45 protein-coding genes and 10 pseudogenes are annotated in these 57,671 nt (G+C 70.1%); 28 read left to right on the forward strand and 27 right to left on the reverse strand.

Translation table 11 applies throughout. From position 1 onward, the window contains the following. Nucleotides 1-3,888 (reverse strand): type I polyketide synthase (locus ABTZ58_RS32775; protein WP_351364748.1); only part of this gene is annotated, 3,888 nt, incomplete at its 3' end. Between the two features lie 444 nt (nucleotides 3,889-4,332). Here ABTZ58_RS32775 and ABTZ58_RS32780 point away from each other — a divergent pair. The 4 genes from ABTZ58_RS32780 to ABTZ58_RS32795 all read left to right on the forward strand — a co-directional run bounded on the left by ABTZ58_RS32780 (nucleotide 4,333) and on the right by ABTZ58_RS32795 (nucleotide 8,247). Beyond that, nucleotides 4,333-5,703 carry an NDP-hexose 2,3-dehydratase family protein gene (locus tag ABTZ58_RS32780; protein ID WP_351364751.1) on the forward strand — a complete coding sequence of 457 codons (1,371 nt, stop codon included), beginning with the start codon at nucleotides 4,333-4,335 and terminating at the stop codon, nucleotides 5,701-5,703. After that, nucleotides 5,700-6,704, forward strand: a complete 1,005-nt coding sequence (locus ABTZ58_RS32785; RefSeq protein ID WP_351364754.1) for a Gfo/Idh/MocA family protein — start codon at nucleotides 5,700-5,702, stop codon at nucleotides 6,702-6,704. The genes ABTZ58_RS32780 and ABTZ58_RS32785 overlap by 4 nt, the downstream gene beginning before the upstream one ends. A gap of 67 nt (nucleotides 6,705-6,771) precedes the next feature. Further along, entirely contained in the window at nucleotides 6,772-7,392 is a 621-nt protein-coding gene (locus ABTZ58_RS32790; RefSeq protein ID WP_351364757.1) for a TetR/AcrR family transcriptional regulator, read from the forward strand. A 60-nt stretch (nucleotides 7,393-7,452) separates the two neighbouring features. Next, nucleotides 7,453-8,247 (forward strand): VC0807 family protein, encoded by a 795-nt coding sequence (locus tag ABTZ58_RS32795; protein ID WP_351364760.1) that lies wholly within the window; start codon nucleotides 7,453-7,455, stop codon nucleotides 8,245-8,247. 51 nt (nucleotides 8,248-8,298) lie between these two features. Here the strand turns inward: ABTZ58_RS32795 and ABTZ58_RS32800 are convergent. Continuing rightward, nucleotides 8,299-9,007: pseudogene (locus tag ABTZ58_RS32800) on the reverse strand (multicopper oxidase domain-containing protein); the annotation flags it as partial. Between the two features lie 215 nt (nucleotides 9,008-9,222). On the opposite strand from ABTZ58_RS32800, the gene ABTZ58_RS32805 reads away from it, so the two are divergent. The 4 genes and pseudogenes from ABTZ58_RS32805 (at nucleotide 9,223) to ABTZ58_RS32820 (ending at nucleotide 11,309) form a co-directional block, all read left to right on the forward strand. Beyond that, a complete protein-coding gene (locus ABTZ58_RS32805; protein WP_351364763.1) occupies nucleotides 9,223-9,435 on the forward strand; it encodes a hypothetical protein in 213 nt (70 codons plus the stop codon). A gap of 99 nt (nucleotides 9,436-9,534) precedes the next feature. Further along, nucleotides 9,535-9,814: pseudogene (locus ABTZ58_RS32810) on the forward strand (ATP-binding protein); the annotation flags it as partial. Between the two features lie 197 nt (nucleotides 9,815-10,011). After that, nucleotides 10,012-10,680, forward strand: coding sequence for a DUF4142 domain-containing protein (locus ABTZ58_RS32815; protein WP_351364766.1), 669 nt, complete (start codon nucleotides 10,012-10,014; stop codon nucleotides 10,678-10,680). Between the two features lie 44 nt (nucleotides 10,681-10,724). Continuing rightward, a complete protein-coding gene (locus ABTZ58_RS32820) occupies nucleotides 10,725-11,309 on the forward strand; it encodes a class F sortase (RefSeq protein WP_351364769.1) in 585 nt (194 codons plus the stop codon). Nucleotides 11,310-11,380: 71 nt separating this feature from the next. On the opposite strand, the pseudogene ABTZ58_RS32825 reads toward ABTZ58_RS32820, so the two are convergent. The 7 genes and pseudogenes from ABTZ58_RS32825 to ABTZ58_RS32855 all read right to left on the reverse strand — a co-directional run. Beyond that, nucleotides 11,381-11,982, reverse strand: a pseudogene (locus tag ABTZ58_RS32825) (CoA-transferase); the annotation flags it as partial. Between the two features lie 14 nt (nucleotides 11,983-11,996). Further along, a pseudogene (locus ABTZ58_RS32830) lies at nucleotides 11,997-12,347 on the reverse strand (3-oxoacid CoA-transferase subunit A); the annotation flags it as partial. 80 nt (nucleotides 12,348-12,427) lie between these two features. Next, nucleotides 12,428-12,805: a fic family toxin-antitoxin system, toxin component gene (locus ABTZ58_RS32835; protein ID WP_351364772.1), complete on the reverse strand. Its 378-nt coding sequence runs from the start codon at nucleotides 12,803-12,805 to the stop codon at nucleotides 12,428-12,430. Continuing rightward, nucleotides 12,805-13,044: a hypothetical protein gene (locus ABTZ58_RS32840; protein ID WP_351364775.1), complete on the reverse strand. Its 240-nt coding sequence runs from the start codon at nucleotides 13,042-13,044 to the stop codon at nucleotides 12,805-12,807. The genes ABTZ58_RS32835 and ABTZ58_RS32840 overlap by 1 nt, the downstream gene beginning before the upstream one ends. A 19-nt stretch (nucleotides 13,045-13,063) precedes the next feature. Further along, entirely contained in the window at nucleotides 13,064-13,333 is a 270-nt protein-coding gene (locus ABTZ58_RS32845) for a hypothetical protein (RefSeq protein WP_351364778.1), read from the reverse strand. A 33-nt stretch (nucleotides 13,334-13,366) separates the two neighbouring features. Beyond that, a pseudogene (locus tag ABTZ58_RS32850) lies at nucleotides 13,367-13,922 on the reverse strand (transposase); the annotation flags it as partial. A gap of 3 nt (nucleotides 13,923-13,925) precedes the next feature. Further along, nucleotides 13,926-14,180, reverse strand: a pseudogene (locus tag ABTZ58_RS32855) (Na+/H+ antiporter NhaA); the annotation flags it as partial. 245 nt (nucleotides 14,181-14,425) lie between these two features. On the opposite strand from ABTZ58_RS32855, the gene ABTZ58_RS32860 reads away from it, so the two are divergent. Next, nucleotides 14,426-15,694: a cation:proton antiporter gene (locus ABTZ58_RS32860; RefSeq protein ID WP_351364781.1), complete on the forward strand. Its 1,269-nt coding sequence runs from the start codon at nucleotides 14,426-14,428 to the stop codon at nucleotides 15,692-15,694. A 106-nt stretch (nucleotides 15,695-15,800) separates the two neighbouring features. Here the strand turns inward: ABTZ58_RS32860 and ABTZ58_RS32865 are convergent. After that, nucleotides 15,801-16,323 (reverse strand): annotated as a pseudogene (locus tag ABTZ58_RS32865) (alanine:cation symporter family protein); the annotation flags it as partial. On the opposite strand from ABTZ58_RS32865, the pseudogene ABTZ58_RS32870 reads away from it, so the two are divergent. Further along, nucleotides 16,318-16,764, forward strand: a pseudogene (locus ABTZ58_RS32870) (ATP-binding protein); the annotation flags it as partial. The pseudogenes ABTZ58_RS32865 and ABTZ58_RS32870 sit on opposite strands and share 6 nt — an antisense overlap. 50 nt (nucleotides 16,765-16,814) lie before the next feature. Here the strand turns inward: ABTZ58_RS32870 and ABTZ58_RS32875 are convergent. Next, on the reverse strand, nucleotides 16,815-17,363 hold the full coding sequence (locus ABTZ58_RS32875) for a GNAT family N-acetyltransferase (protein WP_351364784.1): 549 nt from the start codon (nucleotides 17,361-17,363) through the stop codon (nucleotides 16,815-16,817). 491 nt (nucleotides 17,364-17,854) lie between these two features. On the opposite strand from ABTZ58_RS32875, the gene ABTZ58_RS32880 reads away from it, so the two are divergent. The 5 genes and pseudogenes from ABTZ58_RS32880 to ABTZ58_RS32900 all read left to right on the forward strand — a co-directional run bounded on the left by ABTZ58_RS32880 (nucleotide 17,855) and on the right by ABTZ58_RS32900 (nucleotide 24,178). After that, nucleotides 17,855-18,247, forward strand: a complete 393-nt coding sequence (locus tag ABTZ58_RS32880; protein WP_351364787.1) for an effector-associated constant component EACC1 — start codon at nucleotides 17,855-17,857, stop codon at nucleotides 18,245-18,247. Next, entirely contained in the window at nucleotides 18,244-19,665 is a 1,422-nt protein-coding gene (locus tag ABTZ58_RS32885) for a caspase, EACC1-associated type (RefSeq protein WP_351364790.1), read from the forward strand. The genes ABTZ58_RS32880 and ABTZ58_RS32885 overlap by 4 nt, the downstream gene beginning before the upstream one ends. 654 nt (nucleotides 19,666-20,319) lie before the next feature. After that, nucleotides 20,320-20,656, forward strand: a pseudogene (locus tag ABTZ58_RS32890) (transposase); the annotation flags it as partial. Between the two features lie 331 nt (nucleotides 20,657-20,987). Next, nucleotides 20,988-22,928, forward strand: a complete 1,941-nt coding sequence (locus ABTZ58_RS32895; protein WP_351364793.1) for a S8 family peptidase — start codon at nucleotides 20,988-20,990, stop codon at nucleotides 22,926-22,928. Next, nucleotides 22,844-24,178 carry a hypothetical protein gene (locus tag ABTZ58_RS32900; RefSeq protein ID WP_351364796.1) on the forward strand — a complete coding sequence of 445 codons (1,335 nt, stop codon included), beginning with the start codon at nucleotides 22,844-22,846 and terminating at the stop codon, nucleotides 24,176-24,178. The genes ABTZ58_RS32895 and ABTZ58_RS32900 overlap by 85 nt, the downstream gene beginning before the upstream one ends. A 932-nt stretch (nucleotides 24,179-25,110) precedes the next feature. Here the strand turns inward: ABTZ58_RS32900 and ABTZ58_RS32905 are convergent. From ABTZ58_RS32905 to ABTZ58_RS32920, 4 genes are all read right to left on the reverse strand, one after another. Further along, nucleotides 25,111-26,208, reverse strand: a complete 1,098-nt coding sequence (locus ABTZ58_RS32905) for a CU044_5270 family protein (RefSeq protein ID WP_351364799.1) — start codon at nucleotides 26,206-26,208, stop codon at nucleotides 25,111-25,113. Further along, nucleotides 26,205-26,903, reverse strand: coding sequence for an RNA polymerase sigma factor (locus ABTZ58_RS32910; RefSeq protein ID WP_351364802.1), 699 nt, complete (start codon nucleotides 26,901-26,903; stop codon nucleotides 26,205-26,207). The genes ABTZ58_RS32905 and ABTZ58_RS32910 overlap by 4 nt, the downstream gene beginning before the upstream one ends. 513 nt (nucleotides 26,904-27,416) lie before the next feature. After that, complete coding sequence (locus ABTZ58_RS32915) at nucleotides 27,417-29,207, reverse strand: sensor histidine kinase (protein ID WP_351364888.1); 1,791 nt, start codon at nucleotides 29,205-29,207, stop codon at nucleotides 27,417-27,419. A gap of 11 nt (nucleotides 29,208-29,218) precedes the next feature. Next, a complete protein-coding gene (locus tag ABTZ58_RS32920; protein ID WP_351364805.1) occupies nucleotides 29,219-29,932 on the reverse strand; it encodes a response regulator transcription factor in 714 nt (237 codons plus the stop codon). 91 nt (nucleotides 29,933-30,023) lie between these two features. Between ABTZ58_RS32920 and ABTZ58_RS32925 the strand changes: the two genes are divergently transcribed. The 4 genes from ABTZ58_RS32925 to ABTZ58_RS32940 all read left to right on the forward strand — a co-directional run bounded on the left by ABTZ58_RS32925 (nucleotide 30,024) and on the right by ABTZ58_RS32940 (nucleotide 33,943). After that, a complete protein-coding gene (locus ABTZ58_RS32925; protein ID WP_351364808.1) occupies nucleotides 30,024-30,644 on the forward strand; it encodes a hypothetical protein in 621 nt (206 codons plus the stop codon). Next, a complete protein-coding gene (locus tag ABTZ58_RS32930; protein ID WP_351364811.1) occupies nucleotides 30,641-31,969 on the forward strand; it encodes a hypothetical protein in 1,329 nt (442 codons plus the stop codon). The genes ABTZ58_RS32925 and ABTZ58_RS32930 overlap by 4 nt, the downstream gene beginning before the upstream one ends. A gap of 32 nt (nucleotides 31,970-32,001) precedes the next feature. After that, on the forward strand, nucleotides 32,002-32,655 hold the full coding sequence (locus ABTZ58_RS32935; RefSeq protein WP_351364891.1) for an ABC transporter ATP-binding protein: 654 nt from the start codon (nucleotides 32,002-32,004) through the stop codon (nucleotides 32,653-32,655). A 130-nt stretch (nucleotides 32,656-32,785) separates the two neighbouring features. Further along, nucleotides 32,786-33,943 carry an ABC transporter permease gene (locus ABTZ58_RS32940; protein WP_351364814.1) on the forward strand — a complete coding sequence of 386 codons (1,158 nt, stop codon included), beginning with the start codon at nucleotides 32,786-32,788 and terminating at the stop codon, nucleotides 33,941-33,943. Here ABTZ58_RS32940 and ABTZ58_RS40295 read toward each other — a convergent pair. Together ABTZ58_RS40295 and ABTZ58_RS32950 are read right to left on the reverse strand one after the other, a co-directional pair. Next, nucleotides 33,897-34,466, reverse strand: coding sequence for a relaxase domain-containing protein (locus tag ABTZ58_RS40295; protein ID WP_502996167.1), 570 nt, complete (start codon nucleotides 34,464-34,466; stop codon nucleotides 33,897-33,899). The two genes, ABTZ58_RS32940 and ABTZ58_RS40295, sit on opposite strands and share 47 nt — an antisense overlap. Before the next feature lie 35 nt (nucleotides 34,467-34,501). After that, nucleotides 34,502-35,371, reverse strand: a complete 870-nt coding sequence (locus tag ABTZ58_RS32950; protein ID WP_351364817.1) for a serine hydrolase — start codon at nucleotides 35,369-35,371, stop codon at nucleotides 34,502-34,504. 490 nt (nucleotides 35,372-35,861) lie between these two features. Between ABTZ58_RS32950 and ABTZ58_RS32955 the strand changes: the two are divergent. The 5 genes and pseudogenes from ABTZ58_RS32955 to ABTZ58_RS32980 all read left to right on the forward strand — a co-directional run. Further along, a pseudogene (locus tag ABTZ58_RS32955) lies at nucleotides 35,862-36,251 on the forward strand (transposase); the annotation flags it as partial. Nucleotides 36,252-36,903: 652 nt separating this feature from the next. Further along, complete coding sequence (locus ABTZ58_RS32965; protein ID WP_351364820.1) at nucleotides 36,904-38,469, forward strand: DUF4012 domain-containing protein; 1,566 nt, start codon at nucleotides 36,904-36,906, stop codon at nucleotides 38,467-38,469. A 361-nt stretch (nucleotides 38,470-38,830) separates the two neighbouring features. Next, a complete protein-coding gene (locus ABTZ58_RS32970) occupies nucleotides 38,831-40,648 on the forward strand; it encodes an SDR family NAD(P)-dependent oxidoreductase (RefSeq protein ID WP_351364823.1) in 1,818 nt (605 codons plus the stop codon). After that, on the forward strand, nucleotides 40,645-41,373 hold the full coding sequence (locus ABTZ58_RS32975; RefSeq protein WP_351364826.1) for a sugar transferase: 729 nt from the start codon (nucleotides 40,645-40,647) through the stop codon (nucleotides 41,371-41,373). Before ABTZ58_RS32970 ends, ABTZ58_RS32975 begins: the two co-directional genes overlap by 4 nt. Next, nucleotides 41,366-42,529, forward strand: a complete 1,164-nt coding sequence (locus ABTZ58_RS32980) for a DegT/DnrJ/EryC1/StrS family aminotransferase (RefSeq protein WP_351364828.1) — start codon at nucleotides 41,366-41,368, stop codon at nucleotides 42,527-42,529. The genes ABTZ58_RS32975 and ABTZ58_RS32980 overlap by 8 nt, the downstream gene beginning before the upstream one ends. A gap of 238 nt (nucleotides 42,530-42,767) precedes the next feature. Here the strand turns inward: ABTZ58_RS32980 and ABTZ58_RS32985 are convergent, their stop codons facing one another. From ABTZ58_RS32985 to ABTZ58_RS33000, 4 genes are all read right to left on the reverse strand, one after another. Beyond that, nucleotides 42,768-43,385 (reverse strand): acetyltransferase, encoded by a 618-nt coding sequence (locus ABTZ58_RS32985; protein ID WP_351364831.1) that lies wholly within the window; start codon nucleotides 43,383-43,385, stop codon nucleotides 42,768-42,770. Next, complete coding sequence (locus ABTZ58_RS32990; protein ID WP_351364834.1) at nucleotides 43,382-44,689, reverse strand: glycosyltransferase family 4 protein; 1,308 nt, start codon at nucleotides 44,687-44,689, stop codon at nucleotides 43,382-43,384. Before ABTZ58_RS32990 ends, ABTZ58_RS32985 begins: the two co-directional genes overlap by 4 nt. Then, nucleotides 44,686-45,747, reverse strand: a complete 1,062-nt coding sequence (locus tag ABTZ58_RS32995) for a UDP-N-acetylglucosamine 2-epimerase (RefSeq protein ID WP_351364837.1) — start codon at nucleotides 45,745-45,747, stop codon at nucleotides 44,686-44,688. Before ABTZ58_RS32995 ends, ABTZ58_RS32990 begins: the two co-directional genes overlap by 4 nt. Before the next feature lie 109 nt (nucleotides 45,748-45,856). Next, the gene (locus ABTZ58_RS33000) at nucleotides 45,857-46,165 is read right to left on the reverse strand and encodes a hypothetical protein (RefSeq protein ID WP_351364840.1); all 309 of its coding nucleotides are present in this window, start codon (nucleotides 46,163-46,165) and stop codon (nucleotides 45,857-45,859) included. Between the two features lie 91 nt (nucleotides 46,166-46,256). On the opposite strand from ABTZ58_RS33000, the gene ABTZ58_RS33005 reads away from it, so the two are divergent. From ABTZ58_RS33005 to ABTZ58_RS33020, 4 genes are read left to right on the forward strand one after another with little or no spacing between them, the layout of a single operon-like run. After that, nucleotides 46,257-48,692, forward strand: coding sequence for an O-antigen ligase family protein (locus ABTZ58_RS33005; RefSeq protein WP_351364843.1), 2,436 nt, complete (start codon nucleotides 46,257-46,259; stop codon nucleotides 48,690-48,692). Further along, nucleotides 48,689-49,912 carry a glycosyltransferase family 4 protein gene (locus ABTZ58_RS33010; RefSeq protein ID WP_351364846.1) on the forward strand — a complete coding sequence of 408 codons (1,224 nt, stop codon included), beginning with the start codon at nucleotides 48,689-48,691 and terminating at the stop codon, nucleotides 49,910-49,912. The genes ABTZ58_RS33005 and ABTZ58_RS33010 overlap by 4 nt, the downstream gene beginning before the upstream one ends. Then, nucleotides 49,909-50,886: a D-glucuronyl C5-epimerase family protein gene (locus ABTZ58_RS33015; protein WP_351364849.1), complete on the forward strand. Its 978-nt coding sequence runs from the start codon at nucleotides 49,909-49,911 to the stop codon at nucleotides 50,884-50,886. The genes ABTZ58_RS33010 and ABTZ58_RS33015 overlap by 4 nt, the downstream gene beginning before the upstream one ends. Further along, complete coding sequence (locus ABTZ58_RS33020) at nucleotides 50,873-52,069, forward strand: glycosyltransferase family 4 protein (protein ID WP_351364852.1); 1,197 nt, start codon at nucleotides 50,873-50,875, stop codon at nucleotides 52,067-52,069. Before ABTZ58_RS33015 ends, ABTZ58_RS33020 begins: the two co-directional genes overlap by 14 nt. Here ABTZ58_RS33020 and ABTZ58_RS40300 read toward each other — a convergent pair. From ABTZ58_RS40300 to ABTZ58_RS33055, 6 genes are all read right to left on the reverse strand, one after another. After that, complete coding sequence (locus ABTZ58_RS40300; protein ID WP_502996166.1) at nucleotides 52,036-52,641, reverse strand: glutaminyl-peptide cyclotransferase; 606 nt, start codon at nucleotides 52,639-52,641, stop codon at nucleotides 52,036-52,038. The genes ABTZ58_RS33020 and ABTZ58_RS40300 overlap by 34 nt on opposite strands. Beyond that, nucleotides 52,593-52,856, reverse strand: a complete 264-nt coding sequence (locus ABTZ58_RS33035; protein ID WP_351364855.1) for a glutaminyl-peptide cyclotransferase — start codon at nucleotides 52,854-52,856, stop codon at nucleotides 52,593-52,595. Before ABTZ58_RS33035 ends, ABTZ58_RS40300 begins: the two co-directional genes overlap by 49 nt. Before the next feature lie 106 nt (nucleotides 52,857-52,962). Further along, nucleotides 52,963-54,000 (reverse strand): Gfo/Idh/MocA family oxidoreductase, encoded by a 1,038-nt coding sequence (locus ABTZ58_RS33040; RefSeq protein WP_351364858.1) that lies wholly within the window; start codon nucleotides 53,998-54,000, stop codon nucleotides 52,963-52,965. Next, complete coding sequence (locus ABTZ58_RS33045; RefSeq protein WP_351364861.1) at nucleotides 53,997-55,094, reverse strand: DegT/DnrJ/EryC1/StrS family aminotransferase; 1,098 nt, start codon at nucleotides 55,092-55,094, stop codon at nucleotides 53,997-53,999. The genes ABTZ58_RS33040 and ABTZ58_RS33045 overlap by 4 nt, the downstream gene beginning before the upstream one ends. Before the next feature lie 533 nt (nucleotides 55,095-55,627). Next, nucleotides 55,628-56,176: an arsenate reductase/protein-tyrosine-phosphatase family protein gene (locus ABTZ58_RS33050; protein WP_351364864.1), complete on the reverse strand. Its 549-nt coding sequence runs from the start codon at nucleotides 56,174-56,176 to the stop codon at nucleotides 55,628-55,630. After that, nucleotides 56,173-57,657 carry a tyrosine-protein kinase domain-containing protein gene (locus ABTZ58_RS33055; protein ID WP_351364867.1) on the reverse strand — a complete coding sequence of 495 codons (1,485 nt, stop codon included), beginning with the start codon at nucleotides 57,655-57,657 and terminating at the stop codon, nucleotides 56,173-56,175. Before ABTZ58_RS33055 ends, ABTZ58_RS33050 begins: the two co-directional genes overlap by 4 nt. Nucleotides 57,658-57,671: the final 14 nt, after the last annotated feature.

The following is a 57,671-nucleotide window of genomic DNA, read 5'->3' on the forward strand; positions in this document are numbered from 1 at the left end:
GTTCGACGCACCGTCCTGATTGATGGCCGAACCCCGCACCACAGCCAGCACCTGATGCCCCCGCGCCCGCGCGTCCGACAACCGCTCCAGCAGCAGTACGCCCACGCCCTCGGCCCAGTTGGTGCCGTCGGCTCCGGCGGCGAACGGCTTGCAGCGGCCGTCGGGGGCCAGACCCCGCTGGCGGCTGAACTCGACGAACATGCCTGGGCCGGACATCACGGTGGCGCCGGCGGCGATGGCGAGGGAGCAGTCGCCGTTGCGCAGGGCGCGCACGGCCAGGTGCAGGGCGACCAGCGAGGACGAGCAGGCGGTGTCGACGGTCACCGCCGGGCCTTCCAGCCCCAGCGCGTAGGCGATGCGACCCGAGGCCACGCTGGCGGTGGTGCCGGTGAGGACGTGTCCCTCGACGGCTTCGGTGGCTTCGTGGAGTCGGGGCCCGTACTCGGGGGCGGTGGCGCCGACGAACACGCCGGTGGGGGTGGCGTGCAGGGTGCGGGGGTCGATGCCGGCGCGTTCCAGGGTCTCCCAGGTGGTCTCCAGCAGCAGCCGCTGCTGCGGGTCCATCGCCGTCGCCTCACGCGGCGAGATGCCGAAGAAGCCGGCGTCGAACCCGGCGGCGTCGTGCAGGAATCCGCCCTCGCGGACGTAGGTGGTGCCGGTGCGGTCCGGGTCGGGGTGGAAGAGGGTGGTGAGGTTCCAGCCGCGGTCGGTGGGGAAGGCGGTGAGGGCGTCCGCCTCGTCGGTGACGAGTCGCCACAGGTCCTCGGGGCTGCGTACGCCGCCGGGGAGGTGGCAGCCCATGGAGACGATCGCGATGGGGTCGTCGGCGCCGGTGGGGCCGGCGGGGGTGAGTGGCGTGGTCACGGGGTCGTCACCGGGGGCGCGCAGGCGGTCGGCGAGGCGGGCCGGGGTCGGGTACTCGTAGACCGCGGTCGCGGGGAGGTCGCCTCCGGTGAGGGCGTTGAGCCGGTCCCGCAGCTCCACGGCGGTGACGGAGTCGATGCCGAGGTCCTTGAAGGAGCGTCGGGGGTCGACGGCCGCGGGGTCCGGGTGACCCAGTACGACCGCGGTGCTCTCCTGGACGAGGCGCAGGGTGTCGGCGCCGGAGGGGCCGGCGGGGGCGTGGTGCGCGGCGTCCGACGTGGCCGCACGCCGGTCCGGGGCGGTGGAGTGACGGGCCGGGGCGGTGGCGGTGTCGGGGGCGGCCGGGATGTCCGCACCGGAGATCCAGTGGCGGCGCCGCTGGAAAGCGTAGGTGGGGAGTTCGGTCCGGCGGGGCGCGAGGCCGGAGAAGACCGGGGTCCAGTCGACGTCGGCACCCCGGGCCCACAGGGCGCCCAGGGAGGTCTGGAAGCGGGTGGGGCCGCCGTCGTCGCGCCGCAGGGTGCCGGTGACGACCGCGTGGTTCCGGCCCGCGGTCGCCTCCACGGTGTGCTGGACCGGTCCGGTGAGGACGGGGTGCGGGCTGACCTCGACGAAGGCTCCGTGTCCGGCGGCGGTCAGGGCGCGGACGGCGGGTTCGAGCAGGACCGGTCGGCGCAGGTTGTCGTACCAGTAGGCGGCGTCGGTGGCCGGGCCTTCCAGCCAGTCGCCGGTGACGGTGGACAGGAAGGGCACCTCGGGCGGGCGCGGGGTGATGGGGGCGAGCAGGCGCAGCATGTCGTCGCGGACGGGTTCGACGTGCGCCGAGTGGGAGGCGTAGTCGATCCCGACGCGGCGGGCCCGCACGTTCTCCCGGTCGGCGGTGGCGAGGAGGTCGGCGACGGTGTCGGCGCCGGCGGCGGAGACGACGGTGGAGGAGGGGCCGTTGAGGGCGGCGACGGTGACGCGGTCGCCCCAGCGGGCGGTGAAGTCGCGGGCGGCGTCCGGGGGCAGGGCGAGCGACACCATGCCGCTGCGGCCTTCCAGGGGGACGAGGATCTTGCTGCGGAGGGCGACGACCAGTGCCGCGTCCTCGAGACTCAGGGCGCCGGCGACGCAGGCGGCGGCGATCTCGCCCTGGGAGTGTCCGACGACGGCGGCGGGCCGCAGGCCGTGTGCCTGCCACAGGGCGGCCAGGGACACCATCACGGCCCACAGGACGGGCTGGACGACGTCCGAGCGGTCCAGGGGCGGGGCGGTGGGGTCGCCGCGCAGTACGGCTTCGAGGTCCCAGTCGACGTGCGGGGCGAGGGCGCGTCCGCACGCGGCGAGGCGGTCGGCGAAGACCGGTGCGGTGGTGAGGAGTTCGGCGGCCATGCCGTGCCACTGGCTGCCCTGGCCCGGGAAGACGAACACCGGCCGGTCGATGTCGCCGTCGACCGGTCCGGCGGGTACGGCCGTGGCGAGTGCGTCCAGGAGGCTCGTGGTGTCGGTGCCGACGGCGACGGCCCGGTGTTCCAGGTGGGTGCGGGTGGTGAGCAGGGAATAGGCGGTGTCGACCGGGTCGGGCCGGCGGGCACGGACGTGGCCGTCGAGGCGGTCGGCCTGGGCGCGCAGGGCCTCGGAGGTGTGGGCGGACACCAGCCAGGGGACGGTGGCGGGGGCGCCGCGAGAAGGGCGAGGTGCCTCGGGTGTGGGGGTGGGGGCGGCTTCGAGGACGAGGTGAGCGTTGGTTCCGCCCATGCCGAAGGAGGAGACGCCGGCCCGGAGCGGGACCCCGGGGGTGTCGGGGGTCCACGGGGCGAGTTCCCGCTGGACGCGCAGGCCGAGCCGGTCGAGGTCGATGGCCGGGTTCGGCCGCTCGTGGTTGAGGCTGGGCACGAGGTGGCCGTGGGAGAGGCACAGCACGGTCTTGATGAGCCCGGCGATGCCGGCCGCGCCCTCCAGGTGACCGATGTTGGTCTTCACCGATCCGACGGCGAGGGGGCTCCGGCGGCCGGTGGCGTTGCCGAGGACCTGTCCGAGGGCGTGTGCCTCCACGGGGTCGCCGACGCGGGTGCCGGTTCCGTGGAGTTCCACGTAGCCGACGTCCGCGGGGTCGACGCCGGCGCGTTCGTAGGCGGTGCGCAGGACCGTCTGCTGGGCGGCGGCGTCGGGGGTGGTGAGGCTGGTGCCGGTTCCGTCGTTGTTCAGTGCGCCGCCGCGGATGACGGCGTACACGTGGTCACCGTCGGCGAGGGCCCGGTCGAGCAGTTTGAGGACGACGACACCGCCGCCCTCGCCCCGTACGTAGCCGTTGGCGCGGGCGTCGAAGGTGTGGCAGGCGCCGTCCGGGCTGAGTGCCCCGAACTGGGCGGCGGCCAAGGAGCTTTCCGGGCTGAGGTTGAGGTGCACGCCGCCGGCCAGGGCGAGTTCGCAGTCGCCGAGGCGGAGGCTGTCGCAGGCGAGCTGGACGGCGACCAGGGAGGAGGACTGGGCGCTGTCCACCGTCATGCTGGGGCCGCTGACGCCGAGCGCGTAGGACAGCCGGTTGGCGATGAGGGCGCGGTTGAGTCCGGTGAGGGTGTGGTGCCCGGGTTCCGTGCCCGACCGCCGTACGACGTCGGCGTAGTCGCAGACGTCCGCGCCGAGGTGGACGGCGGTGGCGCGGGGTGCGGACGTGGCGGGGATACCGGCGTGCTCCAGTGCCTCCCAGCCCAGTTCGAGGGCGAGCCGGGCCTGCGGGTCCATGGCGTCGGCCTCGCGGGGCGAGATGCCGAAGAACGCGGCGTCGAAGTCGGCGGGCGCGGTGAGGTATCCGCCGCGGTGGGGGGCGGTGCCGCCGTTCGGAGTGGGCCAGCCGTCGTCCGGTGTGCCCTCGCGGCGGTCGTCCGGGGTGTCGACGACGGCGCTGCGGCCCGCGGTGAGGAGGTCCCAGTAGGCGGCCGGGCCGTCGGCTCCGGGAAGCCGGCACGCGAGACCGACGACGGCCACGGGTTCGTGGCCCGGCACGACGTTCCGGAGGTCGGTGGGCACCGGCTCGTTCATCGATGGCACTCCAGATACCGAGGGCGTGAGGACGGGAGCAGCCCTCACGTTCGCACGCGCTCGGGGAGTGTTCGGCGGCGGCGCAAACGCTCTAGGGGAATTCCTAGGCGTGCGCGGTGCTGTGCGGAACCGGCCCCGGCCGGGCCGCCGGTCCGTCCCGGGACGGGCACGGGAGTCCGGCTGCCGCGGCCGCCGCGCATCCCGCCACCGCCCGTCTCGGCCCTCGGCCGGTGCCGCCCCATAGCGAGTCCGGGGAGCGGGTCGCAAGACGGAATGACTAGGCGAATGCTCGAATTGCGGCGGGCACGCTGGAGGCGGCGGCATTCGACTGCCGCTCCTTTCGATGCGGGTGCCGTTCTTTCTGTGCGGACGTGCGACCAACGGCGCTCCAGCCGGTGAACCGTCCGTATGGCCGGGCTCCTTGAATGAGAGAAGGTCGTATCCATGACACCAACGACCGCGCCGGTGCCGTCGCGCTCCGTGCGGATGCCGACCGCGGCGAGCCTGGCCGCGTCCGCGGCGGCCGTCGACGGCGGCGTGCTGTCCCGTGCCGACCTGGCGGCGTGGCTGGAGGACCGTCGCCGGGCGCAGGCACAGCGGGTGGAGCGGATTGCGTTCGCGGAACTCGACGGCTGGGCCTTCGACGACCTCACCGGTGACCTGCGGCACCGCAGCGGGCGCTTCTTCTCGGTGCACGGGCTGCGGGTGTCCTCGGATTTCGGTCCGGTGCCGGCCTGGGAGCAGCCGATCATCAACCAGCCGGAGATCGGCATCCTGGGCATCGCGCTGCGTGACTTCGACGGGATACCGCATCTGCTGATGCAGGCAAAGTCCGAGCCCGGGAACGTGAACGGGGTGCAGCTGTCGCCGACCGTCCAGGCGACGAAGAGCAACTACATGCGGGTGCACGGGGGTTCGGAGGTTCCGTATCTCGACTGCTTCCGCCGTCCCGAGCTGGGTTCGGTGGTGGCCGACGTGCTGCAGTCGGAGCAGGGCTCCTGGTTCCTGCGGAAACGAAACCGGAACATGATCATCGCGGTGGGTCCGGACGTCGAGGCGGGTGAGGACTTCGCCTGGCTGACACTGGGTCAGGTCAACGCGCTCCTGCGCGAGGAGAACCTCGTGAACATGGACGCGCGCACCGTGCTGTCCTGCCTGCCGGACTGGCAGGCGCAGGCGGTGGAGGCGGTGCACTCGGACGCCGACATCCGCAGCTGGATCACCCGCCGCCGGGCCGAGCACGAGGTCCGGGTCACCGCGATCGGACTGTCGAAGACCGGCGGCTGGAACATGGGCGACACCGAGGTGGCCCATGAGCGCGGCCAGCACTTCAGCATCGTGGCGGTGGACGTCGCCTCGGCCCGCCGGGAGGTGCGGGCCTGGTCGCAGCCGCTGCTGAAGCCGCACGGAACGGGTCTGACCGCCCTGTTCGTGCGGCGGTTGCGCGGCGTTCCGCACGTGTTGCTGCGGGCCCGCGCCGAACCCGGCTTCGTGTCGGTGGTGGAACTGGGCCCGACCCTGCAGTGCACGCCGGAGAACTACGCGCACCTGCCGGCCGGCCTCCAGCCGGCCTACCTGGACGAGGTGCTCGCCCGTCGGGCCGGCGCCGTCTACGACGTGAAGCTCTCGGAGGAGGGCGGACGCTTCCTGCACGCCCAGAACCACTACGTCGTCATCGAGATCGACGACGATCTGCCGTTGGTCTCCGACGAGTTCCGCTGGGTGTCGCTGCGCCAGGTGGACGAGCTGCTGCGCTACGACCACCACCTCAACGTCCAGGCCCGCACGCTGATCGCCGCCTGGAGGTCACTGTGACGGGGGCCGGGGAGCGCACGGTCCGGCTGGGCGCGCTGGGGACATCGTCGATCGCGTGGCGCCGGGTGCTGCCCACGGTGGTCCGCACGCCCGGGCTGCGGCTGACGGCCGTGGCCGGCCGTTCGGAGGCCAAGACCCGGCGGTTCGCGGAGCGCTTCGGGTGCGCGGCCGAGACGGACGTCGCCGCCCTGCTGGACAGGCCCGACGTCGACGCGGTGTACATCTCGACGCCGACCGGGCTGCACCGCCGCTTCGCCGAGCAGGCGCTCATGGCGGGCAAGCACGTTCTGGTGGAGAAGCCGATCGGAGTGGACGCGGCCGAGGCGCGGGCGCTGTGCGCGCTGGCCGCGGAGCGGGATCTGGTGCTGCGGGAGAACTTCATGTTCCCGCACCATCCGCAGCACGCCTACGTCCGCGACCTGATGGAGACGGGACGGCTCGGCCGGCCGGCCTCCTTCCAGGCCGCGTTCTGCATCCCCCCGCTCCCCGAGGACGACATCCGCCACGACACCCGGCTGGGCGGCGGCGCGCTGCTCGACGTCGGGGTGTACCCCCTGCGGGCGGCCTCGCTGCTGCTGGGACCCGGCCTGGAGGTGGCGGGGGCCACCCTGCGGGTGCGCGCCGAGGACGGGCTCGATCTGTCCGGCCAGGCACTGCTGGTGTCACCGTCCGGTGTGCTGGCCGTGCTGGCCTTCGGGTTCGAGCACGCCTACGCGTCGACGTACACCGTGTGGGGTGACCGGGCCCGGGTCACCGTGACACGGGCGTTCACCCCGCCGCCCGCTCATCAGCCGCTGGTGGTGGTGGAGGAGCAGGACCGTCAGGAGCACCTGCGGCTGTCCGCGGCGGACCAACTGCAGTCGCTGCTGGAGGCGTTCGCCCGGCAGGTGCGCGAGGGCGGGGCCCGGGTCGCGGAGAGCGGGGTCCGTGCGGAGGCGATCGCGGCGATGGAGCTGGTGGACGCCGTGCGCGCCACGGCGCGACGCTTTTCGGTCGATTGAACGCGCGACCAAGCAGGCCGAAAATTCATGGGAATAAACCCAAACCTGATCATGCTAATTTGACATCATGATGGCCAACGTAGCTCAGGCGAAGACTCGCACATTCACACAGAAGGCACGGCGAGCGCAGATAGTCCAGGCGGCTATCGAAGCCCTCGCGGAAAGCGGCTACGCGAAGGCGTCGTTCACCAGGATCTCGCAGCAGGCGAAACTCAGCAGCACGGGGATGATCTCCTATCATTTCTCCGGGAAGCCGGAACTGTTCGCCGAGGTCGCCAACACGGTCATCGGGCAGGCGCGGGAATTGACGGCCGCGCGTATCGCCGACGAGACGACCCACCGGGGCAGATTGAGCGCATACATCACCTCCAGCTTCGACTTCGTCGCCCACCACCCCCTCCAGGCGCGGGCGCTCATGGAGATCGTCCGCATGGTCCGGGACGGGCGGATCAGCGGTCTGGACGACGTCGAGCACACCGTCACGTCGGTGGAGTGGCTCGTGACACTTCTCCAGCAGGGCCGTGAGGCGGGCGAGTTCGGCTCGTTCGACTGCCGCACCATGGCTCTGGCCGTACGCGGCGCCACCGACAGCGTACTGCGCCAACACCTGTGCGGTCAGCTCACTCAACTTCAGGACGTCGCACGGGAGTTGGCGGACATCTTCGATCGCTGTACCCGGCCGACCTAGCGTCCCACCAACCCTCCACCGAGCCGTCCGGCCGCCGGCTCGATCACAGGAGCACCGTTCATGACCTCCCCCACACCCCGCCCCGGCCCCACGGCCTCCCCCACCGACGGCCCTCCCGGCCCGTCCGCCGAGATATCGGAAACGCCGAAGACACCGGAGACACCGGAGACATCCTCCCCCCGCTGGGAATTCGCCCTCACCATCCTGTGCGACATCGTGCTGCCGGTCGGGCTCTACTACGTGCTGCGCGCCGCCGGTACGAGCGAGATCACCGCTCTGCTGCTGAGCGGCTCCGCGCCGGCCCTGCACACGCTCTACTCCGCGATCGGCCAACGGAAGCTGGACGCCATCGGCGTCTTCACCACGACCCTGCTCCTGGTGAGCGCCGTCGCGTCACTGATGACGTCCGACCCGCGTATCGTGCTGGCGCGCAACGGCCTGTTCACGGCGCTCGCCGGCGTCTGGCTGCTGGTGACGCTGTGCACCGCCCGGCCGTTCACCTACCAGGCCCTGCGCACACTGCTGCCCGGGCGGACGGCGGTGCTGGAGAGGCTGTGGGAGACGGACGCGGCCTTCCGGCGGGTGTGGCGCGGGCTGACGGTCCTGTGGGGCGTGGGTCTGCTGTGCGACGCAGTGCTGCGCGTGGTGATGGCGTACAGCCTGCCCGTCGACACCGTGCCCGCCCTGGACGGAGTCCTGTACGCCGCGTCCTGGATCGGATTGCAGGTGATCACCCAGGTGGTGCTGTTCCGGACGCGCACGCTGGCCAAGATCTTCGGCGACCGCAGACCGGGCCGCCACTTCTTCCCGGCGGCCCGGACGGACCACCGCGAGCGTACCGGGGACAGTCCATGAACACGTGACGACCGCGGCTGTGGCACACGGGCTCACGGCGTTGCCGCGCGGTCATCTCCGGTAGCCGAGGATGGTCTTCATGCCGGATTCGGAGTGGTACTTGTCCTTGCGGGCTCCGGCCGCATCCATGCCGGTGAGGGCGAAGGTGTGCCCGTGCAGGTGCACGCGGTGCCACATATCGGTGGCGTTGATGACACTCAGGCGGACCCGTTTCTCCCTCCCGGACGGGGTGGCGGTGTTCGACGGAGCAGGACTCGTGGTCGAAGCTCCAGTTGAACTTGCGCATGTTTCCGATCAGTTTGATGCGCATCTCGCGGTCCGGGCTGCGCTCGCAGAGGACCACCGAGTCGTCCGGCACGAGCCGTCGGGCCGGCACCAGCCGCCCGTCGAGCTCCCCCGGATGTGCGGAGCATCCGGGGAGGCACCCGCCGCCGGTGCGCAGGACGGCCAGGGCCCTCGCGTCCTTGCCCTCGGCGAGCGCGAACAGCGGGAACACCCCGTCCCGGGCGGTGACGAGCACGTCATAGCGTTCGGCCATGCCCGGCAGCAGCGCGTCCGTCCGAGTGTGCTCCACCGGGTAGCCGTCCGTGTGCGTCACGGTCATCTCGTGGCCGCCCGGTGCCACCCGGAAAGCCGTGTCGCCCCCGGCGTTGATGGTCCGCAACCGGATCCGGTCCCCGGGGCGGGCCCGGAAGACCGCCGACGCCTTCGGGAGGCGGCCGTTGATCAGGTAGTGCGGGTAGTCGACGTGCCCGCCCTCGCGCTGTGCAACATGCGGCTGTGTCCCTCAACTGCCGCCGGGGTGACCCCGGCCTCCGGCCACCGAGCGGGTGCCGGTGCCGGAGGGCGGCACCCGGCTGGCCACCACCGATGACCGCGACCCGACGGTACGGATCTGGGGCCGGGTCTCGGGAACCCGCACCGCCACCCACACCGGCCACAGCGGCTGCCCGCAGCACCGAGGGTGCCGTCTGCGTGCCGGAGCTGCTCGCGCACCAGGTAGCCGTGCTGCTGGAGTTCACCCAGCGCACCGCGGACGGCGTCAAGCCCGTCGAGGCCGACTCCCGACAGGCCGGCGACCGTCACCTGCCAGCCCGTAGCGTGCGTGCTGATGTATCCGAACACGCCCTTGGTCCGGAACGACAGCCTGGCATCGCGGAACGAGCCGTTGAGATCTGCGTGTACTGATCCGCGGCCATTCACGCGGCGGTGCCTTCCCCCGCGCCGCGCCCCCGCACCGAAACGACTCACCCCGCTCCCCCACACGCCACGAGCACGCTGGCGCTGACCGTGCTGGTCGCCAGTGAGCTGGTGGGCGAAGCCCTGCGGTACGGGTGCGTGCCCGGCCATCTGCGGCTGCTCCGGCACGAGCGGCTCGTAGTCAAAGTGTCGGACACGGGGCCCGACCTACCGCAGATCCAGCACACCACCCTGAGCGACGAGTGCGGGCGGGGTATGCAGCTGATCGACATGCTCTGCCGACGGTGCGGATCGTGCCGCACACCCACCGGCAAGGGCCGTCTGGGCCGAACAGGACATCTACGACACGGCCCGCCTGATGCCGTAAACGCGTCGGGGCGTATCCCCGCCCCGCGGGCGCCCCCCGTGTCGGCCAATGGGGGTAAAACGGCGGACGGGGCGCGATCGTCGGCGTGTCGCGTGGCATCCATGGGGTGACGGGCGCTAAGGCAGCGCCTTTTTGTCCGCTTCGCCCAGCGACGATTCCGGTGGGCGCGAAGGGAGCACGTTGTGAGACTTACTCGGATGGCGTCGATAGCCACCCTCGTCGTGGCCGTCTCCGTGACATCGGCGGCGCCGTCGGTGGCCGCGTCGGTCAGTGACCAGGACGCCATGTTCGTCAAGGCCGCTCATCAGGGAAACCTCGCGGAGATCGCCGCGGGCCAGGACGCGCAGAAGAACGCCACGACCGCGTGTGTGAAGAAGGTCGGTGGTGTCCTCGTCCGCGACCACGGCAAGCTGGACGCGGACGTGAAAACGCTGGCCGACAAGCTGGGCATCATGCTGCCCGCCGGGCCGACGCGGGAACAGCAGCAGGAACTGGCCGCCGTCCAGGCCAAGGCCGGCACGTCGGCGTACGACACCGCATGGCTCAAGGCCCAGGACGCCGCACACACCAAGACCCTGGCCATGATCGACCATGAGCTCGAGGCCGGCCGGAACGACGAGGTCAAGGCGACCGCCCGTGCGGCGCGTCCGGTGGTGAAGATGCACCTGGACATGGTGCGCGGAGGCACCTGCCACGCCGACAAGGAAGCGGGCATGGTCAAGGCCGGCAGCGGCGGGCAGTTCGCCGCCGCCCCGGGCGTCTCCCCCACTGCCGGGGCGATCGGCCTGGCCGGTGGCGGGCTCCTCGCCGGCTTCGGGGCCGCGTGGCTGATCCGCGGCCGGCGCCGCCCCGCACAGGACAGTTGAGCCGCGAACGGTCGTGGAGTCGGGCCGCCGCGGCCGTCCTGTGCGTGGCCGGAGTGATCGCGGCGGCATGCGGCGGAGCGGTGTTCACCGGCCCACCGGACCGGGGCGACACGGGTCCCGTGGGCCGGACCGCGACATCGGCGGAACGGCCCGCCGACGGGCACGGGCCGACCGTGCCGACGGACGTACGCGGCCCGCACGGCTTCCGGGCCCGGATCGTTCCGGTCGCCGCAGGACGCGACGGCGCGCTGAACCTCCCGGAGGACGCCCGCAGCGGCGCCTGGTGGGCGCTCGGCGCGCCGGTCGGCGCCGCCCGCGGCACGGTGCTCGTCGCCGGTCACGTCGACACACGGCGCGCGGGCCTGGGCGTGTTCGCGGCCCTGCACGCGCTGCGGCCTGGCACGGAGATCGAGGTGACCGGCGCGAACCGCCAGGCCTACCGTTACGTGATCAGCGCCCGCCGCACCTACCCGCGGCAGGCGCTGCCACGGGACCTCTTCAGCCGCGCCGGACCCCACCGGCTGGCGCTCGTGACCTGCACCGGTACGTACGACCGGACGACAGGCGGCTACGACCGCAACCTGGTGCTGTACGCGACCTCCGCTCCCGGCCACGGCGTCCCGCGTTGAGCGACGGCGCTGTCGGGGCCGGTGCGCGGCCGACCGTGGGAACGCCGGTCGCTGTCGGCCGGCAGCTCGGTCAGCGGCATGTCCAGCCGGGCGCGGAGCTCGTCGAGGCCGATACCGAAGGTCTCCCGCACGAACACGCCGCGCGGTCCCACGTCGAAGACCGCAGTGTCGGTGTAGAGCCGGCTGACACAGCCGACACCGGTCAGCGGGTAGGTGCACTCCGGGACCAGCTTGGACCGGCCCTGCTTGTCGAAGAGCCTCATCATCACGAAGGTCCGCTTGGCACCGATGGCGAGGTTCATCGCACCGCCCACGGCCGGGATGGCGTCCGGCGCGCCGGTGTGCCGGTTGGCCAGGTCGCCGGTCGCGGAGACCTGGAAGGCGCCGAGCACGAAGACGTCGAGATGGCCGCCGCGCATCACCGCGAACGAGTCGGCGTGGTGGAAGCACGACGCTCCGGGCAGCTCGGCACCGGTACCTTGCCCGCGTTCGTCAGGTCCGGGTCGATCTCGTCACCCTGCGCGGCGGGGCCCATGTTGAGCATGCCGTTCTCGGTGTGCAGCACCACGCCCGAGCCCTCGGGCATGTCTTCGGCCACCTTGGTGGGCCGGCCGATCCCGAGGTTGACGTAGGAGCCGGCCGGGATGTCGCGGGCGACGGCCGCGGCGAGTTCGCCGGGGTGTCATGTCAGCGCGCTCCCTGCACGGCGTAGTGACGAGCCTCGAACCGCACGATGCGGTCGGCGTAGACGCTCGGTGTGACGACGGCCTCGGGGTCGAGGTCACCGGTCGGGACCACCTCGTCGACCTGGACGACCGTGGTCGTCGCCGCGGTCGCCACCACCGGCCCGAGGTTGCGGGCGGTCTTGCGGTAGACGAGGTTGCCCATCCCGTCGGCTCGACGGGCGTTGATCAGCGCGACGTCACCCTTGATCGGGTACTCGAGGACGTAGTGCCCGTCGATGGCCCGGGTCTCCTTGCCCTCGGCCAGCGGCGTCCCGACGGCCGTCGGGCAAAAGAACGCGCCGATCACTCCGCCCCACCACCCACGCCCGCCGACAGGCCTTTTACCTCGCCCGAGCGCACTTACTGGAGGCGGAAATGCGGAGGGGGCGCGGTTCAGGTTGTCTGTGGCCAGGCTCGCAGCAGAGCGGCGATCCGCTTGGCGGTGCACGCGGGGTCGCGCAACAGCTCGCGTAGGGCGACGGCGTCTTCCCGGGTGGGCTTGACCGGGATGCCGGAGGCTTCCAGGTACATCACGCCGGTCGCTGCAGCGACGGCCATGTTGGAGCGCTCCAGCCAGCGGCAGCGGCCGAGGATGTGCACGAGGGCGGCTGCGCGAGCGTAAGGACCGTCGTAGACGGGTGTTTCCAGCAGTTCGGCTCGGTGGCAGGCGACCGCTGCTACCGGAACTCCGTAGTCGTCGGGGGCGGGATCTCCTGCGCCTGCTAGCTCGGCGACCTGGAGGATCCAGGGGACATCGATGTGCAGGTCCATTACGCGGCGTGCGCCCCCGTGGAATGCCGTTCCCCGTCTTCCGCCTCGTCGAAGACGGACTGGTGCTCGTCGAGGAACCGTCGAGCAGCGTCCAGGCCACGCTGCTTCAGCCCTTCTGTGTCCTCCCGTACGAGGCTGGCGATGTAGTCACCGAGGCTAAGGCCGCGATCAGCGGCTCGGGCCTCAGCCAAGGATTTGATCTCGCTATCGACGCGCGCGCCCAGCTGTGTCTTCGCCATGACCCGATGGTAACAGGTGTTACCAGGCGGCGGGGGCTGTCAGCCAAGGGCGCCGTAGGGTCCTTCGCGCCGGCAACAATCCAGCCTGGTCGATGTGTTGTTCGCGTCCGGTTCCCTGGGCGGCGGCATCGAGCAGAGGCGCGAGGTCTCCTGTGTCGGCTGGGGTCAGTATGAGCCAGCGCAGGATGATCTGCAGGGTCAGGAGCCGAAGGGCGCGCAACTCCTCGAGCTTCTCGTGCTCGGTCTTTTCTTTGATCTTGTCGCCGTGCACGATGATGATGTTTGCCATCGTCTTCGGGCTCAGCGTGGACTACGAGATCTTCCTGCTGTCCCCACTCCGTCGCCTGGCACAAAGTGTGGTGTCGGCAGGGCAGAAGGCGATGTAACAGGAGATCTCCTCAGGCCGGCTCACGCTGCGGCGGGCGATCACCCAGTGCCGGCAGTCTTCCCGGTGCCAGGAGCGGACCGACACCTCGCCCAGTCGAACACCGGGGCCCACGAGACCCGTTCCCGCACGACCAGCGCTTCACTTCTGCCGCGGCAGCCCGTGAAACAGGTCATGAACGGGATGGTCCATGGCCCAGCGAGTGACGACGGTGCGGTGCCGGCTGATGGCCATGACATGGAAGACATCCGCCCGCTCCAGCTCGGTCCGCCGGCTCTGGAACAGCCGTAACCGGCGTCCGCGGTCCCCCACCCGAACGGATCTTCTCCTGGACCGTCCGGCGGACCATCGCCCTGGCCACCGCCACCTTCGTCTCGGAAACGACCCTGTCATCGATGCCGGCCCACCTGCACCGCTCCCGGTCGTCAGTCCAGGACGCTGGCAGGCACAGACACCGGTCGATCAGGATGCGGCCGCAGGCGGTGGCATAGGCGCAGACGGTCAGCAGCCCGTCGGAGGTCCAGTGGCCGACCGAGAGGTCGAAGCCCAGTGCGGGTATCCCGAAGTGAGAGTCGCGGATGGTGGGGTAAGCGCTGCTGAGCGGGGTGTTCGCCCACACCAGCGCGACCACTGCTGCGGCCAGCAGGACGAGGCCCCCCACCGTCTCGGTGCACAGGGCCCGGGTCACTGCCTGTTGTTCGGGCCAGGGGAGAAGACCGAGGAACGGGTTGCGGGGCGGGGTGGCGGCCAGGTCGGCGAACTCGGGGTGTCGGGGAAAGGGCACACGGCCCTACGGACGCCGACCGCACTTCCCGGCACACCCCGCGTCTCATTGACGCGTTCTTCACACCCTAACCGGAATGGGTTCGTCGGCCCACTCCCACCTTTCCGTCGCAACCGGCCAGGCAGCGAGCTGGGCAACGTACTCGGGCGAGACAACGGGAGAAAGGGGTACACACGTGGCCTGGGATTGATCGCGTCTGTCAGGAGGTCGCAGTGACGCTTTCGGACGTGGTCTACGTCTGTCTGGGCCTGGGAGCCCTGGCTGCGGCCGTGCTGCCCCGGGTGGTCTCCAAGCGGCCGTTGTCCCTGCCCATGGTCTTCCTCGCCGCGGGGGTCCTGATCGAGTTGCTGCCGGTGGGGGTGCCGAGTGTGGATCCCGTTCGTCATCGGCTGTGGGTCGAGCACACCACCGAGGTGTGTGTGATCGTGTCGCTGATGGGCGCCGGGCTCGCCATCGACCGGCCCTTCGGATGGCGCCGGTGGTCGACGACGTGGCGGTTGCTGGGCATCACGATGCCGCTGACGGTGGCGGTCGTCACCCTGCTGGCCTGGGGGCTGCTGGACTGGCCGCCCGCCGCCGCCCTGCTGCTGGGCGCCGTGCTCGCCCCCACGGATCCCGTGCTGGCCGGTGAGGTGCGCGTGGGCGAGCCGCTGGGTACCGAGCGCGACGAGGACGAGGTGCGGTTCGCCCTGACCAGCGAGGCAGGGCTGAACGACGGGCTCGCCTTTCCGTTCGTCTACGCGGCCATCGCCCTGGCCGCGGCGGCCGGGACGGGGTGGTCGGCGGACTGGATCGGTTCGTGGGCGCTGACCGACCTGCTGGGCAAGTGCGCTGTCGGGCTGGCCGTCGGCGGCGGAGTCGGCTGGGTGCTGGGGTGGATGTTCTTCCGGGTGCGTACGTCGGCGCTGCGGCTGTCCGAGCACATGGAGGGCTTCGTGACGCTGGGAGCCACCTTCGTGTCGTACGGCATCGCCGAGGTGCTCCACGGCTACGGCTTCCTGTCGGTGTTCGTGACGGCTTGCGTCATCCGGGCCGCCGAGCGCAGCCACGGCTATCACAAGGTGCTGCACGAGTTCACCGAGCAGATCGAACGGCTGCTCACGGCCGTGCTGCTGTTCCTGCTCGGCGGCTACCTGGTGGACGGCGCCCTGTCCGCCCTGACATGGGCGGGCGCGGTCGTCGGTGCGCTGGTGCTGCTGGTCGTACGGCCGCTCACGGGGTGGCTGGCACAGGCACGCACCGCCGTGGCGAAGAAGGAGCGTGCCGTGGTCGCCCTGTTCGGGATCCGGGGCATCGGTTCGCTGTTCTACCTGTCCTACGCGCTGGGGCAGGACTCCTTCGCCGGCCTGGACCGGGAACTGTGGGCCGTCGTGGCCCTCACCGTGGTGATCTCGGTGGTGCTGCACGGCGTCATGGCGACCCCGGCCATCGGCTACCTGGACCGGCGACGAGCCAGGGCGGAGCTCGGCGGCCGGCCGTAGGCGGCTGTTCGTGGGCCGCCAGTCTCGGCGGCAGGCGTACGGGCCCGTATCCACCAAGGCGCGAGGTGGGTACGGGCCCGTACCGGAGCGGGGCCGCCGGGGGCGGTCAGACGGTGGTCTTCACCACTCCTGGTCTGCGTCGCCGTCGCTGATCTCGCCGGCCTTGCGGGCGCGGACGAATTCCAGGAAGGAAGCGAGTTCGCGTTTGACGACCGGGGCGAGCAGGTACAGGCCGATGATGTTGAAGACCGACAGCAGGAAGAGCGCGGAGTCGGCGAGGCTGATCAGCGAGTCGAGGGACATCAGGGCGCCCAGGATCACGAACAGGCTCCAGACGACCTTGAAGACGGTCTCGCTTGCCTTGCTCTTGCCGACAGGTACGACCAGGCCTTGAGACCGTAGTAGCCCCAGGTCAGGATCGTGGAGAAGGCGAACAGCAGCACCGCGACGGTGAGCACGGCCGGGAACCAGGGCAGCACGGTCTCGAAGGCGTCGGAGGTGATGGTGACGCCGCCGATGCGCTCGTCGGCCCGGGCCTCGCCCCAGCTGGCCGGGTTGGCGATGACGATGGTCAGCGCGGTCATGGTGCAGATGACGACCGTGTCGATGAACGGCTCCAGCAGGGCGACTCCGGAACCGGCAAGTCGCACATGCTGATCGCGCTTGGCACCGAGGCCGCGATGAAGGGCTACCGGGTCCGCTGCACACTGGCGACGAAGCTGGTCAACGAGCTGGTCGAGGCCGCCGACGAGAAGCAGCTGAACAAGACCATCGCCCGCTACGGCCGCGTCGACCTGCTCTGCATCGACGAACTCGGAGACATGGAACTCGACCGGCACGGCGCCGAACTGCTCTTCCAGGTGCTGACCGAACGCGAGGAGAAGAACAGCGTCGCTACCGCCTCCAACGAGTCCTTCGGCGGCTCGACCAAGACCTTCACCGACCCCCGCCTCTGCGCGGCCATCGTCGACCGGCTCACCTTCAACGGCACGATCATCGAGACCGGCACCGACTCCAACCGCCTCGCCAGCACCCGGGCCCGCGCCGCAACCCCGGCCAAGGCCGGTTGACTTTGGCACCACGCGTTGGTCCTGCCGACCCGGCGGCGGGACCAGCGACATCACAGCTCGTCGTTCAACAGCGAATACATGAACATGTCCCGGCGTTCGTCCCCCACCTGCTGCCATCTCCGCAGCAGCCCCTCACGTCGGAACCCAGCACGCTCGGCAGTGCGCACGGAGGCTGTGTTCCACGGCTCCACCCACAGTTCAAGCCGGGGAATCCGCAGATCACGCAAGGCCCAGCCGACCACTGCGTCGACGGCGGCTACGGCGACCCCCCGACCACGCGCCGACTTGACAACCCAGTAGCCCAGCGACGCGCGGCCCTGTGCCAAGTCCCGCAGCCACAGCCCGACCTGGCCAACTGGCCGATCGTCAGAGGTCACGACGACGAACGTATAACCAGCCCTCGTCGTTGCTCGACCCCACTGCCGTTCGATGAACGCGACGCCCGCCGGCTCGGAATAAGGCGTCGGCACCGTCGTGATCAACGGGATGTAGTCGTCTTCCGACGCCTCACGGACAAGCGGAAGGTCCGAGAGGCGCCACGGCCGAAGCGTGAGTACACCACCAGCGGCGAGTTCAGGCACGTCAAGAGGTTGCTCCATCCGCCCATCCTGCCGAGGCTCCAGACCGGTCCGCACCTGGGTTCCGGCACCGCCCCGCACTCGTCGCTCCTTCCAGGACGACGAGCGACATCGGGCCAGGTGACGTCGTTGCTCGTGAACATCCGCTGACCCTCTGATCACCAACCGCTGCTGAAACCGATCGACAAACGCTGCCGCTGAACGTGAACAGAGCCACTCTGACGTCGAATCTGGACCGATTGCCGGTGACAACCGGCAGACTCACCCAGGGCTGACCCGTTTCCACCGGTCCCACTTCGGTGACAAACGGTCTGCCATATCCCGTCTTTACCGATCTGGCCCTGGCTTCGGCTGACCTGGCCCCATCATTCCGCAGCGGACATCGATTGAGATGTACAAATCAATACTACGGGGTGCGTGACAGCCCACGGGGAGCGTCAAGTGTGACGGGTGCGGGTGAATATGACCAGGGGCCACCCCCAAGTATGCGACTGGCTGATAGGAAGACGGACATGCATGTGATTGATCCCGCATCCTCGCGTGAACTGAGGTTATGGACATCTGGCTCGGCCAGCGACGACGACCTGCGTGCGCTGCATGCGTGGCTTGCCCACGAGGATGAACTGCGCGGGCGGGTGGAGCTGCGTGCTCACTCCCCGGCCGAAGGCGACATGGGCGGCGCTGTGGAGCTCCTTGCCGTGGCGCTCGGCTCCGGTGGGGCGTGTGCGGTCCTCGCGCAGTCCGTGTGCACCTGGCTGAGCCAACGCCGGCCCGACATCACCGTCACGGTCAAGGCAGCCGACGGCCGGGAGGTCACCATCGATGTTCGCCGGGCCGAGGACCCGATGGCCGTGGTACGCGAAGTGGAACGCCTCATTGGCTCCACACGGGGCGATGACCGGTGAGCGACGCATGGTTTCCGGACGGCGCCCGGAGCAGGATCCTCCTCATCGGCACAGCCGGTTATCGCCACCGCAAGAACTTGCGCCCGATCCCCGCTGTCCACAACAACCTTCTGGATCTGCGGAAGACCTTCACGGACCCGGACCACGGGATTCTGGCCGGACAGCCAGAGCATTGCACTGTCCTGGGAGCTGACGGCACGGCCGTCGACCAGGAGACCATCGGCAAGGCATTGTCCACAGCGAGCGACCAGGCCGAGGACCTGCTGCTGGTCTACTACGCCGGCCATGGGCTCCTCGACGACGACGGCCTTCTCTACCTGACGCTCAAGCACACAGACCCGAGGCATCTCGAGTTCACCGCCGTAGACCTGAATCTCCTCAAGCGTCGGCTCGCCAGAGCAAAGGCACGAGCCCGGGTACTGATCCTCGATTGCTGCTTCTCCGGGCGGGCGATCGAAGCCATGGGACCCTTGCCCAGCCTGGTCTCCGGCCAACTTCCCGCCAGCGGCACCTACACCCTCACGTCAACGAGCGCGACCAGACCTTCGCACGCGCCGCCGAAGGATCGCAACACGGCTTTCACCGGGGCCCTGCTGGGGGCGCTTGGTGAGCCGGAGCCGATGCGTCTGGACGAGATCTACCAGCACGTGAAACACCAGCTGGACGATCGCGGCCTCACGGCTCCGCAATGCCGGGCCGTCGGCGACACCGGACGAATAGCTCTGGCACGAGGCGCCATCCCCGTGCCGCCACCCCAGACACGCCCGCCCGGGCATCGGCTGCCGGCAACGCTGCTGTGGGTGTCGGGAGCGGTAGGCACCGCCGTGACAGCGGCAGCCATCGGGATACCGATCGCTCAACAAGCGGCGGGCGAAGCGCACGAGAAGAAGATCCCCACCGCCAAACCGACACCAAGCACTACCGCACCGACCTCCACGGGACCCAGTACGAGCACCCCCACTTCCCCCCAGAGTTCTCCCGGCGGTTCATCGGCCTCCGACTCCCAGCAACTCGAAGTCGCGGTACGCAAGACGAAGCACACCGCCGACGGCGCCGTCACGATCGGCGTGACCAGCGCGGTCGGGCAGATCAACGACGCCAGCGGCACCACCATCTTCGGCAACGGGGGTGAGACGGGTGGCGGTGGCTCCGTGACCGCCGACGGGGCTCCCGGGAGCAGCACCGTCGGATTCGCCGACTTCTACATCGAAACCCCCGTGCGGACCTGCAAAGCTCGGGGAGTGGCCATCGGCGAGTCCACGGTTGTGGCCGAGTCCTCGGCCGCGTCTGGCAAGTGGGCCAGGATCACGGTCGTTGCGGTGGAAGGCGCCATCTCCGACCCCGGCAACACGGCCGTGACCTTCCAGGTGACCCGAGGGAAAGGCGCTGTTCCCAAAGACACCGCCACTTGCGCGTGAATGTCAGAGGCTTCCTTCGGATGCGAGAGTTGGCGTCTGCCAAGGGCGGCGCAGCACCATGATCGCCCCCCACTCCCCGCAGTGCCACCGGCCCTGCTGCGGTATCGCAGGCTCGGCCGACTCCTGCCCGGACAACTCCGCGGCGTCGCCCCCTCTGATCTCCGACACCCAGCTTCCGAAGACCCCGAACATCGCCACGAGTGCAAACATGGTGCGGCAAGACGACAGCTTAAGCACTCCCCGCGCCTCTCGCGTTCCTGGCACCGGCAGCCACCTTCTGCCAGCACCATAACCAGTAGTCCACCGCTCCTCAGCCCGCCGCCGATCCCTCAGAAAGGCCGAACACCACCAGAGCCGCACAGAGGGCCTCGCCTGGTGGCGCGTCGAGCTTCGCCGTCCTTGGACAGCCACGACCCCTGATGGATTCCCACCCGGCTCTTCGCGGAGGTTCGGAATTCGGACAACTCGCGCGTCGACGCGCTGCCCTCGCCGGCCACCGGTCCGACTTCACTGGCAAACGGTCCAAGTCCACAGTCACGGGACAGCGGCGCAGAGTTCGGAGAGCCGCTGCAGGGAAGGGCTGGTCGGCACGCTGGTGGAAAGCGAGCGCGCCCTGATCCCCGACTGCGTCCGCGCCGCCCATCCCGCCTCTGCGAACGCTTCCGTCGCTGGTCGGCCGACGGCACCTGGGACCGGCTCCTGGCCCACGTCCAGCAGCACTCCGATGCTGTCGGCACAGTCGACTGGACGGTCGTGGGCGTGGATTTGACGACCGTGCGGGCTCACCAGCACGCGGCCGGGGCGAGAAGAGGGGGGTTGGCCGGGTGAGGCGCTCGGCCGGTCCCGCGGCGGGCTGACCACGAAGGTGCACCTCGCCGGCGACGGGCAGGGCCGCCCCCTGGCGTTCACGATCACCGCCGACAGCGTCAACGACTGCACCCGGTTCGAGCACGTCATGGCCCGCATCGAGCCTCGCGCGCCGGGCGGTCGCCGTTCGCAGTGACGCGGATCACGGGAAGGGGCGTCGACCGAGCGGACAGTCCAAGGTGACGGAGGAAATACCCGGGCGGTGCGCCGACACGCGCACCGCCGGCCTCGCGCCGAACCACCGGAAGCGGTCCGGAACGGTAAGCGCCCTGACGGCTCCGTCCGATCCCCTCGAAGGAGGCTGCTTCCCCGTGCGCAGAAGAATGAGAACAGCCGCGTTGGCGGCATTGACGCTGAGCCTGCCCGCAGCTCTACTCGCAGGACCCAACCCACCGGCACATGCGGACCCGGCTCCCCGAACAGACGGCACCGGCACCCTGCGGACCGTCACCCTGGTGACCGGTGACCGCGTCACCCTCGACAACCGCCACCGAGTGACGGTCGAGCCCGCCGAAGGCCGCGAGAAGGTGGCGTTCAGGACTCAGCGCGTCGACGGCCATGTGCACGTCATACCCTTCGACGCCGAACTGCTGCTGGCCCGCCGGCAGATCGACGCCCGGCTGTTCGACGTCACCGGCCTGGCCGACATGGGCTTTGGCGACCGCCACCGGTCCGACCTGCCGCTGATCGTGACCTACAGCAAGGGCGAGGCCCCTCCGAGTGAGGAAATGGCGCGTGCCGCCACGGTCGAACGCCGGCTGCCGACCGTCAACGGTGCCGCTGTCAGTGTGCGCAAGTCAGGTGCCACCGCTGTCTGGGAGACCCTCACGGACCAGTCGGCGGACACGGCACGCCGGACCGCGCCCGGCGTGCAGCGAATCTGGCTGGACGGGAAGCGGCGCGCCGTGCTGGACCGCAGCGTGCCGCAGATCGGCGCACCTACCGCGTGGAAGGACGGGTACGACGGCACGGGAGTCACCGTCGCCGTGCTCGACACCGGGATCGACTCCGGTCACCCGGACTTGAAGGGCCGGATCGCGGGCGAGCGGAACTTCTCCGACGACCGGGACGCGGTGGACCGTCACGGCCACGGTACCCATGTCGCATCCACTGTGGCCGGCTCCGGTGCCGCATCGGCGGGTAAGCACCGGGGCGTGGCCCCCGGGGCGCGCCTGCTGAACGCCAAAGTGCTCGGCGAGGACGGCTCGGGCACCGAGTCGGGCATCATCGCCGGCATGCAGTGGGCCGTCGACCAGGGCGCCGAGGTGGTCAATCTCAGTCTCGGCGGCGAGGACACCGAGGGCACCGACCCCTTGGAGGAAGCCGTCCAGGCGCTCTCGGCGAAGACGGGGGCCCTGTTCGTGATCGCGGCGGGCAACGACGGCGAGTTCGGAGCACGCACCATCGGTTCACCGGGCAGCGCGCCGGCGGCGCTGACCGTGGGCGCCGTGGACCGCGCCGACACCCTGGCTCCCTTCTCCAGCCAGGGCCCCACCGCGAGCGGCGGCCTGAAGCCCGACGTGACCGCTCCGGGCACGGGCATCGTGGCGGCCGGCGCGGCCGAGGGAGGAGAAGGCGACCCGGCCGGTGACGGCTACGTGTCGATGTCAGGCACCTCGATGGCCACCCCCCATGTGGCGGGAGCCGCCGCCATCCTCGCCCAGCGCCACCCGCAATGGGACGGCGAACGCCTGAAGGCGACGCTCACCGCGTCAGCGAAGTCCGCCCCCGGCCGCTCCGCCTACTTCCAGGGCAGCGGCCGGATCGACGTGGCGGCCGCAGTGGAACAGCGCGTCACCACTTCCCCCGCCGCCCTCGACTTCGGTGCCCAGCGATGGCCGCACGGCGACGACCCACTGACCAACAAGGAGGTCACCTACCGCAACTCGGGCGCGCAGTCCGTCACACTCGACCTCTCCGCACAGGCCTTCGGCATGGACGGGAAGCCCGCCTCTGAGGGCATGTTCAAGGTCACGCCCGCACGCCTCGTCGTCCCCGCCGGTGGCACCGCGACCGCCACGGTGACCGCGGACACCAAGGCCGGGGACAGCGACGGAACGTTCGGCGGCGCTCTGCTCGCCACCGCCGACGGCAGACCGGTCGCCCGCACCGCCCTCGGCACGGAGCGCGAGGTCGAGTCGTACGACCTGACGATCCGCCACCTGGACAGCGGGGCGCACCCTCCGGCATCGCCCACACAGCGGTCAAAGGGACGGAGGCGGCAACCGGTTCCGTCTGGCGGACCGTCGGCGACGCGGACGGCGAGGTCACGATCCGGCTGCCGCGCGGCCGTTACGCGCTGGAGGGCACCGTGTTCGCGGACGCCGAGGGCAAGGAAGGCGCCGCCGTGCTGTTCCGCCCCCGCTTCGAACTCACGGCGGACGCGACCGTGGTGATGGACGCGCGGACCGCTCGACCGATCAACATCACCACCCCGGACGCACGGGCCGTGAGCATCGAGCGGCACGTGCTGTACGAGGTGAACGGCCCCTACGGATACGGCAGTTCCTACCGCCTGCCCCCGGATTCGGCACAGTACCGATTCGCCGGGACAGGACCGGCGGTACCACTCGACGAAGCCCCCCTGCTGATCACGGAGGTCTTCAGCAGCCCTTCCGCCACCTACCGCCTGGCCTGGAACCGTCCGGCCTGGTCCTTCAGCGGGCTCAACGAGCAGGTGCGCCGCTCGCAGCTCTCCGAGGTCACGGTAACCGCGGGAGCACCCGCCGCGGGGCGTACGGCCGTTTTGGTCGCCGGGCCGTGGACGCTCAACGGCCTGAGCTGGACGGGCGTCGAGACTCCCGAGACGGCGTTGCCGGCGCGACGGACGGAGTATCTGCTGCGCGGCAGCGACGTGCGATGGGAGTACGACTTCCACCAGTACACGCCCGGCGGCGACGGTGGCGAACCTGTCTGGGACGCCACTCTGATGACGACTCCCATGACCTTCACCCGTGACCGCCACCAGCTGCGGATGAACTTCGGCGTGTTCGGTCCGGTCCTGATCAGCGAGGACGTGCCCCGGCACCTGCGGACCGGAGCGGTCAGGAAGGGCAACACCCTCCGCGCCAACCTGCCACTGTTCGGTGACGGCGCCGGCCACTCCGGCCAGTCGGCCTACGCCAGAGCCCGCACTTCCCTCACGGCGGACGGCGAGGACATCTTCACCTCCGACCGTCCCCTGACCACTTCCGACGCCCTGGTCCTGCCCGAGGACGAGCGCGCCTACCGCCTGACCACCGAAGTGTCCCGCCCCCTCGCGACTTCTCCCCTCAGCACGCGCGTCACCGCCGAGTGGACCTTCCGCTCCGCGCACGTGCCCGACGACCAGGAGAGCCGCCTGCCCCTGTCCGCCGTCCGCTTCTCCCCACAGCTGGCGCCGGACGGTACCGCCGCTGCCGGCACCCGCTTCGAGGTCCCGTACGCCCTTCAGGGCGCGGCGGCGTCGGGCGGCGTGCAGTCCCTGAAGTTCGAGGTCTCGTATGACGAGGCCGGCACCTGGCGGCCGGCGACGCAGGCCGACGACGGGCGGCTGGTCCTGCAGCACCCGCGAGGCTCCGGCTCGGTGTCCCTGCGGGTCCATCTGACCGACACACAAGGGAACACGGTGCGGCAGACCATCGACCGCGCCTACCTCCTGCGCTGACCCGCGTTCGCCTCGGCCCGCCGGTTCCCGATCGGCGGGCCGAGGCCTGTCCGCCGCCGCGGGTCGGGCAGACCCCCCAGCGGGCGAGGTCGCGCTGAAGCAAGTTGCCGTAGAGGGGAGTGCACGGATTCCGCGCCAGACCCGGAGCCGGGGATTGTCGTCCGCATCGGCCGACTCAGCCTGGACCTCGGCAAGGGCGAACACCACACCATCGTCGTGGCCGCTGCCGGGAAGAAGGCGTTCGGACAAGCGCCTGTCCGACACCGAGCCGGAGCTTCGCGAGTCTTTCGCGGCACTGCGGGTCAAGCACGGAACCCTGCTGGTCGTGGTCGACCAGCCGGCCACGATCGAGGCCCGGCCGCCGGCACTCGCGAGGGACACAAGCTACCCGTCGCGGACCTGCCGGGGCTGACGATGCGGCGGATCGCCGATCTCTGGCCGGACGAGGCCAAGACGGGGCGGGGGACGCGCTCATCGTCGCGAACGCGGGCCCACACATGCCCTACACGCTTTCGGTGATCGACGGCGAGGACGAGACGATCGCCGAGTTGGAGATATTCGCCCGACGACGACCTGGCCGGCGGAGCCATCTGGGTCGTGATCAGGCTGCACCGCCTGCCCACGCTGATCCACCTCGCTGGAACGGGTCCTGCGGCCTCGGTTGAGCACTTGCCCGTCCTGACGTCGCCGGAGCGGTTGGGGGGCACCGGCCAGACCCGCAGGGCAGGCCGTCAGCTACTGATCATCCTCCTGCTGCCGAAAAGCGCTCAGGCGGGGCGAGCCGCTGATCGAGGACATCCTCGCCGCCCCTGGACGGGCAGACAGTGACGGCCGGGCGAATCGAGAAACTCCCGGAAGGAGAGTGAAGAAGCGAGGCCCTGATCCGCCGGACGGGTCAGGGCCTTCACGGTGAGCGATACCTGGGGATGCGGTCAGCCGCCCTGTGCAGGGGTCTGCTTGATGTCGTCGACGACGGCCCGCTTGAGGACGGCACTGGTGAAGTTCACCGTGCCGGGCTTGACCGGAACTTCCGATCCGTTCAACTGCTTGACCTGAACGGAACGCTCACCCAGGAACACATGGGTCTTCTTGTCGAAGATCCATTCTTCCCGCGCGCCGCTCGTCTCGTCCAGCCGGGCCACCGCGACGCCGTGCCGGCCGACCGCGTCCTCCGCCTCGTCGACGACCACCACACCTGGGATCTTCGCAGCGGCCTTGAACAGCGCCGGGTACAGCTCCGCCGGCGGGTAGCTCTCGCGGAGCAGATCCCCGATGGTGGTGAAGGCCTCCTGATCGGGGGAGCTGCCGTGGCCCTTGGTCTCCTTGTAGATCCTGGCCAGCAGTTCGTCAGGATCGGTAGGGAGCGCAGTGAGGTAGTCGTATGACGGATCGTTCAGGTGTGCCTGAGTGGTGCTGCCCTGCTCGTCGGGGAGGCTGAGGGGCTCACCCTCGGGGTTCTCGTTGACCATGGGATCGATGAGCCAGCCCTTCTTGCCGTCCGGGGAGTTCCACACCTGTCGGCGGTGCAACTCGTGGCTGGCCAGGGTGGTCTTGTCGTCGACCGTCTTCAGGAAGGTATCGGCGATCTTGGACTCGATGTAGATGTACTGGCCGGGTTTGACGGCCGGGCGGGACCTTTGGGCCGCCGCCAGCGAGATGCGGTCCAGCAACTGGGGCACTCCCTTGGTCGACGCGGCGCCGATTTCTGTGGTCAGGGCCGGTCCGGTGGCGACACCGCTGCCCCTGCCTCCGCTGCCGTTGTCTGTCACTATCGCGGCGGTGACCATTCCCGCCAGGGCCACCGTCATCGCGGGCAGCGCGATCGCCGGACGCGGCAGCCGCGAGCGCCGCCTCTTGGCGGGGGCTGCCGTCGCGGTGCGCTCATCCAGCTGCTCGGCGTGGATCTGGGCCATCAGACGCTCCTTGTGGATCTGGTGACGGCCCGTCGGCAGGTCTCGCGCTGTCCCGGACAGCAGTCGTGCGCTCTCATCCCACGCGGCTGAATTGTGCCGGGACGTGTTCGCGTTCATCGGTTTCCTTCCTGTGCGGGCCGGATGGTGTTTGCGTTATCGCCTCTTACCTGTCGGCCGGGGCGGACGCCTTCCCGTTTTCCGCCCACTTTTTCGGAGCCGGTTTGGGCGGAACGGTGTGACAGCTCGCTCACCGGGCGGCCCGTTTCTGCGCCGGGAGGCGTCGATTCGATCACGGTCATCGAGCGCAGCTTCTTTCGGGCCCGCGAAAGCCGGGACGCGACGGTGCCCACCGGAATTCCGAGCGCTTCGGCTGCGGCCTCGTAGTCCAGGCCCTCCCCCAGGCAGAGGGCGATGACCTCCCGCTCCGGCCTGCGCAGTGCGGCGAGTGCGGTGAGGGCCGCCGCCAGTCGGCGCCGGTCGTCGAGCCGGTCGGCCACCTCGTCGGCATGATCAGGCACGGACAACTCGGCCGCCGCGGCGGCCTGGGCCGCCGCCCGGTAGCGCCGATTGGTCCGGTACTGATTACGCGCGGTGTTGGTGGCGATACCCAGCAGCCAGGGTCGCAGGGAGCCGCCCTCGGGGTCGACCTTGTCGCGCAGCCTCCATGCCTCCATGAACGTCGCGGCCATCACGTCTTCGGCTGTCGACCAGTTGGCTGTCAACCGGAAAGCATGGTTGTAGACAGCGCGGGCGTAGCTGTCGAAGAGCTCGGCGAACGCGCTGGATTCCCCGGCCCGTACCCGGGTACGCAAATGAGTACTCACCTCAATGAGCTGTCCGGCACCCCGCACCGGCTTCCCGTGGCCTGCGTCACATCTGGCTCCGGCGGGGCATCCCGATCGACGGAACCTGCCCACGCTGCTTCGTCGGGGCCGGTCACACATTCCTCCATCCCCGCCCGGCAGCACTTCCGCGCGCGGGCCAACGCCATGTACTCCAGGTGGTACTGACGAACTCGTTCACGGTAAGCGTGAGACATCGCGAACCTCAGTGTGGCCTGCGTAGGCGCATCCGGTCCCGTTCCGGCGGTCCTGGTTGGCCGGCCAGCCGAGCGGCCGAATACCTTGTGGCCACCGCCCGGTCCAGGCCCGGACCCCCCCGCGGTGCCGGGCGAGTTGCGGCTCGCGCGCCCCTGCTTGGTGAGAAGGGGGTTGGCGTCCTGAGCGAGTGCTCTTGATCTGTCCGGTCAGCCGTTGTCCGCCGTCATCGCAGCGGCCCGCACGCCCTCGGGGCGGCGAGCCGCTGTCACGTCTGCTTCCGTCGCCTCACCGCGGATCGCCGTCGGCAGGCAGGCGGAGCGTGAAGGCGGATCCCTCCCCGAGGGTGCTCTCGGCCGACACCGTGCCGCCGTGCGCCTGCGCGAGGTGACGGACCAGGGGCAGGCCGAGACCGCTGCCGCCGGTGTGGCGGTTGCGTGACCTCTCCGCGCGCCAGAAGCGGTCGAACACCCTGGGCAGGTCCTCCTCGCTGATCCCGGTACCGGTGTCCGTGACGACGATCACGATGTCACCGCCCTCCGGCCGCGCCCGGAGACCGACGTGTCCGCCGGGTGGTGTGTGCCGCAGGGCGTTCGAGACGAGGTTGCCGACGGCCTGGCGCAACCGCACCGGATCCGCCGTCAGCACCAGTCCTTCGCCGGTGTCGGTGCAGGTGTCGGTCGTCAGCCTGATCCCGTCGCGGTCGGCCCGGGCGCGGTGCGCCGCTGCGATCTGCTCCAGGACGTCGTGGACCCCCACCCGTCGCAGGTTCAGCCGCAGATTCCCGGCGTCGGCGGCGGCCAGGTCCTGGAGGTCGTCGATGATGTGCTGGAGGAGCATCGCCTCCTCCAGCACGGAGGAGATCAGGTCGGGGTCGGGCGCGAGACCGTCCTCTGCGGCCTCCAGCCAGCTGCGGATGTTGGTCAGGGGCGTGCGCAGCTCGTGCGCGATGTCGCTGACGATGTCCTTGCGCTGCTGCTCCATGCGGAGCCGGCCTTCCGACATCTCGTTGAAGGCCTGCGCGAGGATGCCGGTCTCGTCGTGCCTGGTCACCGGGACGCGCACCGGCGAGCGCGCGCTGTGGCGCGCCGCGTCGGTCAGCGCGCGCAGCGGGCGCACCAGACGTGTGGCCAGCACGGCGCTCACCGTCACGGTGAGCGCCAGGACCAGGCCGGTGACGCCGGTGACACGCAGGGCATTGTCCCGGGACAGATCGAACTGGGGGCCCTCGGCCCCGCCGGGCGTGGTGACGAAGAGCAGCGCCATGGGGGCCACGTACCGGGCGAGCTGCTCGCGCCGGGACTGGGCGACGCATTCCTCGACCGTCCCGGCGTGCTTGCCGAGCGGCAGCTTGGTCAGCCATGTGAAGTCGGGCCTGACCTCCGCCCCTCCACTCAGTCCCCGGCGTTCCAGACACTCGTTGACCAGCACGTTGAGGTGGCGCAGGGCCGGGCGTTCAGTGGCGGTGGGCCGGTTCAGCCGGTCCGTCTCGGGGCATGCCTCGCCGAGGTACACCCCCTGGCTGGGCGCGGCGAGCCTGATGCGAGGGCGGCCGCTGGGGGTGTCGTCCCTGCTGGCCGCGACGCGGCCGGCGTTCAGGCAGGCGACGGCGTCGTCCGCGACGGCGCGCAGCGCCCGGGCCTCGTGCGCCGGGAGCAGATAGGGTCCGGTCGCCCGGGGGTCGATGCCGTCGGTGGCGGAACTGCCCGCGGTGTCCGCCCCGGCGTCCGTGCGCAGGGGGTCGATGACGGCCGAGGCATGCCGCGCCAGCGGGGAGTCCTCCCGGGAGGAGGCGGCGATCAGCGTGCGCTCGCCGGTGGTCAGCACGATGCGGCGGCCCGTGTCCCGGGCCAGCCTGCGCAGGGTGGGTTGGACGCCGTCCCAGCCGGGGTGGGCGGCCGCGTGGGCGGTGAGAGTGTCGTGGATCCTCCGGTCGTCGGCGATGACCTGGCCGTGTTCCTGGCGAATGGCCCGGGTGGTGCTCTGCACGGCGAGCCAGGCCGTGGTCGCGATCGAGCAGACGGCCACCAGGACGGAGGTGGCGATCAGACGTGCCAGGAGGCTGCGGCGCAAGGGCACAGTGGGACGTGTCATGGTCGGCGGCCGCCGTCGTGACCGGTGCCGGAGGACAGTTTGTAGCCGACGCCGAAGACCGTGACCAGGTGGACCGGGTGCTGCGGATCCGGCTCGATCTTCCTGCGCAGGTTGGCGATGTGCACGTCGACGACCCGGTCGCTGATGTACCGGTCCGACCCGCGGGTCATGGCCAGCAGCTGGGAACGGGTGAAAACCCGCTCGGGCTGCTCGGCCATCACCGCCAGCAGCGCGAACTCGCCCGGGGTGCAGCTCACCGGCTTCCCGTCATACCGCACCTCGTAGCGCTTCGGATCCACGGTCAGCGCACCGACGCCCAGGACGTCGTTCTCCGGCGCGACCGGTGCGGCACGGCGCAGCAGACTGCGGATGCGGGCCATCAGCTCCCGGGGGCTGTAGGGCTTGGTCATGTAGTCGTCGGCCCCGATGTCGAGACCGAGGAGCAGGTCCTCCTCGGTGGACCGCGCCGTGAGCATGAGCACGGGGAGGCGGTCGAACTCGCGGCGCAGCATGCGGCAGACATGCAAACCGTCGAGCCCGGGCAGCATGAGGTCGAGGACCAGGAGCTGGGGCAGGCGGGCCCGGGCGTGTTCGATCGCCGTGTGCCCGTCGTGGGCCACGGTGACCGTGTGTCCCTCATGGACCAGGTATCTGCGGACGACCTCCGCCTGTTTCTCGTCGTCCTCGACGACGAGTACGTGCGCGCACATGGCTGCGACTCTAGGCCGCGCCCCAGCGGCCTGGTCGCTTCCTGGCGTCAGCTTGGCGGGATCTTCATATCCTCCGATCAGCATCTGCCGCATGACGAATCTCTTGGACCGCTCCCCGCGTGAACACACCGGCTGGCCCCGAGCGCTGGCACTGACCGTGGCAGGTGTCGCCCTCCTGGGACTGACCGGCTGCGGTGACGGGGACGGCGACAGCGAGAAGGAAACCGGTGTCGCCTCGGTTTCGCGCTCGGGTGACGCGCAGAACCCGCGCGAGGCGGGGAAGCGGTCGGTGTCCCCCTCGGATCCCGACGCTGGCCGGCCGCAGCTGCGGCTGGACACCTCACCGGAGGAGGAGAACCGGCTGGAGCAGATCTACTTCACGTGCCTGCGGGACGAGGGCGTGCCCATGACACGCACGGCGGAGGGCACCCTGATACCCGACAAGACGAGGATGTCGGACTCCAACAGCTTCGCGGCCGAGTACGGCGCCTGCCGGTCCAAGGCGCCGCTTCCGCCACCGGAGTTCGACGCCGAGAAGAACCCCGACTGGGACGAGGGCTTCCGCAAGTGGCTCACGTGCATGAACGAGCGCGGACTGAAGGTCAAGGCCCTGCCTGATGGCCGGGGGTTCACCTTCCTGCCCATGAAGGTGGTGCCGCCTGACGTGCAGAAGATCCAGGACGAGTGCCAGAAGAAGGGCTTCAGCCAGTGACGGTTCCGGACTCCTCGGACCTCCCGGACTCCCCCGGTGCACTCCCTCCGCGCGCGGGCCGGCGGCCGTGCCGTCCGGTGCGGCGGCGGATCGCCTGGGTGGTGGTGGCCCTGGCGGTGACCGGCACCGCCGGGACGGCCGGTGTGGTGGCCATGGGCGGCGACGACACGCAGCACGCGTCCGGCAGCGCGGACGTCCCGGTCCGGACGGTCGCGGTGGTGCGCACCGACCTGTCGACCTCCATGACGCTCAGTGGCGAACTCGGGTACGGCCCGGTCCGGCAGATCAAGGCCACGGCCGGTGGCCTCGTCACCTGGCTGCCGGACGTCGGGGCGACCGTGAAACGCGGCGGAACGCTGTACCGGGTGGACGACCGTCCGGCCGTGGTCTTCTTCGGCGAGACGCCGCTGTTCCGCAGTCTGGACACCCCCGGTCTGGTCGGCCCCGACATCAGGACAGTCGCGGACAACCTCGAAGCTCTCGGATACGACATCGGACGCCAGCCCTCGGTCGGCACCGTCGTCCGGCAGCCCGCCGCCTCGCCGCCCCCGCCCGAGCAGCCGCAACCGTCCGGCAGTGGGACTGCGGCCGACGCCGCGTCCCCGAGCGGTGCAGCCGCGCGGCGGTCTTCGGACCCGCCGAAGAGCGCCCCGCCCGGCCCCGGCTCCTCCATCCCCGCGTCGCAGCGCGTCGAGGAGGGCGACGCCGTGCTCACGGACGCGCTGATCGCCGCGGTCAAGCGCTGGCAGGCATCCGCCGGCCTCCCCGCGACCGGCGTTCTCGGCCCGGGTGACGTGGTGGTCACCACGTCCGCGGTGCGGGTCAGCGCCGTACAGGCCCAGACCGGTGACGAGGCGACCGGCAACCTGCTCTCGGTGACGGCGACCCGCAAGGTGGTGACGGTCCCGGTGGACGCCCGCGACATCGGAGCCATCACCCCCGGCGCCCGGGTACGGGTGACGCTCCCCGACCAGTCCTCGGCCCAAGGCGAGGTCACCCAGATCAGCAGCGTGGTCACCGCTCCGCAGGGCGGCGAGAGCGACGGCACGGCACGCCGCATGGACGTCACGATCGAGGTCGACGACGCCGGGACGGTACGGCGTCTGTCCTCCTCCACGGTCCAGGTGGAATTCACCGGCCGCGTACGGAAGAACGTCCTCGCCGTACCGGTCAGCGCGCTGCTCGCGCTGGCCGAGGGCGGCTACGGCTTGCAGCGTCCCGGCGGCTCCCTCGTGGCCGTCAGGACGGGTCTGCTGGCCAGGGGCATGGCCGAGATCAGCGGGCCGGGCGTCAGGGAGGGCATGAAAGTGGTGGCGACCTCTTGAACGTCCCGGTACTCACCGTGCGCGACGCCGGCATGGTCTACCCGGGCGGGGTCACCGCCCTGGAAGGGGTGTCCCTGACCGTGCACCGGGGGGAACTCCTCGCCATCGTGGGCCCGTCCGGATCGGGCAAGTCCACGCTGCTGAACATCATGGGGACACTGGACCGGCCCACCAGCGGCACGGTGGAGATCGGCGGGCAGGACATCGCGCGTCTGCCCGACCGCCGCCTCTCAGCTCTGCGGGGCCGCTGGCTCGGGTTCGTCTTCCAGCAGTTCCACCTCACCCCCGGCCTGACCGCCGCGGACAACGTGTCCACCGGTCTGCTCTACGCCGGGGTGCCGCGCCGCAGGCGACCCGCTCTGGCCGTCGAGGCACTGCACCGGGTGGGCCTCGCGGAGCGCGCCGGCCATCTTCCGCACCAGTTGTCGGGGGGCGAGCAGCAGCGGGTGGCCATCGCCCGAGCTCTGGTCAACGAACCCGCTCTGGTCCTGGCCGACGAGCCGACCGGGGCGCTGGACACCGCGAACGGAAACGCCGTGCTGGAACTGCTGCACACGCTCCACCGCGAGGGCACCACGATCGCGATCATCACCCACGACCGGGACATCGCCGCATCGCTGCCCCGGCGGGTCGAGATCCTCGACGGCCGTCTGGCCGCCGACACCGCGACGGAGGGACCGCGATGAGGACCCCACCCGCACGCCCACGCGCACCGCGGACGAACGTCCCGGCGGCACCCGGGGGGACGCCCGGCCCGAGGCGGGAGGCATCGCTGCGCTCAGCAGGCCGGTGCGGCTGACCCCGGCCGATGTGGTCATGCTTGCCGTCGTCGGCGTCCGCTCCCGCAGACTGCGGTCCGTGCTCTCCGCCCTGGGCATCTCCCTCGGCATCGCCACCATGATCGTGGTGACCGGCATCCCGGCGTCCGGGCACAAGGCGCTGATGCGCGAGCTGTCCGCCCTGGGCACCAACATGCTGCAAGTGGTCCCCCTGCCCGACCAGAACCCGCCCGTCCGGCTGCCCGAGGAGTCGGTGGACATGGCGGACCGTATCGGGCCGGTGACCGTGGCCAGCGCGGTCGCCAACACCAACACGGTCATACGGCGCTCCGACCGCGCGGACGCCGACGACTACCTGGGCATCACCGTCCTCGCCGCCAAGCACAACCTGCTCGAGGCGGTGCACGGCGATCTCCGCCACGGCCGTTTCCTCGGTCCGGCGTCCGACCGGCTCCCGACCGTCGTCCTCGGCTCGACGGCCGCCTCACGGCTCGGCGTGCCCCGGCTCGGCGCCGGCCTCGGCACGCCAATGGTCACCGTCAACGGCACGTGGTTCACCGTCGTCGGCATCCTCGATCCCGTTCCGCTCGCCCCCGAACTGGACCGGGCGGCGCTGGTCGGCTGGGAGACGGCCCGTGACCGGCTCCGCTTCGACGGGCATCCCACGGTGATCTACGTCAACGCCCGGGAGGAGGCCCTGGAGGACGTCCGGGCCGTACTGCCGGCCACCGTCAACCCGGCGCTCCCGCAGGCCGTCCGGGTCAGCCGCCCCTCCGACGCGCTCGCCGCGAAGCGCGCCTCCGAGGACAACGCTTCGGCACTCTTCCTCGGACTGGCCGCCGTGGCCCTGCTCGTGGGGGGTGTCGGTGTCGCCAACACCATGTTCATCTCCGTGCTGGAGCGCCGCCGGGAGATCGGACTGCGCCGTGCGCTGGGCGCCAGCAGGGGCCAGATCCGCAACCAGTTCCTGGTGGAGGCTGTGGCACTGTCGGCGTTCGGCGGCGCGGCCGGCAGCCTGCTCGGCGTCCTCGTCGTGGTGGGCTACGCCCTCTCCCAGGGCTGGCCGCCCGCGGTGCCGCCCGGTGCGGTGCTGGGCGGCTGCGGGGGTGCTGTGCTGGTGGGGATCGCGGCGGGTGTCTATCCCTCGATCACCGCGTCCCGGCTGACCCCGAGCGAGGCGCTGAGCACCCTGTGAGACGGCCGGCCGGTGCGCCCGCCTCCCGCCCGCGGCGGCGGGAGCCCGTCGGGCTCCCCGCGGCGCTCTCGGGCCGGCGTGGCGGACTGTCCGTCCCACCCGTCCGTCCACCGCTCGTACAGTGCCATGTCCCGTGCGTCACCTGGTGCAGGGCGGCCTGCCGGGGCCGGAGCTGCTCGTGTCCGGCACATCGAAGCTGCTGGACGGGAGCCACAACCCGCTCCACCGTGCCCTGGGCGTCACTCCTCGGGCCCGCCCGGCAGCTGCGTGCGCTTCGGCGGGGTCTCCGGTCGGCGGCCTGGCAGGCCAGCCCGTAGGCGGCCCGCTCCCCCGGCGCGTGTCCCTGCCGTTCCTCATACTTGGCCGTCAGGACGGGCAGCGCGTCCTCGATCTGCTGGCGGCCGGTCGACTGCCAGCGGATGAGCCGCCGGTCGATGCCCGCGATGTCCATGACGGGCCGGCGACCGGGCGTCACCTCGCGCGGCTCCCACGCCCACCCGATCCGGGCGGACACCTCCTCCATGAAGTACAGGGTGTAGAGCGCTCGCGGCGGACGGCTCACTTCGGCCACGGACGGGCATGGGCGCTGGCCGCGCCGATCGCCGCTCTCACCGCCCGTTCAACCAGCGAGACACCGTCCTCCATCGACGCGTTGCCGCTGCTGAGGACCGAGACCAGGTACCGGTGCCCATGCACCTTGACCTGGCCGATGCTGTTGATTACCCACAGCCCGGTTGTGGTCCGCTGCAGCCAGCCGTTCTTGAGAGCCCATTGGGAGGATGCTGCCGAGACCCCCCAGTCCTGACCCTCCGCGATGTCGCCCATCAGCTCCTGGATGTAGGCACGGGACGCCGGGTTCAGCCCTTCCCGCAGGCGGGCGGGGTCCGCCGGCCCACGGGCGAACACCGAACGCAACAAGCGGATCTGATCCGTTGCCGTGGTCCGGGTGAGTCCCCAGTGGACACCGGGGCCGCCCCGTGTCGAGGAAAGCCCCAGCCGCTCGTTCACCGCTTTGAGACCTTCACCCTTGCCGATCGCCCGCCAAAGGAGGCCCGCCGCCTTGTTGTCACTAATCTTGATCATCGCCTCGGCGGCTTGGTGCTCCTCGGTCGTCAGCTCGCGGCCCGCGTCCTGCGCCTGAAGAAGGAGCGCCGCGAGGATGTTCACCTTGCTGATGCTCGCCGTGTTGAACGTCGCGTGGCCCCGGTAGGACGCGATCTCCCGGTCAGCGCCGTCCAGGTCGAGCACGGCCACCGCCAGCCGCGTGTGACCGTCCCGCAGCACCGGCTTGAGCACCCGCGCGAGAGTCGTGCCGAAGTCCTGCGGCGGTGGCGCCGCCAATACGGCGGCCGACCTATTCCCCCTCATGGATGGTGCCTGCACCTCGTCGAGCGCGCCCGTGGAGGAGCAGGCAGTGAGCGACGCCACGACCGCAGTGGCGGCACAGGCCATCAGGGCGTGCGGGCGGAGGCCGGCGCAATGGGGTCCTCCGGGTGCATCGTACGTCCCACTGAGCTGTTCATCGGGCATTGCGGGCAGGCCTCGGTATTTCTGTGTAGGGAGATGACGACAGGCCAGTGCATTCGAACAGAACGGCCGTGATGGCGGTGACTGGCACCACGACAGGTATGCCATTCCCAAGACCTCGACCCGCTCCCAGCGGGCGTCGGACAGATCACTCGGATAGGTGCAGCGTTTCTCCATGAACTGGACGTACCGCCGTGAGGCGAGTGCGCCCCAGGCCGCTTTACTTCCATCCTCAGCCGTTACCCGACCGGAACGATCGCTAGAGGTCGTTTCTCCCTGAGTGAGGCGTTTCTCTTGATTTGCGACCGACGCTGTGGGGTGCTGACGGGAACATCGGCATGAGTTGGGCCCGAGCTCTCGCGCCTGGTGATCTTTGCCGACAAGTGCCTCTGTGCGTGCTGATCTTGTTCTGGACGACCTGTGGGAGCGCGTGGCTCCGCTGTTGCCGCCTGCTCCCGAGCGGCGCCAACCCCGGGAAGCTGCGTGTGTCGGATGTCGGACCGGGCAGCGCTCCGGGGCATCCCGTATGTACTTCGAACGGGCGTGGCCTGGCGCGATGTTGCGACCGAGTCCGTGGGCTGCTCCGGGATGACGGCGTGGCGCCGACTGCGGAACTGAACCGAGCTGGCGTCTGGCCCCGCCTGCACGCCGCCCTCCCGGCCGAGCTGAGGCGGGCGGACCTGCTGGACCTGGATGACTGTGTCGTGGACGGGTCGCACCTACGGGCGCTCAAGGGGGGACCGCGTCGGACCCTCACCCGTCGACTGGACGTCCTGGTACTGCTGAGTCATCCCGCGCTGTTCGTCCCACGCCTTCCTCGCCCTCGTCCATGCCGACGAACACGCTGGGCACCCCAATCGGACGGACTGCCGCCGCTCACCTGCAACGAGATTCAGCATCTGTTCAATCGCGCTCGTCGGCCGACGCGTCCACAGCCCGGCCCGCCAACTCGACTGGTCACACTGGCGACGTCGCCACCGGGCCCGATCCCAGGCCAGCCACTATCAACGACAAGTTCCTCAGGCATGAAGATCGCGGTCTACAGCTGCGGTATTAGGCCGTTCGGACCGAGTTCCCGCCGCCTGGCGCGGTGAAGTTTGCAACGCGTCTTAGTGACTGTCATTACTGACCTGATCCAATGCTTGGTTCCGGTGGACCCTTCGAATCATGGGTAGGCAATGAAGGCAGGGAAGGACCCAAAGCGCAGCCGGAAGGGTGCTGTGCAGAGTGCGAGGGCATTCGCGGCTCTGGTGTCACGGCGCCGACACCGGGCCTTCCTCTGGGTCACCGGAGCCGTAGGTCTGCTGTCCGCCGTTTCGGCCGGTTTCCTGGTGTGGGAGGTCCGCGCGGTCCAGAGCAATCTCGCTGCGGCTCAGGTGGCCACGGGACGTCTGCAAGCGGAGATGGCCCGTCATCGCCAACCCTCGGCCGAGATGCTGGGCGACATCCGGAAACACACAGCGGCCGCCCGGAACGCGGCCGGCACGCCGGTGTGGAGCGCAGCCGAGAACCTCCCACTGATGGGCCCACCGCTCCGTTCCGCCCGGGGACTGAGTGTCGCCGCCGACGAGATGGCCACCGGGGTACTGCCGGAGGCGGTGCGACTGCATCAGATGCTCGCGTCCGGCCAGATGGTGCACCAGGGTCGCGTCGACCTCCGCCGGCTTTCGGCTGTCACGGACCTGCTGGGGAATGTGCACCGTCAGCTGACCGGACTCGAGATGAGTCTGGATGGCCTGCCCGCCTCGACGGCGGTCGGTCGCCTCGACACGGCACGGCAGCGGCTGTCCGACCGAGTGGCGCGCCTTTCCGGCTCTGTCTCCGAGGCGGAGGCGACGGCGCGGCTGCTGATGCCTCTTCTGGGTGCCTCGGAGCCACGCTCCTATTTTCTTGCCTTGCAGAACAATGCCGAGGCCCGGGGCACCGGTGGCCTCGTAGGCACCTTTGGCATCTTGACCGCCGACCGTGGTCGCATCACTTTGCACGACTTCGCGTCGGATGACACGCTGCCGCGCACCACCACCCCCGTGGCCAACTTCGGGCCGGCGTTCGACCGCCGGTACGGAGCTGCTGAGAGCACCCAGGGGCTGGCCAATTCCAATCTGTCCGCTCATTTTCCCTATGCGGCGCAGATCTGGGTGGGCTTGTGGCAGCGGCATACGGGGCAGCGTCTCGATGGGGCCATCGCGACCGATCCCGTGGGACTCGCCCGTGTCCTCAAAGCCACGGGGCCGGTCCGCCTTCCGGACGGAAAACATCTGACGACGAGCAACGCCGTAGAGCTCACCGAAAGCACCCTTTACGCATCGTACAGCAACCTCGAACGAAAGCGATTCCTCGTACAGGTCGCACAGTCAGTAGCTACTGCCTTGCTGGGCAACCACCACGATTCGGTAGCCCTCCTCCGCGCACTGCGGCAGAACGCCGACGACGGCCGACTACGTGTGTGGAGCAGAGAGGCCTCCACCCAGTCGGCACTCGAGAAAGCCGGGCTGGCCGGCGACGTCCCCGAGAGACCAGGGCCGTTCGCCTATCTGGTGGTCAACAATTCCGCAGGCAACAAAATGGACTACTATCTGCGCCGGTCGCTGACCTACGAGCTTGGTCCTTGTGAGGGCGGCATCCGTTCCAGCGTGGTGCGAATCAGGCTGACAAACGCCGCTCCCGCTGCGGGCCTGCCTGCCCTCGTCGCTCTCCGCTCCGACGATCCCCGGCGCTCACACCCACCGGGGTCCACAAGCGTCTGGCTTTCGTTGTACGCCAGTTCCGGTGCGCGGTTCACAGGTGGGACCCTGGACGGGCGGCGACTTCTGTTGTCGTCGACCGAGGAGCGCGGTCACCCGGTACTCGGGACGCAGGTGGAACTCCTGCCCGGTCAGACGCGAGAAGTGGACATTCGTCTGTTGGAACCGGCTTCGGACCGCGCCCCCGTGGTGCCCTTGCAGCCGTTGGCACGGCAGCAGACCACCAAGGTGCGTGTCCAGCCGTGCGTGAAGTAGCCGGGTGCCTTGAGTGAACCTCAAGGGACCCACGCCCGAAAGGGTGCAGCGGGACTCATCCGCCCGAGCAGCGAAATCGTACTCACAGAAAATCGCGGCCGCGAGAACGCAAGAAGATTCTGATCCACCCGAAAGGATGCGGCGGCGTCCGTGGACATACCGTCAGCAAACTGCCGAAATAGGCCTTCGGCACATGAAGACCTGCTGATCGGGGTTCACCTTGCGTGGGGAATGCGCGGGCAACGACAAGATGACAGCGGTTCATCCTGCGGTGTTCCACACCGCACAGGAAAGCCGCGCTTTGCCGGGTGGCTGGTCCGGGGTAGCCGCCCGGTACCGTCGGCCGGCGGTGCAAGCCGCCATGGACGCGATCGCCTGGACTTGCGGCCTGTTGATTGCCGGCCTGGCCACCAGCGGCGCTTCCCATCTGCTCGTCAAACCTGACGACCTGGTGATCGTCTGTGCTGTCACATCGACAGCAGTGGTACTGGCCGGGGCCGTGTGCGGGCTCTACTCCGGGCGCTATCAGGCTCAGACCGGCGCGGAGTTGAGCGCGGTGCTGGTCTCCGCCGGGCTGACCGGGCTGCTTGTGGAGTGCATCTTCCAGGCGGGGCTTCTCGTGGTGGGCGTCGTGCCGGGCGTGGCCGGCCTCGCCGCCCTGGTTGGTGTGCTTGCCATGATCACCGTGAGGGCCGCAGTTGCGGCCATCCGGCGCAGGCCGAGAAGGCCCGCGCCGACCGCCGTCAAGGTGATCGTGTTCGGCGCGGGCAGCGCCGGAACGCAACTGGTGCAGCGGTTGACCGGTCAGCCTGGTGCGCAATACCACCCGGTTGCCCTGCTGGATGACGACCCAGGCAAGCGCCGACTGCGGATCTGCGGTATCCGAGTGCGCGGCGGGCGGGATCGGCTCGCGGAGGTCGCTGCGGAGACCGGGGCGACGGTCATGCTGATCGCGATCGCCGGCGGGTGCCGGGACGGCCGGGTGGTCCGCGAGCTGATCACACTGGCCGAGTCGATCGGTCTGATCACCAAGGTGATTCCGCGCGCTGAGGAACTGGTCGCCGGACCGGCGCGGATCGACGATGTCCGCGACCCGCGGATCACTCAGTTGCTGGGCCGCGATCCGATCCGGCTGGACCTGACGTCGGCCGCCGGTCAATTCGCCGGACGCCGCATCCTTGTCACCGGCGCCGGCGGATCGATCGGTTCTGAGCTGTGCCGCCAGTTGCACCGGCTGGGTCCCGCGTCGCTGGTGTTGCTCGACCGGGACGAATCAGCTCTGCACGCGATCCAGCTCGCGCTGCACGGCCGTGCGCTGCTCGATTCCGACGAGGTTGTGCTCGCCGATATCAGAGATGCCTCCCGCATCCGCGAGATCTTCGCGCAGACCCGCCCCGAGATCGTGTTCCACACGGCGGCGGTGAAACATCTCCCGCTGCTCGAGCGGTATCCGGCCGAGGCGCTGAAGACGAACGTGACCGGCACGCTGAACGTGCTGCAAGCGGCTGCGGCCTGTGGCGTGCGGTCGTTCGTGAACGTCTCCACCGACAAGGCGGCCGACCCAGTCAGCGTCCTGGGCACCTCCAAGCGGATCACCGAGCGGCTCACCGCACACATGGCCGGTGAACACCCCGGGACCTGGGTGTCCGTCAGGTTCGGCAATGTCCTGGGCAGCCGGGGTTCACTGCTCGGCTCGATGTCCGCGCAGATCGCTGCGGGCGGCCCGGTCACCGTGACACACCCGCAGGTCGCTCGCTACTTCATGACAGCGACCGAAGCCGTCCAACTGGTACTGCAGGCCGTGGCCGTCGGGGAGAGCGGTGAGGTCCTCGTCCTTGACATGGGAGACCAGGTCCGCATCGTCGACCTCGCCCGTCGTATGGCCACTGCGGCATCGCGGCACGTCGAGATCGTCTTTACCGGACTGCGACCCGGCGAAAAGCTGACCGAGGATCTGCTGGGCGAGGAGGAGCCGGACCATCGGCCGAGGCATCCGCTGGTCAGACAGGTGCCGGTGCCCGTACTCGATGTCGGTGAGGTCACCGGCATCGGTCACCTCACCGATCCGGACGAGGTACGCGCCGCCTTGGCGCGCCTCGCCGCCGCGCCCCACACCAAGCAGCCGGCCGACCGTCCCATGCTGCCCGGCCAGCCCGAAAAAGCGGAGGCCAGCAGATGACCGCCCCACTTCTGCCGGGCCGGTACACGGCAGTCTCGGTGATTCCGGAGGCACCCACCGCAGTGCCCGACGGTCCCCCGGTCGGCAACCAGGAGCCTCGCCACAAGCCGTACCGCGGCAAGCGACTGCTGGACCTGGTCGTGGTCAGCCTGATCATCGTGCCGGCCGCGCTGCTCTGCGCGATCGCCGCGCTGGCGCACCTGCTCGCGCATGGCAGACCCGTCCTGTTCCGGCAGCAGCGGGTTGGCCGCGACGGCCGTCTCTTCGTCCTGCTGAAGCTGCGCACGATGCGGAATGTTCCGGCCAGCCCGGAGAGTCCGGGTGACGCCGATACCGCCCGGGTGACCGCGGTCGGCCGGGTGCTGCGCCGCACGTCCCTTGACGAGTTGCCGCAGCTGGTCAATGTGCTGCGCGGACAGATGAGCCTGGTCGGGCCTCGGCCGACCTTGCCCTATCAGGTACGCCGGTACACGCATCGTCAGCAGGTGCGGCTGCTGGCCACCCCAGGCCTGACCGGCCTGGCCCAGGTGCACGGGCGACAGCGGCTGAGCTGGCCGGAGCGCATCGAGTGGGATCTGCGTTACGTCCTCCGTCAGAGCTTCCGGCTCGACCTGGCCATCTTGTTCCTCACCATCTGGACGGTCCTGGCCGGGCGCGGAGCCACCGCCAGCCACGACAGCGATCCGATCGCCCGCAAACCAGAAAGGATTCTCTCAGGTGCCTGACAGCAACGTCCGGATCCGGCTTGCCAGTCCCGATCTCGGTGAGGAGGAAGAGGATGCGGTACGCAGGGTCCTGCGCAGCGGTGTTCTCACCAACGGCGCGGAGAACGAGGCCTTCGCGCAGGAGTTCGCCGACCGGCATCGGGCGCGGTTCGGTGTGACGTTCTGTACCGGCACGGCCGCGCTGCACGCCATGTTGCTCGCCGAGGGCCTCGGCCCCGGCGACGAGGTGATCGTCCCGTCGATGACCTTCGTCGCCACCGCGACATCGGTGTGCCACGTCGGGGCCACCCCGGTGTTCGCCGACATCGACCCACGGACGTTCAACCTCGACCCCCTATCGGTCGCGGCCCGGATCACCCAGGCCACGCGGGCGGTCATGACCGTCCACTACGCCGGGCAGCCCGGTGACCTCGACGGGCTGGCACAGGTATGCGGCGCGGTCGGCGTGCCGTTGCTGGAGGACGCCGCGCAGGCGGCCGGCGCCGAGTACCGCGGCCGACCGGTCGGCACCTTCGGCCGGTCGGCCATGTTCAGCTTCACCCCTACCAAGAACATCACCACCGGTGAGGGCGGCATTGTGCTGACCAATGACCCGGGCGTTGCGGAGCGGCTGAAACTGCTCCGCAACCATGGTCAGACTGGGCTGTACCAGCATGAGAGCCTCGGCTACAACTGGCGACTGACCGAGATGCAGGCCGCGATCGGCCGGGTGCAACTGCGCAAGCTGGACAGCATCCTGGGGCGCAAACAGCTGATCGCGGAATCACTGACCCGGCGGCTGGCAGGGTTGCCCGGCCTGACGACGCCGCACCAGGTACCCGATGCCAGGGGAAGCTGGATGCTGTACACCTGCCTGCTTCCCGGCATCCGCGACCAAGTGCTCGCCGACCTGCTGGACCAGGGCATCGAGGCACGGATCTACTTCCCGCCGGTGCACCGGCAGCCGATCTTCGCCCGGCGGGACGGCGGCACCGGGGACGCTGCGGCACTGCCGATGACCGAGGCCGTCGCCCAGGCGATGCTCTCGCTGCCGGTGCACCACCGGCTGACCGAGGCCGAGGTGGCCGAGATCGCCGACGCGGTGACGACCGCCGTCGGCCGGGCAACCGCGTCGCCGAATGCCACGGGTCAGCCGCTGTCGGTTGGTGCCCGGTGACCGCGCATCACGAGCGGCCGTGCCCCACTTGGGCGCGATGGGTCGGAACCGCGCCCAGCTTCTTGGCCGCACCGCCCGGTGTGCCGGGTCACGGCCCACGATGACCTGACCGGCAGCACGGCGGTGCCCAGCCTGCCCGTGCTGCCGGACCTGCACGGTTGCTCGCGCTGGACGTGGACTTCTGCGTGGGAGGCGCGCCGACGCCGGGTGCTCGGGATCCCGTGACCGAGCCGGGCGGTCAGGGCTCCCGGGCCCTGGCGGGCACACCGACGACCACCTGGCCGACGGCGACATCGCGGGTCACCAGCGCCGCAGCGCCCACCATGACGGACGGCCCGATCCGCCGCCCCTGTAGCACGGCGGCGTTACTGCCCACCGTGGACCCGGCGCCGATGGTCACGTTGCCGGCGATGTTGGCCCCCGGCAGGATCGTCACGAAGTCCTCGAGCACCGTGTCGTGACCGATGCTGGCCTGGTAGTTGACCTGGACGTGTGCGCCGATGACGGTGCCGGTGGAGATGAACGCCTGACCCAGCACAACACAGCCACGCCCGATCCGGGCGCCAGGGGAGACAGCCGCACGCGGGTCGATCACTGTCGCCGCTCGCAGGCCGCGATCCTCGAACTCTTGGGCCAACCGGCGGCGCGCGTCGGCGTCGGCGATCGCGACCACGAACTCGTTCCGCTGCTCGCCAGAGGCAGCCAACTGCCCGGGCAGCAGCACCGGACAGCCGTCCACCACAGGGGCTGCCGGGTGCTCGTCCACGAAAACAACGTCGGGTGCCGCGGTTGTCGCCCGCACCGCGTCCAGCGTCTCCCTGCCGAAGCCGCCCGCGCCCACGATGTGCAGCGTCACAGCCGTGCCTCCGTCACCGGATGCCCAGGCCGCGCCGGTTCCGAGACCGCGGCGAGGAATGCGCCTGCCAGCGCGGTCATGCCGTGATGCTGGTAGACCCAGCGGCGGCCACGCTCGCCCATCCGATCCCGTTCGGTCTGACTCATCGCGGCCAGCTCGGCCAGCGCGCCCGCCATGTCCGCCGGTGACTCGGCGGGCACGCACACGCCACCACCGGACTCGCGCACCGGGCCGCCGGGCGCGTTGCTCGCGAACAGCACCGGCTTGCCGGACGCCAAGTAGTCGAACAGCTTGTTGCTGCTGAGGCCGTACTTGAAGACCGCGACATCGCGCAGGCAGAACAGCGTCACATCCAGCTCGGCCAGCACGGCTGGCACGGCCTGCTTGGGCACCGGCGGCCAGAACAGCACATTGTCCAAGCCATGCCGGTGAGCGAGCCGTTGGCACGCGGCCTTCTCCTGGCCGTCGCCGACCATCACCACAGCGACCCGCGGATGGCCGGGGGCTCCCACCTCCGCCGCGGCCGCGACAATGGTCGCTACCCCGTTGGCCGGTCCGTGTGAGCCGATGTAACCGGCGGTGAGACAACCGTCCTTGCGAAAGCGCCTGATCTGCTCGATCAGGTCGGCGGCCCCGTTCCCGGGGTCCGCAATGTTCGGGTCGGCCTGCTCACCCGGTTCCATCGGGCGGGGGAAGTCGGCGATCCCGTTCGGCACGTAATGAATCTTGTCGGCCGGGAGACCGCGCGCCTCCAGGTAGTCGGCGGCACCGGGCAGCAGGCAGATCACGGCGGACGCACGCCGGCAGCAGAAGGACTCGGCCAGCCGGAGAAGCCGGGCAGGCAGCCCGTTCGCGCGCAGTGCCCCCATGTCGATCAGTGTCTGCGGCCACAGATCGCGTACCTCGAAGACGAAGCGGGCGCGGCGGCTGCGGGCCGCCAGCCAGGCGGCGAGGACCGCCGCCAGGTGCACTGATGAGCCGACGATCACATCCGGCCGGGTCAGGCCGCGCTGCGCCAGGAGTACCCGGGCCGCATAGTGGGCCATGTTCAGCACGCGGCGGTATCCGTTGCCGGTGTAGGGCGGCGTGCGGACCCAGATGAAGCGGACGCCGTCGATCGTCCGGGTGGCCACCTTCTCGCCGGGCGCGAGCCTTTCCTCGCGCCTGCTGAAATGGCTGAAGCTGCTGGCGAAGATGGTGACGTCGTGCCCCTTCGCCGCCAGCACTCGGCCCAGCTCGTAGTGCCGGGTGCCGGCGGCACAGTCCGGTGGTGCCGCGTAGTGGTTGAAGATCCAGATCCTCATGTCCTCACCTCCGCCGAAGCCGCCCTTGCGCACCTGGCGGCGTGCTGAGCAGTGCGCTCGTCGTGGGCCCGTGACGCCAGTACGTCGTTGATCCTGACGGCGGCTTCACCGTCGCCGAAGGGTGTTGGCGGCTCGCCCGGCCGGCCGCGGCCCGGCCGCTGGCAGCCCTCGGGGATCGGGCACCAGGACGTTCCAGCCGTCCTGAAGAGTCTCCGGCCTCTGTCCCGGCGCGCAGTGTGCTGCACGCGGCCAGTGGGTCGGCCCGCCCGCAGTGAGCCGCCCGGCAGGTCGATGTCGAACTGCCGGCTCCGGCAGTGAGCTGTGGGTGTATCGGCGGCCGGGCGGACTTGGGGCAGGCGGCGAGCGCGGCGACCATCGCGGCCAGCGGATCCGGAGCGTCGGTGGTGGCCTGCCGATGCACGGTGACGAACAGGTAGGACCCTAGATACCCGGTCAGGGGTGGTGAAGGGATGCCCGGTCCGGGAGGGAGAATGCCGTTCCTCACCCGGCCCCGCCCACTGGTCCCTGATCACCCGGAGCGTGTCCACCGTCAGATCGCCGGCCAGCGGTGAGCGAGCGGTCAGGCCCTCGGCGGCCAGATCGGCCGTCGCCACCGTGGCCAGAGCGAGCAGCAGGCCAGCCAGATGATCGGCCATGGTCCGGTTGCGTTCCTCGGACATCGTCCGGTCAAAGGACCGCAGGCCCGGCCCCAGGTGGGCGATGGGCAGTTCTCGTGCCGCCGCCGGGAGCGTTCCGGCGAGGGTGGAGTCGGTGTCGCCGTGGGTCGGCAGCCAGTCCGGGCGCTCCCGCGCGAGTACCGGATCGAGCGCTGTGAGCATTCTCGACGTCTGCTCTGCCTGACTGGCTAAGCCCGCCTGCAGGTTCCCGTCCGAAGGCGGGACGCCGAGCTCGGTGAAGGAGGTCTTCGCCAGCAGGTGGTCACTGTGCCGACCGGTGTGCACGATCAGGCGCTCGTCCCCGCGGCGGGTGAGCTGCCACGCGATCGGCGCCGTCTGGACGATCTGCGGACGTGCGCCGACCACGCTGAGCACCTTCACCGCCGTGTCTCCTGTCGTACCGCACCGGAGAGGCCTTCTCCCGGCGTCTGGCCGAGGCGGCGAGAGCCGCCCGGCAACCAGAAACCTACTACTCAATGTGCATGCATCACTACTTTCCGCTACCTGTGCCGCTACATTGTGCCTGCTGTCGAGGCGGCGAGAACATCGCCGCTCCCAGCACCACCGATACAACTCGCGACTCCGAAGGCCGTTCCCTGGTGCTGTCGATCACGAAAAGTCTCCGAACCCGGCTGCCGGGGGTAAGTCCGGCGGCGATCGGGGCCACAATGGCCACGCGATTGCTGGCCACGGCGATGAGCTTCGCGGCGGGCGTCATCACCGCGAGGGCGCTCGGGGTGGAAGGCAGGGCCACGTTCGCGGTCATGATCTCGGTCCCCTCCGTGCTGAGCGTCGTCACGGTCCTGGGTGTGGACAACGCCAACGCCCGGTTCGCCGGGACCTCGCACACCGCATTCCGGCAGATCGTCCGGTGGAGCCTCGGGTTCTCCGTGGTCTCGGGTTCCACGCTGGCGGGGCTGTGGCTGCTGCTCGGTCATCTCTGGCCGGCCGTGCTGCTCGGCGTGCCGTACCGGCTTGCGCTGCTCGTGGCCGCCACCTGCCCGGTGATCTTGTTGACCACGCTGCTCGGTATGGCTGAACTCGGTCGCGGACGGGTCGCGATGTACAACCTGCTCAGTACCGTCCCCGCGGCCGGTTACCTCATCGGTGTCTGCGGCCTGCTCGCCGCAGGATCGCTGACCCCCACCAGCTGCTTCCTGTCGGTGCTGGCCGGACAGCTGGTCTGCGCCGCGATGCTGCTGATCGCGTCCACCGCCCGCATCCACGCCGACGGGGAACCCCTTTCTGGCCGTACCTTCGGCAGCTTCGCCATCAGGTCCTACCTCCCGAACCTCATCCATTACGGATTGCTGCGCCTGGACGTGCCGGTGATCCAGACGCTCGCCGGGGCGGCGGCCGTGGCCGTGTACGCGGTGGCGCTGCCCCTGGCAGAGGGGCTGCTCCTGCTGTCGACGACGGTCGCGCTGGTGATGTTTCCCGCCGTTACTTCCGGGGCCGTGGATGCGCGGGCAGCGGCCAGGATTGCCCGGACCGTGTTCCTTGCCGCCACCACGGCTGCCGTCGTGGCGGCGGCGACTGCGCCCATCCTGATCCCAGCGCTCTACGGTCGGCCGTACTCCGGCGCCGTGCCGGTGATCTGGGCGATGCTCCCTGGCCTCGTGCTGTTCAGCGCGGCCCGCTCGGTCCAGCCCTACCTGGCGGCAGCCGGCCTGCTCCGGCCGGTGATCACGGCCACCGTGATCGGTGCGGTGGTCAACATCGCCCTGCTCGTGGCCCTGACCCCCCACCATGCCGCGGTCGGTGCCGGCGCCGCCGACTCGGCCGGGTACCTGGTGCTCGCGGTGCTGCTCGCCCACGGCGTGCGCTCGGCTGTCCGCGCCCGCCGGCGCCATCCGGCCGACCACGCCGGCGACGAGACGGCGGCCGTACCGGCGCGCCCGCTCATCGGGTGCCTGTCGGTCAAGACGGTCGGCGACCGCCGGCGGGGCGCGTACCCGAGGCAGGTGAGGCCCGTCCTGGCCAGTAGAGGGCTCATGGTCGCGGCGGGACTCCTGACCGCAGCGGGTGCCGGCTGTCTCGCGACGGCGTACAGCCCTGCCCTCAGTGCCGCCGGCGCCGCCGCGACGCTCCTGGTCATTGTGCTGGCCCTGATCCCGGAGGTGGGTCTGTGCGTACTCGCGGCGGCCATCCCGCTCTCGCAGTCCGACATCGGCGACTCGCTGATCACCCCGCGTGCGCTGATCGCTCTCATGCTCGTCTGCCTGCTGGGCCGCGTCATCGCCGGCCGGGGGATCGCGCGGCCGAAGCCCATCGGTGTCCTGATCACCGTCGGCACGGTCGGTTACCTGGTGGCCGCCAGCGTCCTGATCGGCGACACCGATCTGCTGGGTGCCGACAAATGGCGGTACCTGCTGCTGATGTGCGCGCCGCTGATGCTGCTACCGCTGGTCGCCGAACCTGGACGGGCTCTCGACCGGGCGCTCGTGGTGTTCTGTTGCGGCAGCGTGACAGTCGCCTTGATCAACATCATTCAGACCGGCTCCGTCTTCGCGGCGAAGTCGGGTCTCGCCCCTGCTGACACCGCCGTTCTGGCCATCACTCAGGAGGACGCGGCCAACCACAACGCCGTGGGTGCCCTGTTCGTCATGGCGGCCGCAGTCCTGCTCAGGCGCTATCCGGCCGTCCGGGCGCCCTTGCTGCGGCTGGCGATCGGCGCGGGGGTCGTCGTCCTCGCCCTCGGGGTCGCGTACTCGCTGAGCCGCGCGGCCTATCTGGCGGGAATCGCGGTGATCGCGCTCTACGCCGCCCGTAGATCGCTGCGCGGCGTCCTTGCCCTGAGCGTCGGCGCGGCCTGCCTGGTGCCACTGTTGCCCGCCGCGATCGCGGCCCGGTTCGACTCGATCGTCGGTGGCGCGCCGGACGTCAACTCCGCGGTGCGGCTCGATCTGTGGAGCAGCGCACTACGCATGTTCGAGGCACACCCTGCTTTCGGTGTCGGATATCTGAACTTCGCCAACCATCTGCCCGCCTACTACCACGCCACAGGTGATTACGAGGTCATGCTCCTCCAGTTCCCGCTCCTGCATTTCGCTCACAACACCTACCTGACAGTCCTCTCGCAGACCGGCCTGGTGGGCGCGGCCGGGATCGGCATGCTCGTCGTGCTCGGCGTCCGCCGGGCGTGGTGCGCGGCTCGATCTGGTGATCCTGCGGGTGAGCCGGCGTTGCTGGCCATGGTCGGTGCCGGGGTCTGCTCGCTGTTCGGCGAGGTTCTGCTGGTCCCACCCCTACTGGCCGGTCTGATGCTGATCATCCTGGCTGCGAAGCCGGCTGCGGCCAACGGACCTGTGCCGGTGGCGCGATGAGCCCGTCCACGATCGGAAAGCCGCGGCCGCTGCGCGTCCTGCAGATCACCTCGGCCGCCGTCGGCGGAAGCTGGTTCCACGACCAGGTGCGGGGCCTTGCCGAGCTGGGCAACGAGGTGTGCGCGGTGCTGCCTCGAGAGGGCCCACTCGCCGACCGGCTGCGCGGGGTCCGCGGCGTCCAGGTGGAAATCATCCCGTTCGGAGTGCCTCACCGGATCAGGCAGCTACCCGTACTGATGGCTGGGCATTGGCGGCTGATGAGGTTCATCAGGGCATACAAGCCGGATGTCATCCATTCGCATCTGATCATCGCGAAGCTCGTGGCCCGAGTGGTGTCGGCCGCCTACCCGCCGGCGCTGGTCGTGTCGCAGGTTCCCGGACTGGTGCATCTACGGATCGCTCTCTTCCGGATCCTGGAGCGGCTTTCGCTGCGCCGGGACGATCTGGTGCTCGGATCGTGCCGGGCGATCGCGCGCCGTTACCAGGCCATGGGGGCACGGTCGGTCGCGGTCAGCTACTACGGCTGTGACGTACACCGCTTCGATCCGGCAACCCCGCCGGATGCGTTCCGCCATGAGTTCGGCCTCAGCGACGACATGCCGGCTGTCGGCATGGTCGCCTACATGTATCCGAGCAAGTTGCGGGAGTTCCGCCAGGTAGGGGTCAAGGGGCACGAAGTCTTCATCGACGCCATCCCGCTGATCCTGCGGCAGAACCCCGAGGCCAGGTTCTTCGTGGTGGGTGACGAGCTGGTCGGTGACGGGGAGTACCGGCGTGAGCTGGAACACCGCGCCGCCCGGCTCGGCATCGCCGACCGGATCCGGTTCACCGGCTTCCGGTCCGACATCAGCTCGGTCATGGCCGGGCTGGACGTCCTGGTGAACCCGTCCATGGACGAGTCCGCCTGCTATACCGTGGTGGAGGCGTTGCTCATGCGAAAGGGTGTGGTGGCGACCGACGTCGGTGGCCTGCCTGACACCGTCCAGCACGGCCGCACCGGTCTGTTGATCCCGCCTGCCGATCCCCCGGCACTGGCACAGGCCGTGAACGCACTGCTCGCCGATCCCGCAGCGCGTCTCCGCATGGCCTGCCGAGGCCGTGAACTCGCGCTGCGGCAGTTCGATATCGCCGGGACAGCCGGTCAGGTGAACGAGCTGTACCACCAAGCACTGGCCGCGCGGAGACGCCGCAGGCCGCTCCGCAGGGAGGATCCGGCGTGAAGGGCAACAGGACGCGGGCCACAACGACGCTGGCCGGCATGGCGGGGAAAGCGGTACGCGATCTGCGGCGGCCGAGCTTTCCGGTCGACGCGACGACGCCGCCGGGTGACATGACCACCGACCAGCCGGGCAGGTACCCGCTCGACCTGCGGCCGATGACGGCCGGGAGCATGCTCGACCACGAGCGTGTGGTGGTGACCCGTGCCGCGACCGGCGAGACCTACCGGAACCCGGTCTCGGTCAGCCTGTATGCGCTCGCACAGCACACCGGCGCGCTCGCCGCCGGCCGGCACCCGGCCGCTGGGGACGAACGGCCGCCGGGCGTGCAGGCTCTGCTGACGCAAGCAGGTTGGCTACGCGCCAGCCAGGACAGCAACGGCGGCTGGCGCTATCCGGTACCCGTACCCCGGTACGGGGTGCGCCCGGGGTGGTACTCGGCCATGGCCCAGGGCCTGGCGGTGTCTGTGATGCTGCGCGGATACGCCACGACCGGCCAACGGTCGTTTCTCGACGCGAGCGAGGGTGCGGTGGAACTGATGCTCCGGCCGCTGGACGCGGGCGGTTGCTCGCACTACGACCACCTGGGGCGCCCTTTCCCCGAGGAGTGCCCGTCAGACCCGGTCAGTCACATTCTCAACGGGGCGGTCTTCGCCCTCTTCGGTCTGTGCGAGCTGAGTCGGCATCAGAGCGGGACTGTCCACGAGCGCGTGGCGGACCGGCTCCGCGACTCGCTGGCCGCTTTCGACCTGGGGTACTGGACCAGGTACGACCTCCGGCACACCGCGCCCGCCAGTTTCGCGTACCACTGCCTGCACGTCGCGCTGCTGGCCGCGGCCGGAGAAGTGCTCGCCGACCCGCGATGGCCGACGGTGGCCATCGCGTGGGACCGCTACACGCGCAGTCCGACCAACCGGCTGCGGGCTGCGGCGGGCAAGGGCCGGTTCGTACTCAAGGAGCGCCGTGCCCGGTCATGACCAGGTCCCGCGACGGCTGGGCATGTGCGATGCGCCGGCCGCGCCGCTGCGCGTCGTCCTGCTCGCGTCGGCCACGTCGGCGCACACCCGGCGCTGGGCGGACGATCTGGCCATGCTGGGGCATGAGGTGACGATCTGCAGCTGGCACGAGCCGGGCCTGGGTTCCGATGGCCGGCGAACCGCGTCCACCCCCGGCGGAGCGTGCCGGCCGTTGCGCGTGCTGCGCGCGGGGCACTGGCTGCGCCGCGAGGTACGCCGAGCGCGGCCGGATGTCATCCACGTCCACTCGCTCGGCGTGCACGGGGCGCTCTCCCTGCTGCTGCCGGCCCACCCGGCGGTGCCGGTCGTGATCACTCCGTGGGGATCCGAACTGCGTGCGGCGGACCGGCGTCCCGGCCGGGCGCTGGTCGCTCGGCTGGCGCTCCGGCGGGCCGCACGCGTGGTGCCGACCTCGCGGGAGGTGGCTGAGCTGGTCGCGAGCCGGTACCGGGTCCTCTCTTCACGGATCACGGTCCTTTCCTGGGGGGTACCGGACGCGCTACTGGATGCCGGAAACGACGCCGATCCCCGGTTGACGCGCGCGACGTACGGCATTCCGGCCGGAGCCACGGTCGCGCTGTCGGTCCGCAGCACATCGGAGGTCTACCGGACCTATGAGATTCTCGCGGCATTCACCCGTGCCGCGCGAGTCCGGCCCGACCTGTTCCTCGTGCTGGTGGCGGGTCACCAGCCGGCTCATGCCGCCGCCAGACGCGCGCAGCGGGAATATCTCGCGCTTCTGCGCGCCCGAGCACAAGATCTGGCCGGCCGGGTCGCCGTCATCGATCGGCCACTCGGCCAAACCGAGATGTTCAGCCTGATGAGCGCAAGCGATGTGGCGATTTCGGTTCCCCAGGCCGATCAGCGAAGCTCATCGGTGCTCGAAGCCGCGGCTGCCGGGTGCCGACTGCTGCTATCCGACATCGCACCCTACCGGGAACTGGTGGCGGAGGGCCTGCTGGCGGATCTGCTTCCCAATCCGCTGGTCAGCTCGTTGGCTGACGCTCTCTCGAACACAGGGCCGCTGAATGTGGATGATCGCCTGTCCAATCGGATGCTGATCAGCCAGGCCGAGCGCGGATCCCTGAAGGTCGCGGAACTCGAACAGCTTTACAGGGATGTGGCCCGCGCGGGAACGGTGTGATCAGGGCCCGCTGTATGCGCAGGAGCGACGAGAAGTTGGGTACCTCGTGCCAGTATGGCCAACCGACCACTGCCCGGTTCAGCGGGCGGTGCGGCTCGGCGGCTGTGCCGGAACAAGGGCGACGCGGAATATCTTGGTCCAGAACTTGCCCGTGAGGAGAGACTGGTCCGTTGCGGGGACGGCCGCGATGCCGTTTCAGGGTGGCGGGGGACGCGTTCGTCGGCGTGCAGGAGGCCCGAGGCATCGTTGCTCGCCGTCACCGCGCCGGTGATGGGGTCGATGCGCACGATGCGTTCGGCGGGCAGCACGTTGGCGTAGGCAGCGTGGTCGGCGCACTCCAGCTCGTTCACGCTCGTCACCGGCCGGCCGTCTTCGGTCACGGTGAGCTCACCAGTCTTCGCGAGGGTGCGCGGATCACGGAGGGTGAGTCGTGCCGAGCCGTCTCCCGGCACCAACTGCCGCCCGCCGCGGGCGAAGCAGATGCCCCAGCCTTCGTCGGGGTCGGGGACGCGGCGCATCTCCCTCAGCGACGTCGCGTCCCGCTCGATGGCGGTCCCGCTGGTGTGCGCCATGGGTGGCTGTCAGGTGCCCTGGGCCGGACGGACGACTGACCGGACAGCCCGGTGCCCTCGTAGAGCGTGCCGTCGGCCATCTCCAGGCCCTGAGTGAACGATTTCGGGTCGTGGGGCAGGTTTTCGAGGACCTTCACCCGCGGGCGTGCGACGACCCGGCGGGGGCTGACCCGCCGCCAGTGCGTTTGGCTTCGGCCGACCGGATCGTCGGACACTGCCTTTCGACGTCCCGCTGGGCCGCGAGCGGCCCCACCGGCCTTCCTGCATCTGGTGGCCGGCTCGCCGAACAAGCTGGTTCCTGGCGCTCGCCAGGGGTGTTCGTCACGACCGCTGGGTGACCATCGACAGGGCCGGCGTGCGCGGGCGTCGCAGCCTCACGGACGCCTTCCTCCGTGCCGAGTCAAGGACCGCCTCCGCCACCTCGACCGTCCTCAGCCCCTGGTCGAGAGTGACGATGTCCGTTGCCTTGCCCTCCACGGCATCACGGAACCGCTCGTGCTCGACGAGGAGCGGCTCGCGCTTGGGGATGGCGTAGCGGACCATGTCGCCCTCGGCCACGCCGCGGAAGGCGCGCAGGGCCTCCCACTCGGTGGTCACCGCTCCGTTGGCATGGAAGGTCAGGTCTGCCGTGAGAGTGTCGGCGACGAGGCAGCCACGCTCGCCGGTCACAGCCGTGTAGCGCTCCTTGTAAGGGCTGAGCCAGTTGACGAGGTGGCTGACCAGGGTGCCGTCGCTGAGGTCGCCGACCACGGAGACCATGTCCTCATGGGGGCGGCCGCTCTTGGACACCGTGCGCGCCGAGACCGAGACGTAGTGGTGGCCGGTGACCCAACCGGTGAGGTCGATGTCGTGGGTTGCCAGGTCCTTGACGACCCCAACGTCGGCGATACGGTGCGGGAAGGGTCCCTGACGGCGCGTGACGACTTGGAAGACCTCCCCGAGTTCTCCCGCCTCGAGACGGGAACGCAGACCCTGCAGTGCCGGGTTGAACCGCTCGATGTGTCCGACACCGGCGACCAGACCGGCTCTGTCAAAGGCGTCGACCAGTCGTCGTGCGGCCGCCGCTGAGTGGGCGAGCGGCTTCTCGATCAGCGCGGGCACGCCGTTCTCGGCCAAGGCCAGGCCGACCTCCTCGTGCGATGCCGTGGGACAGGCGACCACCGCGTAGTCGAGTCCGAGCGCCAGCAGCTCCGGCAGGGTGGCCACGACGGGGGTGTTCCGGCCGGCACCCGTGGAATCGCCTGCCGGGTCCATGACGCCCACCAGCTCGACAGCGTCAAGCGACGACAGCACTCGGGCGTGGTTGTATCCCATGGCTCCGAGACCGATGAGCCCGGCCCGCAGGGTGCGCCTGCTCACCCTACTCCTCCGGCATCGCTCACGGCTTGCGCGATCCGCTCCAGCTCGGCCTGCCCCAGCGTCGGGTGAACCGGGAGGGACAGAACCTCGGCAGCTGCCCGATCGGTCTCGGGCAGGGACGGTCCGCCCTGGTCCTGATAGGGCCTGAGTCGATGGATCGGGGTCGGGTAGTACACCGTGCTGCCGATGCCCTCTCGCGCCAGGTCCTGCTGCACGGAATCCCGCAGACCGCCCGGGATGCGGACCGTGTACTGGTGGTAGACGTGCCGCGCGCCGTCCGCCTCATGCGGAACAGACAGCCCCTCGATGCGGGAGCTCAGTACCTTGGCGTTGGCCCTTCGCTGCTCGGTCCAGGCCGGTAGCTGCTTCAGCTGCTCACGACCGACGGCCGCCGCGACGTCGGTCATCCGCATGTTGGCCCCGACGATCTCATTTTGATACCGCTGCTCCATGCCTTGGTTCCGCAAGAGCCGAAGGGTGCGGGCGAGGTGCGGATCGTCGGTCGAAATAATGCCGCCCTCGAGAGCGTGCATGTTTTTCGTCGGATAGAAGCTGAAGCATCCTGCCTCACCGAAGCTGCCGACGGGGCGTCCGTGCAGCGTGGCTCCGTGCGCCTGGCAGGCGTCCTCCAGTACGGCGAGCCCATGGCGTGCGGCAAGCTCCATCAGCTGGTCCATGGGCGCGGGGTGCCCGTACAGATGCACCGGAACGAGGGCCGCGGTTCGCGGACCGATCGCCGCTGACGCGGCGTGCGGGTCGAGGCAGTAGGTGCCGGGCGTGATGTCGGCAAAGACGGGATCGGCGCCTACCAGGCGTACTGCGTTGGCGGTCGCCGCGAACGAGAACGAGGGCACCACGACTTCGTCTCCCGGTCCGATGCCCAGGGCCATGAGACTCAGTTGCAGGGCGGAGGTGCCGGAGTTGACCGCTACGCAGGCACGCCCGGCGACCAGCTCGGAGAACTCGTCTTCGAACGCGGCCACTTCTGGGCCCTGGACGACACGGCCACTGCGCAGCACACGTACAACCGCAGCGATCTCGGCTTCACCGATCACGGGTCGGGCCGCCGGGATCGATGGAAAGGAGCGGGTCACTGGACTTCTCCGTTCGGGCGGCGAAAGAGAGTCGACCTATCTTCAACTTCTGCTCACCCCACCCGGTTTTCCTGCGCGTCTCATATCCACCCTTATGGACGATCAGGGACGATGCGCGCCGCTCAGGAACGCATCGTGCACGCGCGACGCAATCGGCGCCATCAGGGTAATTGCGCACATGCTCCTGGGGTGCGGTGCCGAGTGGGGCAGCACCGGGCAGCGACCTGTGCGGAGAGATGGAAGACCAGCAGCAGGCGCCAGCGGTAGCGGCTTGGACGGCGCATGTTGCCGCTCATCCGGCCCGAGTCCAATGGGACCCGCGCCGCCTGCGACGGAGGCATGGCGCGGCTTGCGGCTTTCCCGAACCCCGGCTGACCACCGCATCCCCGTCCCCGCGAGCGGCACGCCGACCGGAGCCGTGGAAGCCGGCGCCCACCCGACGCGACAGCCGGGCCGCAGTAACGCCCATCACGCGCCGAGCAAACCGAAACGACCGCCAATTGGACTGACGAGTCGTCATGAAGCTTTCGAGGCTAATGACGTATCGCCCACAGCCGAACCAGTCCGCTCACCGCCCTGTCGATCTCCAGGGCACACTCGTACAGCTCCTCACGGGGCCGGCCCCAAGGGTCCGGGATGTCGTCCTCGGCCGGCGGGACGGGGGCCGCGGCACCGCGGCGGGCTGCAGCCGCTGCCACCACGGCCTCGAAGCCTCCTCCACGACCCCCCGCGGCTCCACCATCCGCAAGCCGCACGAACTCCTTCAGGGTGAAGCAGCGCCGCATCGCCGCCGGCGCGAGGCGCACGGCCGCCTCGCGGTGCTCGCGTGCCAGCCCGAGGACCAGCGGGGCGCCCGCCATGAGCTGTGCGGTGAGCGGGCGGGAGACGAATCCGGAGCCGTCACCGCCCAGCTCCTCCAGGACCGCCCGGGTCGTGTCCTCCATACGGAGACGGTGCCATGCCTCCGTGCCGGAGCTCTCCGGCCGCAGGGCCGAGCCTGGCGGCAGCTTCGCCGCGAGCAGGCGCTCGGCGAGCACCGAGCGGTGCACGTTGCCCGTGCAGACGAACAGGATCCGAGTCATTTCCCGTCCGTGGTACGCGTCACCGCGGAGGCGGCCGTCCCCTCCGGCGTGGCAGACGTACGCGGAGCAGGCAGCTCGCCGTACTGCCCGTAGGCGCCGTAACTGCCATAACAGCCGCCTTTGGGAACCGGAGCCATGCTGAACACGGTGCCGAGCACGCGCGCGCCCACACGCTCCAGCGATTCCCTGGCGGTGCGCACCTGGTCCCGGTTGGTCCTCCCGGCCCGTACGACGAGCAGCGCACCCTGGGAGATCGAGGCGAGCCCCACGGTGTCGGCGACCGGCAGCAGGGGCGCGGTGTCGACGATCACGATGTCGTACATGTCCGCTAGCTCGCGCAGCACCTCCTCCATACGCGCCGAGGCGAGCAGTTCCGCGGGGTTCGGCGGCACAGCACCGCTGGCGAGCACCGAGAGCCCGCCGGCGACCTGCTGCATCACATCCTCGACACGGGCTTGTCCGATGAGCACCGTGGTCAGGCCCCCGTCCTGGACGAGGCCGAAGGCCGACGCCACGCACGGGCGACGCAGGTCGCCGTCCACAAGGCAGGTGGAGACGCCGGTCTCGGCGAGAGAGCGGGCGAGGTTCATCGCGATGTTCGACTTGCCCTCACCTGGCACCGAGCTCGTCACCACGATGATCCGCGGCGGATCGTCGACCTGCGAGAACTGCAGGTTGGTGCGCAGCTTGCGGAACGCCTCGGCTCGCTTGGAGTGCCCGTCGGCACTGACCAGCGGCTGCCTTGGGGCGTTCCTGTCATACGGGATGGTACCGAGGCCAGGCAGAGCGAGGAATGCGCCCAGTGCCTCGCTCGTCTTGAACGTGGTGTCGAGCGTCTCGCGGAGGGCGACCAGCCCGGCAGCGAGCAGCAGGCCGCCGACCACACCCGCGGCCAGGTTCATCAACGGGCGGGGCGATGTAGGAGAGGTCGGGGCGACGGCTTCCTCGGTGACGCCGAGGGAGACGGGGGAGACCGGTGGTACAGGCGCGTCATCCTCGGCCTTGTCACCCGTCTTGGACAGTACCGAGGGGACCGGCTGCTTGGGGGTCTCCAACTGCTCGACGACCGAACTGAACCGCTTTGCCACGGCGTTGGCGATGCGCGCCGCGCGCCGCGGGGAGGTGTCCCGGACGGTGATGTCGATGAGCACGGTCTTGAGCGGAACGCCAGCGGTGATCCGGGACGCCAGCTGCTCTGGGGTGGTGCGCAGCCTCAGCTGTTTCACCACGGGAGCGGTGACCTGACGTGTCTTCACAATCTCGGCATACGACTGCACACGCGCCTGCGAGAACGTCTGCCCCTCGTTCAGATCGATGGTGTTCTCACCGGTGCGGGTGGCGACGAAGAGCTGCGTTCTCGCCTCGTAGACGGGGGTGCTCACGCTTGTCACGGCGAGCGCCGCCCCGACCGCGAGAACCAGACAGACCAAAACCGTCGGCCATCGTCTGGCAAGAGCCTTCAGGAATCCTTGGAGATCCAAGCTGCACCCCTCAC

Source organism: Streptomyces sp. NPDC094143 (assembly GCF_040303825.1).
GTDB lineage: Bacteria > Actinomycetota > Actinomycetes > Streptomycetales > Streptomycetaceae > Streptomyces.

Coding starts and splice junctions, on each gene's coding strand:
- ABTZ58_RS32935 (WP_351364891.1), top strand. CDS start 32,002: ATGGTCTACCCGGGCGGGGTCACCGCCCTGGAAGGGGTGTCCCTGACC.
- ABTZ58_RS32925 (WP_351364808.1), top strand. CDS start 30,024: ATGACGAATCTCTTGGACCGCTCCCCGCGTGAACACACCGGCTGGCCC.
- ABTZ58_RS40295 (WP_502996167.1), bottom strand. CDS start 34,466: ATGGAGGAGGTGTCCGCCCGGATCGGGTGGGCGTGGGAGCCGCGCGAG.
- ABTZ58_RS32840 (WP_351364775.1), bottom strand. CDS start 13,044: ATGGCGAAGACACAGCTGGGCGCGCGCGTCGATAGCGAGATCAAATCC.
- ABTZ58_RS33050 (WP_351364864.1), bottom strand. CDS start 56,176: ATGACTCGGATCCTGTTCGTCTGCACGGGCAACGTGCACCGCTCGGTG.
- ABTZ58_RS32940 (WP_351364814.1), top strand. CDS start 32,786: ATGCTTGCCGTCGTCGGCGTCCGCTCCCGCAGACTGCGGTCCGTGCTC.
- ABTZ58_RS40300 (WP_502996166.1), bottom strand. CDS start 52,641: ATGGCGCACACCAGCGGGACCGCCATCGAGCGGGACGCGACGTCGCTG.
- ABTZ58_RS32875 (WP_351364784.1), bottom strand. CDS start 17,363: ATGGAGCAACCTCTTGACGTGCCTGAACTCGCCGCTGGTGGTGTACTC.
- ABTZ58_RS32845 (WP_351364778.1), bottom strand. CDS start 13,333: ATGGCAAACATCATCATCGTGCACGGCGACAAGATCAAAGAAAAGACC.
- ABTZ58_RS32975 (WP_351364826.1), top strand. CDS start 40,645: ATGACCGCCCCACTTCTGCCGGGCCGGTACACGGCAGTCTCGGTGATT.
- ABTZ58_RS32920 (WP_351364805.1), bottom strand. CDS start 29,932: ATGTGCGCGCACGTACTCGTCGTCGAGGACGACGAGAAACAGGCGGAG.
- ABTZ58_RS32780 (WP_351364751.1), top strand. CDS start 4,333: ATGACACCAACGACCGCGCCGGTGCCGTCGCGCTCCGTGCGGATGCCG.
- ABTZ58_RS32970 (WP_351364823.1), top strand. CDS start 38,831: ATGGACGCGATCGCCTGGACTTGCGGCCTGTTGATTGCCGGCCTGGCC.
- ABTZ58_RS32835 (WP_351364772.1), bottom strand. CDS start 12,805: ATGGACCTGCACATCGATGTCCCCTGGATCCTCCAGGTCGCCGAGCTA.
- ABTZ58_RS33010 (WP_351364846.1), top strand. CDS start 48,689: ATGAGCCCGTCCACGATCGGAAAGCCGCGGCCGCTGCGCGTCCTGCAG.
- ABTZ58_RS32790 (WP_351364757.1), top strand. CDS start 6,772: ATGATGGCCAACGTAGCTCAGGCGAAGACTCGCACATTCACACAGAAG.
- ABTZ58_RS32880 (WP_351364787.1), top strand. CDS start 17,855: ATGCATGTGATTGATCCCGCATCCTCGCGTGAACTGAGGTTATGGACA.
- ABTZ58_RS32965 (WP_351364820.1), top strand. CDS start 36,904: ATGCTGGGCGACATCCGGAAACACACAGCGGCCGCCCGGAACGCGGCC.
- ABTZ58_RS32905 (WP_351364799.1), bottom strand. CDS start 26,208: ATGAACGCGAACACGTCCCGGCACAATTCAGCCGCGTGGGATGAGAGC.
- ABTZ58_RS32990 (WP_351364834.1), bottom strand. CDS start 44,689: ATGAGGATCTGGATCTTCAACCACTACGCGGCACCACCGGACTGTGCC.
- ABTZ58_RS32795 (WP_351364760.1), top strand. CDS start 7,453: ATGACCTCCCCCACACCCCGCCCCGGCCCCACGGCCTCCCCCACCGAC.
- ABTZ58_RS32815 (WP_351364766.1), top strand. CDS start 10,012: ATGGCGTCGATAGCCACCCTCGTCGTGGCCGTCTCCGTGACATCGGCG.